This is a genomic window from Streptomyces cacaoi (assembly GCF_006539165.1).
Taxonomy (GTDB): domain Bacteria; phylum Actinomycetota; class Actinomycetes; order Streptomycetales; family Streptomycetaceae; genus Streptomyces; species Streptomyces cacaoi.
The window spans coordinates 1-57,671 of record NZ_BJMM01000005.1 but is presented as its reverse complement, the minus strand read 5'-3'; the positions used below and the strand labels follow the sequence as shown (position 1 = coordinate 57,671).

The following is a 57,671-nucleotide window of genomic DNA, read 5'->3' as shown; positions in this document are numbered from 1 at the left end:
CGGCGGCCAGGACGTCTACCGCGCCAGCAAGTCGGCCCTGAACCAGCTGATGCGCAGCTACGCCGCGCGATACGCGGATGCCGCGCACACGCTGCTGCTCATCTGCCCCGGCCACGTCCGTACCGGACTCGGCGGCCCCCGTGCGGAGCTGACCGTCGAGGAGTCCGTCCCCGGCGTGGTGGACACGATCGACCGCCACAGCGGCGAACCGGGCCTCCAGTTCCTCAACCACCGGGACGAGCCCGTGGCCTGGTGACAACCGCCGCCGGGACCATGGCGGGGAGGGTGCCAGGGCCGTGTGCTCCGGGCGCCGGGGAGAAACCGCGGGAAGAAGGCGGTCTCGCCCGACGCCCGGAGCCGTACGCGCCGATGTGCGGCATGTGTGCGGTGGCATCCGTGGTGGCAGGTTGCGGGAGCGGGCCCGGCCGGACGCCGCGCAGCCCACGCGGTGGCCCGCGCGACGTGGTTCGGCCCGACCACCGAAGGGCCAGGACGCGGACGTGTACGGGGCGCTCGGTTCGCGCTCCCCGGGGCGGCGGCGCTCGGGTGTGCGGGCACGGTTCCCGCCGCTCCCGGGGTGCCGTGGTCGGACCAGGGGGACGCTCCCGCCGGGCCGACCGCCGGAACCCGGGCGCCGGCGGTGGGACACTTCGTCGCTCTCAACGGGTCGTGCCACTGCGCGCGAGAGCGAACCGCGCCTGCGCCTCGGACAGTTCGACGACCGGACGGGTCCGCCGCCGCTCTCGTACCCCTCTTCCACGGTTCGTGCGGTGCAGGGCCGTTGACGCTGGACAGTTCGGGTACCCGGCGTCGTACGTAGGAGCCGCCCGGGTCGTACCGCTTGCCTGGGGAGACCGGAGTCAGCACCCGGTTCGGGCGGATTCCGTGCCGGTGCCCGCTGCCCACTGCCGGTTCATCCGGTTGTCGGCGATGCCGTCGTCCACGAGCAGAGCGAGCAAGTGCCGGGCGCGACGCGCCAGTCCACGTAGAGCGTCCCGACGAGGAAACTCGCGGCGATCAACCGTGCGCGGCTGTGCGTCCGGCCCGCGGAGCGTCCACCGGTCCGCGCCGACGGCCGACGTCTCAGCCCGGCCTCCAACGTTGCCGGACTCGGCCCAGCGCGCCGAGCAGCAGGAGGACGGTCACGGTGCCCAGGGTGAAGATCTCGAAAGTGATGCGGGAGACGCCCCAGGTGCCGTGGAAGTCGTAGGACACTCCCAGCAGCGGTTCCAGAGTGCCGGGGAAGAGGGCACACCAGGAGCCGAGCACGATCCACAGATAGACGAGGGAAGCGCTGAGGCTGAAGCCCAGGTCGCCGCCGGGGACCCGGTAGGGGCGTGGCACCTCGGGCCGTTTGCGGCGCAGCGCGACCAGGGCCGGGACGATCACCAGGTAGGAGAGCAGCAGGGTGGTGACGGCGACGGTGAGGACGACGGCGAAGACGGCGTCGGCGTCGCCCTGGTGGGCCAGCGCCATGGCAGCGCTCATGAAGGCTGTCGCGGTGACACCGGAGAGCAGGTTCATCCGCACCGGCGTGCCCAGCCGGGGGTGGAAAGCGCCCAGGGCGCGGCTGAAGAAGTCGCCCTCGGCGGCAACCATCGCCTGCATCCGGTCGCTGACGATCATCCAGGCGCTGCCCTGGGTGAGCAGCGCGAAGACGAACATCAACGCGGCCGTCGTCAGCAGCGGTTCGCTCCAGCTTCCGTAGATGTCGAACACCAGCCGGGCCGCCTCCATGAACCCGCCGATCCCCGTGATCTCCCGGGCCGGGGTCACCGCCAGGATCGCCAGCACCGGCAGCAGGTAGCAGCAGGCGGCGACCGCGGCCGAGACGCCGACCGAGACGGGGACGTCCCGCTGCGGGTTGTGCATCTCTTCCCCCGCCGCGCTCGGCGCCTCGAATCCGACGAAGGCGAACAGCAGCACCGGAACGAGCGCCAGGAACCCGGCCGTCGACGGCGCGAATCCGGAACCGGAGGCGCCGAGCCCGGGAAACCCGTGCCGGAGGCCGTACACCAGGGCCGTGAGGGTGAACAGGGCCATGGCGCCGACCTTGACCACCGCGCCGGCCGTGGTGATCCACTTGCCTCGCCGCAGCGAGACGACGGCGGTGAGGATCGAGCACCAGATGAAGATCAGCTTGAAGGTCCAGTCGGCCGGGGTGCCGTGACCGAGCGGGGTGAGAAAGTCGTCCCAGGCCTCGGCGGCCAGGAACACCAGCGAGCCGCCCAGCCACACCGGGTTGGTGACCCAGTAGAACAGGGTCGTCAGCGCGGCGGCGCCCCTGCCGAAGGCCAGCTTGACCCAGACGTAGGGCCCACCTTCCTGTGGGAAGGCGGCGCCGGTCTCGGCGAACAGCAGCGCGTAGGGCAGCAGGAAGAACAGCACGATGGCGGCGATCCATGTGACGGCTTCACCGCCACCGGTGGCGAGCTGCCCGAGGACGTCGAACGAGATGACCGCGGCGACGCCGATCGCGACGATGTCGAATCGACGCAAGGAGCGCCGCAGATGCGGAACAGCGCCGACGGCTGGGGCCGACGGCCCGCCCGGCCCGTTGGGGCCGGGGCGGGCGCCGGGGCCGGGGCGGGCCTCGGCCACGTGGTCGGTGGCGTCGGTGGCCTCGCTCACGCTGTGCTCGCAGCGGCCTCAACGATCTCGCCGTCCGCGCGGGTGCGCTCCAGTACGGTGCGCATGCCGGCCGCGATCTCCTTGGCCTCGGCAGGATCGAGTATCAGCGGTGGGGAGAGCACGAGACTGTGGGCGGCGTCCCGGACGATGACGCCGGTCTCCCGGCGGATCACGTCGTGCGGCATCCGTTCCGGCCGCACCGGCAAGGGGGTGCGGCTCTCCTTGTCGGTGACCAGTTCCACGGCCAGCATCATGCCCACCGAGCGGATCTCGCCCACCACCGGCAGGTCGCCCAGGGCCGCCTCCAGTCCGGCGTGCAGCCCGGCCCCGGCCTCGACCGCACGGGCCAGCAGCCCTTCGCGTTCGATGATACGGAGGTTTTCCAGCGCCACCGCGGCAGCGACCGGATGACCGTTGTAGGTGTAGCCCATGGGGAAGCCGTCCCCCGCGGTCAGCTGCTCGGCGACGTGGTCGCCGACCAGCAGCGCGCCCAGTGGGATGTAGCCGGAGGTCAGCCCCTTGGCGGTGACGATGATGTCGGGGGTGACGCCGAAGTGCTGGGCAGCGAACCACGATCCGGTGCGGCCGTAGGCGGTGACGACCTCATCGAAGATCAACAGGATGCCGTGCCGGTCCAGCACCTCGCGCACCCGGGGCCAGTAGTCGTCCGGCGGCACCAGCATCCCGCCCACGCCCATGATCGGCTCGGCAAGCATCGCGGCGATCCGGCCCGGGCCCACCTCGGCGATCCTCTCCTCCAGTTCACGGATCAGGAAGTCGGTCGGGTCCTCGCCGCCGTACAGCTCGCTGCGGTAGGGCCACGGCGGGGTGAGGTGGCTGATGTGCGGCACCATCGGCGCGAAGCCCTCGTGGTAGAGGGGAAAGCCGTTGGCGGAACTGCCGCCGTAGCCGACGCCGTGGTACGCCTTGTGCCGGGCCAGGATCCAGGTGCGTTCGGGCTCGCCACGGCGGTGGTGGTAGTAGCGGGCCATCTTCAGGGCGGCCTCGTTGCCCTCGGAGCCGCCCGAGGTGAAGTAGACGTGGCCCAGGCCGTCCGGCCCCAACTCGGTCAGGCGGCAGGCCAGTTCGACGGCGCGGTCGTTGGAGAACTCCCAGAAGCTCGTGAAGTACTCCAGCCTGCTCATCTGCTCCTGCGCCGCCTGGGCCACCTCGGCGCGGCCGTGCCCGATCTGGGCGAGCCAGAGTCCGCCGGTGGCGTCCAGGTAGCTGCGTCCGTGCACGTCCGTGACCCGGCAGCCGGAGCCTTGGGTCATCACGACCCGTTCCTCGGCTGATGCCGGGAGATAGGGGTGGATGATCCGGGCGCGGTCGGCGGCGACGAGCGCGTCGGGGGTGGAGGTCATGAGCGGGCTCCTTCGGGTGCGGTGCGGGCGGAGGCCGGCGATGTGCCGGCCCCTTGAGGTGGGGTGGGGGCGACGGCGGCCAGCGCGAGAGCCTTGGCCGTATCGAGCAGGTCGGCGAGCTCGGCGTACTCGTCCACGGTGTGCAGGGTGGCCGAGCCGTCCGGCCGGGTGGCGGTCGGCCCGAGGCAGACGGCGGGGGTGCCGCCGAGCCGGGTGAGGGTGGCCGCGTCCGTCCAGGAGGGCTCGCCCACGGGTTTCGAGGTACGGCCGTACGAGGCGGCGGCCCGGACCAGCCGACCGACCAGTGGGTGGTCGGCGGGGAGCTCGGCGGGCGGGAGTTCGGTCTCCCAGGTGAAGACCGGCGGGTGTGCTGCGAGCCAGCCGTCGTCGGCGACGGCGGCCCGTACTTCCCTCTCGATCCGCTCCCGTATCCGGGAAGCGAAGCCGTCCGCGTCGGCGTGCGCGGGGAGATAGGTGACGTCCAGGTCCATGGAGCAGGAAGCCGGGTAGGTCACCCACCATTCGCCGCCCCGGATCGTGGTCGGTACGAGCGAGGGTGGGGGCAGCAGCGGGTGTGCGGAGCCGGGTTCGGCGGCCCACGCCTCCCGCAGCGCGGCCAGTGCCGCCAGCACCGGGACGGTCTTCTCGATGGCGTTGACCGCGCCGCCGTGCCGCCAGTCCCCTGGCGGGTATTCGGCGTGTCCGGGGCGGCCCTGCACGGTCACGGTGCCGCCGAGGATGCCGCGCTGGGCGACAACGGTGTCCAGGTCGGTGGGCTCGGGCACCACGGCGGCGTCGGCGCGGATCCCGTTCCCGACCGAGGCGAGGGTGCCCGCGCCGTTCCACTCCTCGTCGGTGACGGTGTTGAACAGCAGATCACCTGCGGGGGCGAGACCGAGAGCGGCCAGCGTCTCGACGGCGAGCACGGCGGCGGCGATGCCGCCCTTCATGTCGCAGCTTCCCCGTCCGTACAGCCGTCCGTCCCGTACCTCCGCTCGGAACGGGTCGCTGCGCCAGCCGTTGCGCGGCTCGGCGGACACGACGTCGATGTGCCCGTTGAACAGCAGGCTGGGGCCGTTCCCTGTGCCGGGCCGCCGGGCGGCGAGCTGCGGCCGTCCGGCGAAATCGAGGCCCTCCGGAGTCTGCGGGGTGAGGGGCAGATCGCCGGGGCGCGGTGTGAACACGTCCACGGTGAAGCCGGCCGCGCGGAGCCGCTCCGCCAGGTACTCCTGGCAGTCGGCCTCGTCACGGGCCGGTTCGCCGGGGGCGCCACGCACGGTGGTGTCGAAGGCGATGAGGTCGCTCGCGAGGCGGACCAGGTCGCCGGAGCGGGCGTCGAGGTGCGCGCCGATGCGCGCGGCCACGTCCGCCTCTTCCGGGAATCGTGTGGGGGTTTCCACATGGGACTGCGCGGGGGTCATCGGTAGCTGATCCAGGTCGTCTTGAGGCCGGTGTACTTGGCGAAGGAGTGCGCGGACAGGTCGCGCCCGTACCCGGATTGCTTGAAGCCGCCGAACGGGGTGCGCGGATCCAGTGCGTCGACGGTGTTGACGGAGACGGTGCCGGCGCAGAGTGCGTCCGCGACGCGGTGCGCGCGGGACAGATCGCGAGTCCAGACGGAGGCGGCGAGGCCGTACGGGGAGTCGTTGGCGGTCCTGACCGCTTCGTCCTCGTCTGCGAACGGCAGCACGGTCAGCACCGGTCCGAACAACTCCTCGCGGGCGAGCCGGTCGTCCGGGCCGAGCCCGGTGACCACTGCGGGTTCCAGATAGGCCCCGGTCATCCCGGGGCGGGTTCCGCCGTGCACGGTGCCGCCCCGCTCCCGGGCTCCGGCCAGCTCCCCGGCGAGCCGAGCGACCTGCGTCTCGTCGACGAGCGGGCCGTAGGCGGTCAGTGGATCGAGCGGGTCGCCGGGGACGAGGGCCGCGGCGTGTGCGACGACACGTGCGGTGAACTCCTCGGCGATGTCGGTGTGCACGAGCAGCCGGGTGTTGGCGGAGCAGATCTGCCCGCCGTTGCAGGTGAAGCCCCAGGCGGCGCGCTCGGCGGCGGCCTCCAGGTCGGCGTCGGGGAAGAGCAGGTTCGGGCTCTTGCCGCCGCACTCGGGCCATATCTGCTTGAGGTTGGAGGCGGCGGCGTATTCGAGGAAGAGTTTGCCTACGGCGGTGGACCCGGTGAAGGCGAGCGCGTCCACGTCCGGGTGCAGCCCGAGGGCTCTTCCGGCTTCCTCTCCCCGGCCCGGTACGACGTTGAGCACCCCGTCCGGGAGTCCCGCCTCGCTCGCCAGCGCCGCCAGTCGCAGCGCGGAGAGCGGGGACTGTTCGGCGGGCTTGAGCACCACGCTGTTGCCCGCCGCCAGCGCGGGTGCGAGCTTCCAGGCGGCCATGTCGAGCGGGAAATTCCACGGGACGACGGCGCCGATCACACCTAGCGGTACGCGGCGCACCAGGGCGACTTCGCCAGGTGGCAGGGGCGCGGTCTCGCCGTACAGCTTGTCGGCGGCCTCGGCGTGCCAGCTGAAGCAGCCGGCGGCTCCGGGCACGTCGCCGCCGAGGGTGTCGGAGATGGGCTTACCCATCTCCAGCGTGTCGTACAGCGCGAGTTCGGGGCCGTGTTCCTCGATCAGCGCGGCCAGGCGCAACAACACGCGCTTGCGCTCCTCGGGTGCCCGCCGCGACCAGCGCCCGTCCTCGAAGGCGGTGCGGGCCGCGCGCACTGCCAGATCGACCTCGCCTTCCGTGCAGGCGGCGACCTCGGTGATCGTCTCGCCGGTGGCCGGGTTGACCGTGGCGAAGGTGCGGTCGGTCGCGGGCTTGTGCTCGGCGCCGTCGATGAAGGGGAGGGTGGGGGGCCGCAGCGCGTGGGCGCGCGCGTGCCAGTCCTTGGCGGTGGTGGGGGGCTCGTCGGCGGGCGTATGGCTCATCGGGCGGCTCCGGTGGGGCTGTCAGGGCTGATGGGGTCGTCGGGGCCGGCTGGCCCTTCGGACGTGAGGAGGGGTTCAGTGATGCCGGGAGGGTCGGTGTGCGGCGATCCGGCGTCCCGCGCCGCCCGGGTGCCGCGGGTGGCGAGCAGATAGGCGGGCAGCGTGAACAGAAGCCCGGCGAGCCAGCCGAGATCGGTGCCGCCGAGCATGGCGGCGACGGGGCCGGTGTACATCTCCTGCGCCATGAACGGGAACTCGACGGCGATGCCGAGCAGATACACGCTCAGCGCGGGCCGATTGACCCGTCCGTATGCACCGCCGTCCCGGGTGAAGAACGCGGCGACGTCGTAGTGCCCGCGCCGTACCAGGTAGAAGTCCACGAGGTTGATCGCGGTCCACGGGATCAACAGGTATTGCAGTACGTAGAGGAAGTTCAGGTAGCGGTCCATGAAGCTGCCGGCGAAGGCGAGCGCGAGCACGGCGGACAGAGCGCACAACGCCGCACCGAGCAGGGCCCGGCCGGCGCCGCGCGGTAGCCAGCGGACAGCGAAGGTCTGCACGGCGGTGACGACGCAGAGCACGGCGCCGTACAGGTTCATGGAGTTGGTCAGCATGGTGACCAGGGCGAAGCACCACAGGGTGAGCTGTGCCAGCGGTGTGCCCAGCAGCCCCGTCTGTGCGGCCACCGGGTCGGAGCCGGGCACGGCCAGCCCCACAGCGGCGCCTACGGTCATCGGCAGCAGGCTCCCGAGGACTGTGCCCCAGTACGTGCACCACAGAGTGGAGCGCACTCCGGCGGTGGAGGCGGGCATGTAGCGGGAGTAGTCGGAGACGTAAGGGGCATAGGCGACCTGCCACAGTGCGCCGACCGACACCATGCCGAGGAATCCGCCGAGGCTGAACCCGCCCCGGGACAGGAAGTCCCCGGGCAGTCCGCCGCACAGCAGCCACGCTGCACCCGCGATCTGCACGGCCCCGAAAACCCAGCTCGACAGAGCCCCGATGCGGTGCATCAGCCGGTAGCCGACCACTGCGACGACGAGACTGACGACGGCGCCGCCCACGATGCCCACATCCTGCGGCACTCCGGGCAGTACCTCCCGCAGCGACTGGGCGCCGACCACCAGGTTGGAGGCGAAGAACCCCTGATACATCACCAGGACCGCGAGGACGACGACGAGCGCGCCCACGGTGCCGAACTGCCCCCGGCTCTGGATCATCTGCGGCACTCCGAGCTGCGGCCCCTGGGCCGAGTGCAGCGCCATGAGGAAGCCGCCGCCGAGGTGTCCGGCCAGCAGCGCAACCAGGCTCCACCAAAAGGAGAGCCCGAAGGCGGCCGGGGCCAGCGCTCCGGTCACCAGGGTCAGCGGCCCCAGGTTCGCGGAGAACCAGATGGTGAACAGGTCTCGGGTGCGCCCGTGCCGCTCGTTCTTCGGGACGACGTCAATGGTGCGCCGTTCGAGGACTGCGGACGCAGTGGCGGGTCCGGGTTCGTTGTGAGGGCCTTGCCGGTCCATCGCACACCCCTCTCGGGGGACAAGAATCGCGGTGCGGTTCGGGGGAACGACGCAGGGGGACCTCGGGCGAGATCACTTGCCCTCGGTTCTTTGATGCTGGATTCAAACAATGACCCAAACCCCCGTCAAGGCTTGCGTCATCCAGATCTTGCGATTGTTGATGCCAATAACAGAGAATCAATCCCATGGGGAGACCGAAGAAGCAGGAAGCCCGCCGGGAGGCGCTCATCGACGCGGCGGGCCGGGCCATCACCGCGCGGGGGCTGGCGAGTCTGCGCATCAAGGACATCGCCGCCGAGGCCGGCGTGTCGGCGGGCTCGGTGCTCTACTACTACCCGGAGCTGGACGAGTTGGTTCTGGAAGTGCACCGGGGTGCCGTCGAGCGCTATCTCACGGGCCGGCTCGCCCGCACGGACGGGGTGCGCGATCCTGTCGCCCGCCTCCGGGAGGCCGTGGAGACAGGCCTCCCGGACCGTGGTGACGACGCGACCCACGCCTTGTTGTACGAGCTGCACAGCCGAGCCGACCGCAGCGCGGGGCACGCGGCCCTGATGGCCTCGCTCTTCGCCCGCGAGACCGCCCTCTACGTGACGATCCTCGAAGTCGGCGCCGCCACGGGCGACTTCACCCTCGCCGCCCCGGCCGTCGACCTGGCCCGCACGATCGTCGCTCTGGAGGACGGTTACGGCCTGCACATCGTCAGCCGCAACAAGGAGCTCACCCCGTCAGCGGCTCGCGCCTTGGTGCTCGGGTACGCACGGCTGGCGACAGGGTGCGCGAGGTTGTAGCGGACGCCGAGCGGCCCTCAGGCTCAGCCGGCATCCGCCTCCGCAGCCGGCACCGGCCCTTCCGTGCCACTGGAGCCGTACGGAAGACGCCCGCCAGGTGGAGACCGGCCAGGTGGATCGTCGCGGTCTCCACCTAGCGGGCGGCGATCTCCCGCAACAGTCCCATCACCGCCAGGGCGCGGGCGCTTTGTGTCATGCCTGCCATGGAGGCGAGCTTGACTTCGAGCGCGGGGCTGCCGTCCCGCAGCTCCAGTTCCGCGATCTCGCCGCCGCCGTAGGTCTGGCTGGTTGCCGGCCGCTGGTTCAGCACGGAGAAACCGAGCCCTCGGGCCACCAGGGAACGTACGGTCTCATAGCTCTGGGTGCGGTAGCGGACATCGGGAGCAGTGCCGGTGGCGGCCACCAGTGAGCGGAAGTAGTCACGGCTGTGGGGAAGGTCCAGCAGAACGAGGGGCTCCGTGGACAGCTCTGCCAGCCTCACGCTCCCCTGACCGGCCAGCGGGTGATCGGCCGAAACGATGACATAGGCGGGGGCGCGGGCAATCGTCTCGCTGCTCAAAGCCGGCTCGGCTGCCAGGCCGAGGCCGTAGGTGAGGGCGAAATCGATGCGTCCCGCGGACAGAGCGTGGACGAGCTGGTCCGTCTCCGCCTCCACCACATCGATCTCTATGCCCGGATAGCGTGCGGTGCACTCGGTGAAAAGGGGCGGCAGGTAGGAGGGGGCCAGGGTGACGAAACAACCGACGGCCACCGGCCCGGAGATGGTCTCACCGTCTCCCCGGGCCTCTCGTTCGAGTTCACGGGCGCGGACCAGCAGGTCCCGCGCCTGCTGTTGGAGCCGCTCCCCCGCGGGTGTGAGGGTCAGGCCTCGCCCCCGTCGACGGATGAACAGCTGCACCTGCAAGTCCCGTTCCAAATTGTAGATGGCCGCTGACACAGCAGACTGCGCAATGTGCAGCTCCGCCGACGCCTCCGTCATCGAACCGCGTTCAGCGGCGATGAGAAAGTAACGGAGCTGAACGAGAGTGAAACCCACTGGTGACGTCATACAGGGCCCTTGCGCTGGTGGTCCGGTCCGCCCCGACTCTAGGCGGCGTCGCTCGACGGCACCCTGGAGGGCACATCAGAGATGTCCTCGGGGCGCAGCAGGGTGGAGCCGACGGTCTCCCGCAGGGACAGGGCGGCGATGAGGCCACCGGCGGCGAACACCATCAGGTACGGGCCGGGTACCAGGGTGCTGCCGGTGGCGGAGATGAGGACGGTCATCAGGTACGGCACTGTGCCCGCGAACAGGGCGGCGGTGAGGTTGTAGGAGATGGACAGCCCGCTCTGACGTGTGCGGGTAGGGAAGACCTCTGCCGACCAGACCGCGTAGGTGCCGAGGATCGCCGCCAGGATCGTGCCCAGCAGCAGGCCGGCCGCCCAAGTGCCTGCCGTTCCGGCGCGCATCAGGAGGAAGGCCGGGGTGGATACGACGAGCAGGGCGGCTGTCGCGCCGACGAACACAGGCTTGCGTCCCACGCGGTCGGACAGCAGGCCGAACAAGGGCACCAACACCAGTCCCAGCAGCGATATCACCGTGGACAGCAGGGCGGCACTGTCCGCTGAGTGGCCCAAGTGGTCGGTCTCGTAGGTGACGAGGTAGGTCAGAACCGCGTAGAAGGGCACGTGCATGGCCGCCATCAAGCCGAACGCCTGGAGCAGGTGCCGTTTGTGGGAGCGCAGCAGTTCCCGCACAGGACTGCGCGGGACGGTGTCGTTCGCCTCCATGGCCCGGTACTCCGGGGTGTCCTCGATCTTGTTGCGGATGATGAAGCCGATGACGCCGAGCGGCGCAGCGATGAGGAAGGGGAGGCGCCAGCCCCAGGAGGTGAGCCGGCTGTCGTCCAGCGTCGTCGACAGCAGGAAGAAGACGAACGACCCCGCGAGGAAGCCCAGCAGGGAGCCGACCTCCAGCCAGCTGACGCCGAATCCGCGACGGCGTCGGGGTGCGCTCTCGGCGAGGAAGCTGGCCGCGCTGCCGAACTCGCCGCCGGCCGCGAAGCCTTGGAGCAGGCGCAGAATCACCAGGAGTATCGGGGCGGCCACACCGATCGACGCGTAACCGGGGAGAAGACCGATGGTGAGGGTCGCGCCGGACATCATGAAGATGACCAGCGACAGCGTGCGCTTACGGCCGATCCGGTCACCGAGCGAGCCGAACACCAGGGCACCGATCGGCCGGATGCCGAAGGACACGGCGAAGACACCGAAGACGGCGAGCAGCCCCGTGGTGCTGTCCTCGGCCGGGAAGAACACGGTGGCGACCGTACCGGCGAGGTAGGCATAGGCGGCCCAGTCGAACCAGTGCACGAACACGCCCACGGCTCCTGCGGCAACGCTCCTGCGCAGTGACATCACATGGGTGGCCACCTCAACCTCGGTCGTCCTGGCGCCGCTGTGACAAGTGCGCATGCGCGCCTCCTTGTGAAGGTGGTGGGGAAAGCGGGAGCTGAGCGGGACCCCGGGCGCGGCCCTCAGAGGGTGGGTCGGCCGGTCAGGGCGGCGGGGCTGGTGAGCTCGCGGAGTTCGGCGTCGGTCAGCAGCCCGCGCTCGCGGATCAGGTCGAGCGCGGGCTTGCCGCTGTGCTGCGCCTCCAGCGCGACGGCACAGGCGGTCTCGTAGCCGAGTGCGGGGCTGAGCGCGGTGACCAGCCCGGTGGAAGCGGCGACGGTCCGGGCGAGCCGGCGGCGGTTGGCGGTGATGCCGCGCACGCAGTGCTGGGCGAGGACAGCGACACCGGCGGCGAGGTGGTCCAGGCCCGCGCTCAGGCTCCGGTAGATGACCGGCTCGAAGGGGTTGAGTTGGAGCTGTCCGCCTTCGGCGGCGAGAGTGACGGTCAGGTCGTTGCCGATGACCTCGAACGCGATCTGGTTGACCGCTTCGGCGATCACCGGGTTGACCTTGCCGGGCATGATGGAGGAACCGGCCTGGCGGACGGGGAGGGCGATGTCGCCGAACCCGGTCTGCGGTCCCGAGGACAGGAGGCGCAGGTCGTTGCAGATCTTGGAAAGCTTCACAGCGACCCGCTTGAGCACGCCGGAAAGCTGGACGAAGACTCCCGCGTCCTGCGTCGCCTCGATCAGGTCGGGCGGGGACACCAGCGTGGGGATCCCCGTCAGCCGGCGCAGGTGCTCGACCGCGTGCTCCCGGTAGCCCGGGCGGGCGTTGAGGCCGGTGCCGATCGCGGTGCCGCCGAGATTCACCTCGTGGAGCAGGGGTCGGACCTCGGCGAGTCGCTGCTCGTCCTCGGCGAGGGTGGCGGCGAACGCCCCGAACTCCTGGCCCAGCGTCATGGGCACGGCATCCTGTAGCTGGGTGCGGCCCATCTTCAGTACGTCGGCGAACTCAGCGGACTTGACGGTGAAGGCTTCCCGCAGACCGGCCACGGCGGTGAGCAGCCCGGCGAGGTGTGCGTCCAACGCCAGCTTCACGGCGGTCGGATAGACATCGTTGGTGCTCTGTCCGAGGTTGACGTGGTCGAGGGGATGCAGGACCGCGTACTCCCCCCGCTGCCGGCCCAGCAGTTCCAGCGCTCGGTTGGCGATCACCTCGTTGGCGTTCATGTTGGTCGACGTGCCGGCACCGCCCTGGATGAGGTCGACCACGAACTGCTCGTGCAGCGCTCCGCCCCGGATCTCGGCGCAGGCCTCCACGATCGCCGCGGCCAGGGTGCCCTCCAGCGTGCCGACCTCGGCGTTCGCGCTCGCGGCGGCCTGCTTCACCGCCACCAAGGCACCGATCAGGTGCGGCCGGGTGGTGAGTGTCTCTCCGGTGAGGGGGAAGTTGGCCACCGCCCTGGCGGTGTGCGCCCCGTAGTAGGCGTCCGACGGCACGTCGATGTCGCCGAGCATGTCGTGCTCCGTCCGCCGCAGGGCCTCTGCCGGGGCGGTGTGTTGAGTGCCTGGAGTCGGGGGCATCGGTGTCCTCCGGGTCGTCGGGATCGGGGCTGATGAACGACACGCTGAGACGGGGTTCCGGCAGCCGTGCGCGTGCGCACCGGACGCGTGGCCGTGGGATTCGGGTTCGTCCCCCGGCCCGAGCACGCCGGCCGTCACCGCGTCATCGGCGGCACCGGGCCCCGGAGCCGGGTGCCGGGTCCGTCGGACAGCAGGCCGTCCCCGCCTGTGGCCGGCCGTAACGGGTAAGGGGCCCGGGCGGCCGGGCCGCGTGCAGCCCGGAGCGCCCATGCGCTGCTGGGGCCCGCCCGGATGTCCCGTTCACATCGCTGTTCCCCGGCCCGCCATGCTTCGGTCCACGCCGGTCCAGGCCAGGGCGATCGCCCCGTCGAGCAGGGCCCGCTGTGCCGTCCCGCCCACGCAGTACGCGGCGAACTCGTGCTGGTGGTTGGTGGCAGGAAGGGAACCGACGCCGATGTAGGGGTGGATGGCCGGGACCACCTGCGAGACGTTGCCCATGTCGGTGGAGGCGCGGTTCATCCGTGCGGCCTGGCCCGGTGGCGCGAATGTCCGGCCCAGCGCGAGGGCGTTCGCCCGGTAGTGGCCCAGGGCGGTCTCGTCCGTGCGGAACTCCGCGTACGGTTTGCTCTCCGGCTCGATCTCCAGGTCGCAGCCGGTCGCCAGGGCACCCGCCTCGAAGGCCCGCATGACCCTGGGTTCGAGTTCGGCCAGCTCGGCCAGTGTCTCCGCCCGCACATACCACCGCCCGGTCGACTGTTCCGGGATGGCGTTCGGGGCGTCCCCGGCGTGGGTCACCACGCCGTGCACCCTGGCCGAGGCCGGCAGCTGCTGGCGCAGCAGCCCGATGGCGACCTGGGCCACGGTGAAGGCGTCGGCCGCGTTGACCCCGGCCTCGGGATATGCCGCGGCGTGCGCCGACTTCCCGGTGTAGGAGATCTTGGAGTGGCTGACCGCGAACGGGCGGGCCTCTGCGACATCGACCGGCGCCGGGTGCACCATCATCGCGAGGTCAGCTCCGGCGAAGGCTCCGCGGTCCAGCATCTCGATCTTGCCGCCGCCGCCCTCCTCGGCCGGAGTGCCGTAGACCTCCAGGGTGAGGCCGATGTCGTCGGCCAGGGCAGCCAGACCGAGTGCGGCGCCGATCGAACTGGCCGCGATGAGGTTGTGCCCGCAGGCGTGGCCGAGGCCGGGCAGCGCGTCGTACTCGGCGCACAACGCGATCCGGACGGGTCCACTGCCCGACCGGGCGAGGAAGGCGGTGTCCAGGCCCAGGTAGGACGAGGTGACCGCGAACCCGGCGCGGTCCAGCAGCTCCGGTACGGCGGCGGCGGCCCGGTGTTCCTCCCAGGCGGTCTCCGGGTCGGCGTGCAGCCTCTCGGAGAGCCCGATCAGTTCCTCGGCATGACGCTCGACAGCCTGCCGGGCCGCTTCCTTCAGGGCGCTCATCACAGGTCTCCCGGGACGCCGTACGAGGGGGAGGTGGCGGGGTCGAGTCCGCGCCGCACGTAGTCGTCCCGCTGTGGCAGCCAGACGTCGAGGAGCTCGCCGAGCCGGTCCACAGGGTCCTCGGCCCAGTCCACCCGCAGATCGGTCACCCGCCAGCCCACGTCCGCGACGACCGCCAGGCCCGCGGAGTACACCGGCCCCTCCTCGCCGCCGGCCGCGACAGCCGCCTTCATGGCTGCGATCAGCCGCTCTTCGAGCTCCCCTGTGGCGGTGGAGTACGCGTCGAGGAGGACGCCGGGAATGTGCTCGCCGGAGAGCATGTTGCCGGCCGCCACCGCGCCGTCCGCGGTGGCCGAGGCGTGGCTGCCCAGTGTCAGTGAACCGCTGTAGGCGCACCCGGGCCCGGAGCGGCCCAGCACGGTCAGCTGACGGTAGGCGATGGTCTTCGCGTTCCGCGCCGCGCCGGTGACCTCGGCCAGGGCGCGTTCCACATCGCCGTGGTCCGCCAGCGCGTCCAGCAGCTCCGTGCCGAGCGTGGGGTCGGTGATGTTCTGCGATGTCGCCGCGCCGACCCCGGGCCGCAGATGGGCGACCCGCGCCGCGACCGCCGGACTCGACGAACTGGCCGCGATGCCGAACCGTTCGCCGTCCCGGACCACCAGGGAGAAGGTCATGCCCGGTCCTCCTCGGGGAGCACGGCGACGGCGTCGATCTCGCACAGCCACTCCGGGCGGGCCAGGGCCGATACCACCAGTCCTGTGGAGATCGGGTGAACGCCCTTCGTCCAGCGGCCCACAGTGCGGTACACGGCCTCCCGGTAACGCGGGTCGACCAGATAGATGGTCAGCTTGACCAGGTGCTCCATCCGGCTGCCCGCCTCTTCGAGCAGCAACTTGATGTTCGCCATGGCCTGCTCGGCCTGCGCCTCGGCATCACCGATACCCACCGACTCGCTGGTGTCGAGGTCCTGACCGATCTGGCCGCGGACATACACCGTGTCGCCGGCGACGACGGCCTGGCACAGGTCGTTGTCGAGGTTCTGTTCGGGGTACGTGTCGCGGGTGTTGAACGGGCGGATGCGGACGTGCCCGCCCGCGACGATCGGGGCCTTCGCTGGGCGGCCCTCGCTGGTGGAGGTCATCATCTGCTCCTCAGTTCTTCCGGGGCGCCTGCGTGGCGCCGACCCGGCCGGTGGTCTCGGTGGTGCCGTATGCGAGGTAGGCCCGCCGGGTCGCTATGTGGTCGGCGACATACCGGGCGTCGTGCCAGACACCCCAGATGAAGCTCGACCCGCGGCGCGAGAGCCAGGGAAGGCCGATGAAGTAGACGCCGGGCTCGCGGGACACTCCTCGCCGATGGTCCGGCCGGCCGCTCTCGTCGAACGCGTCGACATCGAGCCAGCCGTAGTCGGTGGCGAAGCCCGTCGCCCAGATGATCGAGGCGACACCGGCCTCGGCGAGATCGAGCTCCAGCCGGGGGTCGGTCACGCACTCCGGATCCGGCCCGAGGACATGGGCCTCCGGCTCCTCGGGAAGGTCGAGCCCATTGCGTTCGACGTATTCGTCGGCTGCCCGGAGGAGCGCGAGGTACTTGGTGTCGCCGAGCGCGATGTTCCTCGCGAGATCCGGTGCGAAGCGCAGCACCCCGCCGTCGAAGGACCCTGTCATGCCGACCAGTTCGATGCCGTCGGCAGCCATGGCACGGAAATCCACCGTGTGGCCGCCGCGGGCACCGCTGACCGCGATCGTGACGTGTTCGGCGCCCTGGGGAGGTGTCTCGGCGTCCCAGAGCCCCAGCACACCGAGCCACCAGCAGAAGTCACGTCCGCGGTACTGGCGGGGAGGGCGGTCGTGCGGACCGACCGAGAGGAAGACCCGGCGACCGGAGCGACGCAGCTCGTCGGCGATCTGGGCCCCCGAGGAACCGGCCCCGACCACCAGGACAGCGCCCTCCGGCAGTTGCTCGGGGTTGCGGTAGCCGCTGGAGTGGAGCTGCACGGGGACGGCACCGTCCGGGACGATGGGTGGGAAGACGGGCCGCTGGAACGGCCCGGTGGCCGCAACGACGAAGCGCGCGTCGAGGGAACCCTCCGACGTCTCGACCCGGAAGCCGGGCCGGCCGGTGTGCCTGCGCACCGACGTCACCTCGACACCGCACCGGATCGGCGCGCCGACCTTCTCGGCGTACGCCACGAAGTAGTCCGCGATCTGCTCCTTCGAGGCGAAGGCGTCGGGGGGAACGTCGGAAAACTCCATCCCCGGGAACCGGTCGTGCCACGCGGGCCCGTTGGCGACCAGGGAATCCCACCGCTCCGAGCGCCACCGCTCGGCGATGCGGTGCCGCTCCAGGACGACGTGCGGGACACCGTGGGCGCCCAGGTGCTCGCTCATCGCCACGCCTGCCTGGCCCGCCCCGACGACGACCACTTCTGTCTGTTCACTCGGCATCTCAGCCTCCCTCTTGCGGCAGTCCATCCCGGTGCCGCGTCGACCGGGCCGCCACACGGGACATCCTTGAGATGACTCGGAGAGCTGTCCAACAGAGGTTTCCGCCTTAGGAGATCTGTTTTTCAGATCTGAGATCCCGGCGGGGCGCGTCACGTGCACCGACCGGCCCGGCATACGGCACGGCCGTCGGGCCGAACGGCGGGGCGTCGGCGTGCGCTGAGCTCGGTCCAACGGGCCTACGTGGAGGCGTTTCCGGTCGAGGGCGCGTCCGGGGCCTCGTCCGGCAGGGGGCAGTACGCGGAACGTGCAGCCGGCGCCGGGGGAGCGGCGTCAAAGATGATCCGCCGTTGTGAGCGCTGACGAAGGACTGAGCAATGGCCGGGCCGAGACCGGAGCCGCCGTTCCCGGCCGGGGCACGGGAGCCGTCGGTGCGGTGGAACCGCTCGAAGACACGGTGCCGGCATAAGGGCTCGGACCGGGGTCGTGGTCCTCGACCTCCAGCACCGTGTGCTCGCCCGCCGTTCCGACGCCGATGCGAACGGGGGCCGGGCGGGAGGGTGCTGACGACGGACCAGCTGCGGGCGAAGCCCTTCCCGGCGCCGGGCGTCCGGACCGCACCCGGACCAACGACTGGCCGGCCCCCGCGAATCCGCCCAGCCGTCAGCCGATCGTCCTCGTGTGTCAGTGCTCGGCGGCAGGATGGCCGGCGTGAACACCGAGACACTGAGAGACATCTGGCAGCGGCTTCTCGCCGACCCGCACAAGTCGTGGGTGCTGTTCGAGCACGGCACCTGTGTCGTGCTGACCGCTCCGGAAGGAGAGCTCGCCGAACAAGCCACCGGCATCCTCAGGGAGTTCGGCCCGGTGCATGCCGGATCTTCGGCAGGAGACTTCGGGATGATCGACCCCGAAGACGTCGAGGGATGGGTCGTCACCGGGCAGCACAACGACGTCCTCACCTATGTCGGCCCCGACGAGCCGGGGGATCGGTCGCAGATCGCCGTCGGGCTGTGCGGACGTTCCAAGCGCCACCGGGACGGCACCGAGCTGAACGTCGTCCACGTCGAGGACGGACGAGGCTGAGCGGCCCTGCCCTGTGGTCCCGGTCCTGTGGTCCCGGTCCTGTGCACCGTGGTCGTTGTCGGCGCCGTCCGTCCGCCCTCGATCCTCTTGTGCCGGGGCCTCGCCATCGGACATCAGCGGGGCGGCCCCGGTCTCGCCGAGGCATGTGCGGTCCGCATGCCGAGTGTGTCGGGGAACACGTCCGCCGCCGCCGGAGACGGGCGACGCCTTCCCGGCGGGCAGCCGCACGACCGCGTGGGCACGGCCTCCTCCGTTCCACCGGGCCGCGTCGGCGGGCCCCCTGTCCGTCGGCGCGGGGGCGATAGTGCAACATGTGCAGCGAACGCCCGATGCCTCCGGGAGCATGCCAGGTGCTCTCCCCGGGCGGTCGCACAGAACGCAGGAGCACACATATGAGCACTGTCGCCATCACTGGTTCCTCATCCGGCATGGGTGCCGCGCTCGCCGCACGGTTCACCGCGCAGGGACACCGCGTCATCGGTATCGATCTCCGCGGCGCCGACATCGAGGCCGACCTGGGCACGGAGGACGGCCGCGCCCTGGCCATCGAACGGCTCACCGACCTGTCCGACGGACGGCTCGACGGCTTCCTGCCGTTCGCCGGCCTCTCCAGCGGCGCCCGGCGCAGGCCGAGCCTCCTGGTGTCGGTGAACTACTTCGGTGCCGTCCGGCTGCTCGAAGGGGTGCGGCCCCTGCTGGCCGCCGCGGGCACCTCGGCGGTCGTCCTGGCTTCCTCCAACTCGACCACCACACAACCTGGTTGGCACCCCGAGCTGGCCGAGGCGTGCCTGGCCGGCGACGAGGCGGAGGCCCGCAGGTTCGCCGACGCGCAGCAGGACGAGGGCGCGGTGCTGACCTACCCGGCGACCAAGGCGGCCCTCGCCTACTACGTCCGCACCCGGGCCGCGGACTACATCGTCGACGGCGTCCGGCTCAACGCGGTCGCACCCGGCTTCATCGACACCCCGATGACCCGGGCCGGGCGCGAGGACCCGCAGGTCGCCGCCGCCATGGACGACTTCCTCGCGTCCATCCCGGCCGGCCGCGCCGGGCAGCCGGAAGAGGTCGTCGAGGTGGTGGACTTCCTGATGTCGGAGCGGGCGTCCTACTGCGTGGGATCGGTGTTGTTCTGCGACGGCGGTCTGGACGCGAAACTGCGCGGGACGGACTGGCCCAGCGTCCGGAACCCGGGAAGCTGATCCGCCCGGCCGGGCGCCACCGGCCGCCGCATCCACCGGTGCGCGCCCGCACGGCGGCGCACACCTCACCCACGACCGGAAGGCACACACCATGCACGAACTCACCCGCTCCACCGTGGTCACCGCCCCTCCCGCCCGGGTCTGGGAGCTGATCGGGGACTTCGCCGCGCTCGGCGACTGGGTGCCCGGGGTCCCGCCCGCCCGTATCGAGGAGCGGGAGGACGCCAACGAGCCCGGAGCGGTGCGGGTGTTCACCGTGGACGGCAAGGACGTGGCCCACGAGCGTCTGCTGGAACGTGACGCCGCCGAGCGCTTCTACGTCTACACCGTTCTCGACCTCCCGCTGCCGATCACCGACTACCGGGCGACGCTGACGGTCCGGGAGCACCCCGAGGGCAGCGAGGTCGTCTGGTCGGCGTCCTACGAGGGCTCCGACGACGTCGTGCCGCAGATGGAGGAACTCGTCGGCGACACCACGTTCGGCGCCGGACTGGACGCGCTGCGGGCACGCTTCGCCTGACCCACGCCCCCCGGCCTCCCAGCACGCACCCCGAGGAGCCCCAGCATGACCACGGCCCTGGACCATCCACTCGTCGAGGCGGCCCACCGCCTGGCCGACGACGTCCTCGCGCCCGCCGCCGAGGAACACGACCGCGAGGGCGTCACACCCGAGGCCGTCGCGGCCGTCAAGGCGTCGGGCGTGCTGGGGGTCAACGCACCGGCGGAGTACGGGGGTTGGGCCGCACCGGCGGTCGTCGGCCGGGAGATCGCCGAGATCCTGGCGGGCGCCTGCTGCTCGACGTTCTTCGTCCAGGCACAGCACCACACCCCGGTGCGGCTGCTGGCGACGGGCGGCGAGGAAGCCGAGGCGGCACGCGCCCGCCTGCTGCGCCCGCTCAGCGAGGGCACACAGTTGGCGGGGATCGCCTTCTCGCACCTGCGCGCGTACCCGCGGCTGCCGGTGCGCGCGACGCGGGTGGCGGGCGGCTGGCGCTTCGACGGGCGCGTGCCCTGGTACACCGGCTGGGGGCTCAACGACGTCCTCCTGCTGGGCGGCGCGACGGAGGACGGCGAGGTGGTCTTCGCCTTCGCCGAGGCCCGGGAACAGCCGGGCCTCTCCCCCACGGAGCCGCTCCGGCTCGCCGCGCTGACCGGCTCCCGTACGGTGGGGCTGGTGCTGGACGGTCTCGTCCTGCCCGACGACGCGGTGGCCGTGCGCACCCCGCACGAGCGCTGGGCGACGGACGACCGCCCGAAGAACACCAACACCAATCCGGCCGTCTTCGGCGTCGCCCGCGCCGCCCTCGCCCTCCTCGACGCCGGCGGCGACGACGAGGCGAGGGAGACCGCCGCGAGCCTGCGCACCCGGCTGGACGCGGCCCGGCGGGACGCCTACGCGCTGGTCGACGAGGTACCGCCCGCCGAGCGCCTCGACGACAGGCTGGCGGTGAAGATGCGCGCCTACGCGCTGCTGCGGGCCGCGACGACGGCCGCGCTCTCCGCCGGCGGCGGCCGTGCCTTCGGCCTCTCCAGCCCGGCCCAACGCCTCGCCCGCGAGGGCCTGTTCCTCGTCGTCCAGGGGCAGACGGACGAGGTGCGCACCGCACATCTGCGGGCGCTGCGGTCCCGAGAGTGCGGTACGTGATCTTCTGTCCGGCTTGCGATCGCTCGATGGTGTGACGTTGGGGTATCGCTGCCGGGCGCGATGACGGCACCGACCAGACCGTCCACGACCTGCTGCGACGGCAACTGCGGGAGAAGAGGGGGCGATCAGCCGACCCGAGTCTCATCGCGATGGGCATCCAGAGCCTTCATGCCGCCGTCGGCGTGCCGGCCGCACTACCGGGCAAGGACGCCTCGAAACGGGTGCCGGGCAGGAAACGGGGACTCGCCGTGGACGTGACGGCCTGGTCATCGACGCCGTCGTCCTGCCCGCGTCCGCGCACGACAACGCCGCCGGCAGCGCGCTGCTGGACGGCGTGGCCGCCCAGTGCGACACAGTGGCCAAGGCCCTCGTGGACCAACGGCCCGCAGCTCAGCAAGGTGATGGCCCACCTCGAAACGCGGGAGAGTGCGCTCGACGAGCAGGCCGGGCAGATCCGCTCAGCCATGGCCGACCTCGCCGCCCGGCTCGGCGAACTCGACGCGGAGATCGAGAACCTGCGCGTCACCCGCAAGACCCTCCAGACCGTCCCCCGCCCCGGTCCCGCAGCCGAACAACCGCCCCGCCCCGAGATGCCCGACCATCCGGCCTACCAGCAGATCCTCACCACGCCGGCCGACACCGACCGCCCGATGCGGGCCCGCGACATCTGCCAGGCCCTCGACCTGCCGATCCTCCCGAAGACCACCGAAGGCATCCGCTCCCAGCTGAAACGCCTGGTCGCACGAGGCATCCTCACCGACTCCGAACCCGGCCTGTTCGCCCGACCCGGCACCTGACCGTCAGCCCACCCCGCCGACCAGGGCACTGAATGGGCGGGTACTGAGCGCCGGTGGGCGGCTGCCACAATGCCTGACATGGACGCAGCACACGCCAGCAGCAACCTCTCGCGAGAAGGCCGTGCCGACGGCGCCTCGGTTCCCCCGCGCCTGCCTGTCTGGGTGCCACCGGTCTGTGCACTCATGCTCGGTGCCGGCATGGCCCTCCAGACTCCCCATGACGGCAACCCGCGCCTGGAGTTCTCTCTCGCTCTCGCCGGCCTCGCTCTCGGCGTGGCCGCCTACGCGCTGCTGGCGTGCGTCCGCGCCCGGCGCGGCATAAGGAGACGGCGCCCTTCCGCCGCGCTCCTGGCCGTTTACGTGGTCTGCGCCGCGAACTTTCCGGGCAGTCGCATATCGCACCTGCCCTGGTTCTACATCGCCTGCGGAACCGTCACCACAGCAGTCGTCTGGTACAGGCTTCAAACGATGCCTGTACTGAACGCGAAAGACTGAGAGTGCGGTCCGTGATCTTCCGTCCGGCTTGTCATCGCTTGAAGGCGTGACGTGCGTTCAGTCCGGCGCCTGATCGTCGTAGACCTGCCGACCTGGGCAGGTCACCCGACTCCCAGCCTGAACCGGGCATCACCCCGCGTACCGCACGCTGAACTCCGGCCGAGCACAGAGCCGTCGGCGCCGGCCCGCGCCAGCGGCACCGGGCGAGCGGGCGCGCCACGGCGGGCAGGGCGCGCGGATGCCCCGGCCGGACGAACGCGGTTGTCGGCCCGCGCCGGTCCGCACTAGCGTGCCGAGGTGGATCTCTTCTCATCGACCTGGACAGCGCTGCGTTCGGCGGTCACCGGCCTGCCGGACGAGGACTTCGCCCGCCCCTCCGGCTGCACCGGCTGGCTCGTCCGGGATCTGGCGTGCCATCTCGTCATCGACGCCCAGGACGTTCTGATCACCCTCGCCACACCCGCCGACGCGGAACCGACCTGTGACGCGGCGACGTACTGGGATGTCGCCCAGGCGCCGCCGACGGGCACGGACCCGCTCGACGCGCTGATCGTCCGGCTGGCCGCCGCGTACGAGGACCCCCGGCTGCTGACGTTCCACCTCGACGACGTCGGTTCCGCCGCCGGCCGCGCCGCGCGGCTCGCCGACCCGGACCTGCGGGTCGCCACCCAGGACAAGGTGCTCACAGCGGGCGACTACCTCTCCGCGTACGTCCTGGAGTGGACGCTGCACCACCTCGACCTGGTGGCCCATCTGCCGGACGCGGCCGGGCCGCCCGCGGCGGGGCTCGCGCACACCCGGCGGATGCTGGAGCGGATAGCGGGGGCGGCGTTCCCCGCCGCCTTCCCGGACGAGGACGCCTTGCTGATCGGCACCGGCCGACGCGCGCCCACCGCCGCCGAGACGGCACAACTGGGCGCCGCGGCAGGGAAGTTCCCGCTGTATCTCGGCTGACCCGATGCCGTCGGCCGGCACGCCACCCGTCGGCCGCGGGGCCCCGCCGGCCCGTGACGAAAGAGGAGGGGCGCGATGCCCCCTGTGACCGTGCGTCCGGCAGGCAGCGCGGACGGACCGGCGCTCGAACGCCTGTGGCTGATGTTCCGGCACGATCTGTCGGAGTTCGACGCGTCCCTGCCCGGACCCGACGGCGCCTTCCGCAGCGAGCGGCTGCACAAGGCGCTCACCGACTCCGACTGGGCCGCCTATCTGCTGACGGACGGCCGGTTCCCGGCCGGTTTCGCCCTCGTGCGGGGCCTGCGCGGGCCCACGCGGGTGCTCAACAGCTTCTTCGTCGTACGCGGGGTGCGGCGGGCGGGCGTCGGCCGCGCGGCCGTGCCCCGGGTGGTGGCCCGTCATCCAGGGCGGTGGGAGGTCGCGTTCCAGGACGCCAACCCGTCCGCTGTGGCCTTCTGGCGGCGCGTCGCCACCGACATCGCCGGGGACGGCTGGGCCGAGGAGCGGCGGCCGGTGCCGCACCGGCCGGACCTGCCGCCCGATGTGTGGATCTCGTTCACCACGCGGGGCTGAGCGGCGCCGGCCCTTGCGGGCGGGGCTGCGGCCTCTCGACCGCGGCCCCGCCCGGCCGGGGTGCGCCGTCAGTGCTCCCGGGGCGCCGGCTCCAGCACGAAGACGGGGATCTCGCGGTCCGTCTTCTTCTGGTAGTCGGTGTAGTCGGGGAACGCCTCGACGGCGCGGGCCCACCAGGCGGCCTTCTCCTCGCCCGTCACCTCGCGCGCCACCATGTCCTGGCGCACCGGGCCGTCCTGGAGCTCGACCCGGGGGTCGGCCACCACGTTGTGGTACCAGACGGGGTGCTTGGGGGCGCCGCCCAGGGAGGCCACCACGGCGTAGGCGCCGTCGTGCTCCACCCGCATGAGCGGGGTCTTGCGCAGCTTGCCGCTCTTCGCGCCGAGCGTCGTCAGGACGACGACCGGCAGATCCCGCCGCTTCTCGTCCTGATCGCCGATCAGGCTGCGCAGCGTCGTCCCCTCCGTACCTCCGGAGCTCTCGTACAGCTCCACCTGGTCACGTACCGCCTTGTTGGTGCTGGGCTCGTACTCGCCCTTGAGCGGCATACCGTCCACCTTCCGTGATGTCGGGCCCTGGGCCCACGTTGAGTCCTCGGGTGTGCAACGCACCGGACGTGCCTGATCCTTCCCCGGTTCCTCCGCCGTCTCGCACACCGCACCGGTCCCGTGCGGGCCGTGACCGCGGTCCCGTGCGAGCCGTCACCGCGTTTCGAGCCGGCCCAACGGCGCGGCGCTCCCGGCCAGTTCACGCCGCACCGCGCTCCAGGAGTCGTCCTCGACGCCCAGCGCGTGGCGGAGGTAGGCCCAGGTGGACCGCTGGACCAGCGCGAGGCGTTCGGGGTTCTCGTCCGTCGTCTCCCGGGAGTCGTAGCCGGTGATCCCGCCCAGCGAGTGCTCCGCGCCGGACAGGGTGAGCAGGCCCTCGGCGCCGGGGCTCAGATGGTAGGGGTCGGTGAGCCACTCCGGGCCCCTGTGGGTGAACGGCAGGGCGTCCCGGTCCCCGGCGACCACGAGGGACCGGGTGGCCATCCGCGTGAAGTCCGCGTTCATGTAGGGGAAGTGCTCGGCGGCGTAGGGCGTCAGATCCGCCCCGCCCTTCCCGGCCGTCGCCAGCAGCACGCCCGCCGAGATCCGCGGATCGGACAGGTCCTCGCCGGTGCCGGTCACCGGGTCGAGGACGCGCAGGCCCAGCAGGTTGCCCACGGTCTGGCCGCCGAAGGAGTGCCCGGCCGCGGCGATGCGGTCGCGGTCGAGCCGTCCGCCGAGGCCGGGCACGGCGGCCGTCACCTCGTCGAGCCGGTCGAGTACGCGCTTCATGTCCTCGACGCGTATGCGCCAGATCCTGGGCGTGCGGGGGTCGTCCTCGGCGAGGCCCACGGTCCGGGAGTCGAGGTGGGTGGGCTGGACGACCACGAAGCCGTGTGCGGCGAGGAAGTCGGTGAGCGGGCCGTAGCCCTCCAACGACGAGCCGTGCCCGTGCGAGAAGAGGACGACGGGCAGTTCGCTGCCCGTCGCCGGTGCCGACACCCTCACCCGCAGGTCCTCGCCGCGGCCCGGTGCATCCAGCACCACGGGTTTCACCGAGACGACGGGGGCGGGCCGGACGCCCGGGACGGTCGCCGGCACATCCGAGGTGCCCGGTGCGCCCGACGTGGACGGTGCGTCTGTCGTGCCTGATGCGCTCATGAGAACTCTTCCCTGCGGTGGTTCCGCGGTGCGGGTGGCGCGGGCATGCGGGCATGCCGACATGCGGTGTGGCTGCGGGCAGCCCTGTCTGCCACCATGGAGGCAGTAAACGGGACGGTGTCCCGGTTCGAATATACGGGACACCGTCCCGTTTGCACATCGGCAGCGAAGGGACCATGCGGTGAGCGGCAGCGGACAGGGCACCGGGCAGGCGGCCAGGCCCAAGCGGGCGGACGCACGGCGGAACGAGAAGGCCCTGCTCGACGCGGCCGCCGCCGTCTTCGTCACCTCGGGCGTGGAGGCGCCGATCCGGGAGATCGCGGCCGAGGCGGGGGTCGGAACGGCCACGATCTACCGGCACTTCCCCACCCGGGCCGACCTCATCGTCGCCGTCTACCGGCACCAGGTGGAGGCCCTCGCCGAGGCCGGCCCGGCCCTGCTGGTGACCGAGGCCGGGCCGCACGCCGCACTGGCGCGGTGGATCGCGCTCTTCGTCGACTTCGTCACCACCAAGCAGGGGCTCGCCCGGGTGCTCCAGTCCGACGAGCCCTGCTTCGACCCCCTGCACGCCTACTTCCTCGAACAGCTCGTGCCCGTGTGCACCCGGCTGCTCGACGCCGCGGCCGAGGCGGGCGAGATCCGAACGGACACGGGCGCCCACGAGCTGATGCTCGCCGTCGGAGGGCTCTGCGCGGTCGCCGGGAAACAGCCGCGCTACGACGCGCACCGGCTGGCCGGGATCCTCGTCGACGGTCTCCGCGCCGGCGCCACGGCGTGAGGGCCGGCCGGGCGGCTCACGCCGTGGCGCCGCCGTAGCCGTAGCGGGACCAGTTGGCGAGGACGTGCTGCTGGAGCTGCTCGGGGTAGGAGCCGCGGAACGAGGCCGTCGTGCCGCGGAAGTCCTCGGGCAGCAGGCAGCTCGTCACGGACTTGCCGCCCCGGGCCGCCCGCGCCTCCTCGGGAGTGAGGTAGGGGACCATCGGGATGCCCGGGGCCTGCGGGAAGCTGTGGTGCCCGGTGCCGGGGTGGCAGCGGGTGGCCAGGGCCCAGGCCACCTGGCCGATGTCGGTCACGTCGATGTCGTCGTCCACCAGGATCACCTTGGGGACGAGCCAGCCCGCGTGCGAGGAGAAGAGCACGTCTGCCACCGCCTCGACGAGCCGCGCCTCGCTCCAGCCCTCGGCCGTCCGGCGGGCCCGGTCGACGGAGACGACGATCCAGCAGGTGGCCGCCTCGTAGGAGCACCAGGCCAGATCGACGGGCAGCCCCGCGCTCCGCAGCAGGTCCAGAGCCGAGGCGGAGATCATCGTGCCCCAGATGGTGTGGTTCTCCTCCGGCGGGACGCCCGCGGCGCAGACCGGCAGGACGGGGTCGCGGCGGTGGGTGACCGCCTCGACGTGGAAGACGGGCTGCTGCTTGCCCTCGGGGAAGGCGTAGCCGTGGTACTCCCCCATCGGGCCCTCGCCCGCGGTCTCGTCGCGGCTGAGGTATCCCTCCAGCACGATCTCAGCGTGCGCCGGAACGTGCAGGCCGTTGGTGTGCGCGGGCACCACCTCGACCGGGGCGCCGGCGAGGGCACCGACGTAGCCGTCCTCGTTCACCTGCGCGGGCAGGGGCATCCCGGCGGCGGCCAGCGCGGCGGGAGGCGCGCCCAGGACCATGGCCCACGGGGTGTGCTCGCCGCGCCTGCTCCACATCTCGCGGATCATCCCGATGTGCTGCTGCGGCATCGCCGGGCCGGTCAGCGTGTTCCGGTCGCGCAGCATGGTGCGGGCCACCGACCAGCTGGTCCACGTGCCGTCCGGGCTCTGCACGATGTGGAAGCCGTAGGTACCGAGGTAGCGTCCGCCGTCCTCCTGGTGCAGCAGCGGCACCGGGAAGCGCTCCAGATCGACGTCGTCCCCGGTCCACACCTCCTCCTGGCAGGGGCCCTCGGCGACGAGGACGGGCTCCACCGGCGGTGCGTGCATCGCGCGGACGAGGTGCTCCAGGATCTGCCGGGGCCGGGCGGAACGCGGCAGGCCGAGGTGCGCGGCGAGCCTGCCGTACTCCCCCTCCGGGGTGCTGCCGAGACCGGCGGGTGCGCCGAGGATCCGGAAGCCCGGCGCGGCACCGGCCGGTGCGGCGAACAGGGGTGCCGGGGCGCGGGTCTCGTAGGCACGCCGGGTCACGGCGCCCACTTCGAGGTGCGGGTCGACGGTCTGCTCGATCGTCACCGCGTCGCCGTCGGCGAGGAGTTTGCCGAGGAAGGCGCGGAAGTCCAGGGCGGGAGCGGGCATGGGTGTGCTCTCTTTCCTTGAGGGGTGACGGGTGGGCCGGCGGCGGCCGGCGTCCGCGGTGCCGGGCTCGCCCGGCACCGCTTCAGGTGTCGCGTTCAGGTGTCCCGGTCGGCGCAGCCGGCGCGGGCGGCGCGCATCCCGGACCAGCGGCGGGCGCCGGCGGGCTCCAGGCCGAACTGGTCGAGGATGCGGACGACGAGGTGCTCGACGATGTCCTCGACGGTGCGGGGACGGTGGTAGAAGGCCGGCATCGGGGGCACGATCCGCACGCCCATACGGGCCAGGTCCAGCATGTTCTCCAGATGGACCGGGCTGAGCGGGGTCTCCCGCGGCACGAGGACCAGCGGTCTGTGCTCCTTGAGCGTGACGTCGGCGGCCCGGGCCACGAGCCCCTCCGCGTATCCGGTGCGGATACCGGCCAGGGTCTTCATGCTGCACGGCACGATCACCATGCCGTCGGTGCGGAACGACCCGGACGAGACGGCCGCGCCCTGGTCCTCCGGGCCGTGCACGGCGTCCGCGAGGCCGGTGAGGTCGCGCACCGAACGGCCCGTCTCCAGCTCGACGGTGGCCCGGGCCCACCGGCTGATCACCAGATGGGTCTCCACCTCCGGATCGGCGGCGAGATGCTCCAGCAGCCGCACGCCGAGCACGGCTCCGGTCGCACCGGTCATTCCCACGATCATCCGCATGTGCGGTGCCTCCTTGAGCCGTACGGGCCGGTACCGCCCTGTGCAGGAGCGGTCGGAAGCAGGGGCATACGCACACCCGGTCAGCACCCCCGGGCTCTCCCCTGCCTCCCAGCTCACGCTAGGTGGGTCCGGGGCAGGTGAGGCGATAGTCTCGGGCACATCATGAGCAGAATCGGACAGCCCGAGGTGGTGGAGTTCCCGTTCCCGGCCACGCCCGGCGGACCGCCCGGGGTGGAGGTCACCGACATCGCGGGCCTCGTCGCACGGCTGCGTCGGCTCGGCGCGGAGGCGGGCGACCGGGTCAGGCCGGGTTTCCATCTGCTGCTCACCGTGCGCCGGGGAAGCGTCCCGTGCGCGGTGGACCTCACCGACTGCACGGTGACGGAGGGCAGTTGGCTGTGGGTGCGGCCGGGGCAGGTCTTCCGGCTCCGAGGCACCGCTGCCCCCGTGGACGCGACAGCACCGGACGAGGTGGCCGCGACCGTGATCCTCTTCCAGGCGAGCCTGCTGGACGCCGCCACCGTCGCTGAGGCACGGCTCGACCGGCGGGCCTGGCGGCTGCCGCTGACGCCCGTGCCCGAGGCCCGGGCCCCGGTCGAGGGGACGCTGGAGCTGCTGGAGAGCGAGTACCACCGGCTGCGGGATCTGCCGCTGGAGACCCATGTGGAGGTCGTCCGGCACCTGTTGGCCGTGCTCGTGCTGCGGCTGTCGCATCTGCCAGGCGGGCAGCGCAGACGGGCCGCGGGCGACGAGACGTTCCGCCGCTTCCAGGCCGCCGTGGAGCAGGGGTTCACCCGCAGCCACCGCGTGGAGGACTACGCCGCCCGGCTCGGCTACAGCGTCCGCTCGCTCACCCGGGCCAGCAACGCCGCTGTCGGGCGCGGTGCGAAGGCCGTCATCGACGACCGGCTGGTGCTGGAGGCCAAGCGGCTGCTGCTGCACACGGAGCTGTCCGCCGGTGCGGTGGGCGACCGGCTGGGCTTCACCGGCACCACCGTCTTCACCCGCTTCTTCCGCCACCGCACCGGTGAGACCCCGGCCGGCTTCCGGCGCCGGGCGCGCGCCCACGGGGAGTGAACGGCCTGCCGACGCACCGCCCGGTCCGTCCCACGGGGAGCGGCCCCGAGGGACGGACCGGGCAGGAGGTGGCGCCGGGAAGGCCGGGGCCTCCTCGGTGAGCGGACTGCCGCGGTGGCCGCGGCCTCACTCCTTGATGAAGTCCTGGACCACCTTCGGGGGCCAGACCCCCACCTTGAGCACGCCCATGGAGTAGGCACGGGAGACCAGGGCCGCGCGGTTGGGCACGCGCAGCTTCCGCAGGAGACAGGTGACGTGGTATTCGACGCCCTGCCGGCTCAGATACAGCCGTGAGGCCAGCGGAATCGTGGAGACCCCGGCCGCGATGCCTTCGAGAATGCGGGCGTCGATGGGGCTGATGAACTTCTTCGTACGTCCGCCGACGACTTCGGAATCCGCGGAGTCCTCCCGCACGGTCGGCATCATCACCAGGATCGACGACTCGTCGGGCAGTCCGCCGCGAACGACGACTGCCGTGAGGGGCGAGGCGAATGCCGCATCGTCCCGGCCGACGGCTATGACGTCGGTGGCGAACCGGTCCCGCCTGCCTTCGAGAAGTCCGGAGAACTGGCGGAGCAGCGGCTGCTGCACACTGGGGTGCACCAGGTCGCAGAATGTGCGGCCGCACAGTTCCGACGAGGATGCTCCGAACTGCTGGAAGAATTCGTCGTTGGCCTGCTGGATGGTCAGCGCGTGATCCAGCCGGGCCATGTTGAGGCCGTTGTGACCTGCTGCTTCGACGGATGACGAGGCGTTGCCGTCGAGTGCGAACTCGCGCAGGGTGGCTCTTCCGGCATCGACCGGGGACGCAGCGCGAGCACTTGGTTCAGGGGACGTGGTGATGGCCTGCGGCATGATGACCCTTCATGCGGTCGGGGGTCAGGATTTCCAGCCGTCGGTGGGCGTTCTCGGACCGGACGCGCGCTCCCCGTAAGCACGCACCCTTTGCACATCCGACAACGCTTCCGCGGCTCGGTGTTACTCGTGTGCTTCGTCTTCTTACGTCTTCTTGAATTTCTTGCTGCTTCTTGTTCGTGACGGGTGGGACCGGCCGTGTTCTGCTGCTCGTGGGAGCGGACGTGCACCGCCGGGTTCGCTGCCCTGCCGGGATTCCGGCGGACGGCTGTGCGAACGGCGGGGAATCCGGCGCCGGCTCGTCTCCGCGCATGCATGGCACCCCGTTGCGGATTCCCCCCTTCGCGCAGCCGCTACGGATGCCGAAGAAAGCATCTCGTTGCCTGCTCCAACTACCGTGCAGCTCATCGCCGAGGCGAGAATTAAACCCTATGATTCGAAAGTGGGCTGGTCAACGACGAACGGTCTTCCGACACCGATTCTGTGGGGGCTCGGGGGAGAGGTTCGGTCCGCACCCCACCCCCTGCGGCCATGATTCGGTACGGTCGCATCGTTGCAGGTCAGCACGTGAACAGGGGGCGGCACGGCCGTAGTTGGGGCTCACCTGAGCCGACGGTACGGGGGTGTACGGGGTCCGGGCGGCGGAGCTGGGACGGGGTCACCCGGGAACATCTGTCCCCATTTCGTGGAGCACCGCGGCCAGTTCACGTCGGCCGGAAATACCGAGTTTTCGATAAGAATTCGTCAGGTGCTTTTCCACGGCCCGTGCGCTCACCCGGAGTTCGACTGCGATTTCCTGGTTGGTGAGCCCGCTGACAGCCAGCGATGCCACCCGGCTCTCCGAGGGGGTCAGCCCGCCGTCGAGACGGCCCGAGGGCCCCCTGGACCCGGCGGCCGACGCACCGGCCGGCCAGGGAACGCCGCAGGACACGGCCAGTTCACCGGCCTCCCGGAGCACCCGTTCCGCTTCCGGCCCGGCGGCCAGGCTGCGCCCGAGATCGCGCATGGCCCGGTACAGCTCCAGCTCGTTGACGGAGTCGCGGAGCACCTCGACGGCCTCGCGGAGCAGTTCCGTGCCCCGCCCCTCCTCGTCGGTCCTGGCCCGCAGCCGCAGTGCCCGGCCGATGGCCACCGGAGCCCCCCACTCCGTCGCCCGTGCGTACTCCTCCGCCGCGAGGGTCACCGCCAGATGCCGGTCACCCAGCCGATGGGAGAGGCTGACCGCCCAGGGTCGCCAGGGGAAGAACACGGGGTTGCGCCACCCCGCGGCCTCCAGCTGACGGCCGCAGTCCAGTGCGGTTTCCAGGGCCTTGGCGGTCTCGCCCTCGTGGGTCTGCTCCAGCGTTCCCAGCAGCCCGAAGATGGCGGTCGGGAGCAGACCGGTCAGCGCACTGCTCGCCTCGGACACCACCTGGGCCCCCAGGTGCCGGTCGCCGGCCGACAGCGCCAGCGCGGCCAGCACGCTCAGGGAGAAGCAGCGGCTCTCCCAGTCACCGGCCGGCTGCTGAAGGAGCTGTTCCGCGTGTGTGCGGGCCTGGGAGAGCCGTCCGCGTGCGACGTGCACGAGTGCGCGCTGCTCATGGCCCAGCGCATCGGCCGGTGTCCGCCGGCCGTGGTCGCGCTCCGCGGCGTTGAGCCAGGATTCGGCCGTCCGCACGGCGTCGGCGCCCACGAGCGCGAACAGCAGCAGCGGGGCCACCGTCTGCCGTCCGGGCGCGGTGGCCGGTTCCCATTCGAGCAAGGCTCCCGCCTGCCGCGCGATCTGCTCCGCTTCTCCTTCGGCGCCGAGCATCGCGGCGAGCAGCAGCACCGCGCGCAGCTCGCGTCCGCCGCGCGAGCGGAAGGCCACGTCCGGCCCGGCCGGCTCCAGCTCCCGCAACCGGGCGGCGGAGCGGACCAGTTGGGCGTGGTCCTCGCACTGCGCGTACCGCAGACGGGCCTCCACCCGCAGGGCCTCTTCGCCGGCTTCCCCGGCCTCCCCGGCCTCCCCGGCTCCCCCGGCCTCCCCGAACTCCCCGGCCCCCGCGGCACGGTCGCCACCGGTACCGGAACCGCCGAGTTCGGCCCCGACCCGCTGCAACAGGTCGAGCACCGAAGGGGTCAGCGGGGTCGTCACCCGGGGTGCGAGCCGCAGTACGGCCGCTGCCCGGTCCCGGGCCGAGGGCAGCAGGGGAAGCGCCTGGGCGACGTGGAGTTCGGCCGCAGCGGGGTCCACGGCGCGTTCCGCCGCGGCGAGTTCGACCAGCAGGCTCGCTCGGTCCCCGTCCTGGTCGACGGCGTCGAGCAGCGCCCGGCGCAGCCAGCGGACGGCCTGCTCGGGCGCGCCCCTGCGCAGCGCGGTGTCCGCCGCGCTGCGCAACACCGCGGCGGACCAGGGGTACCGGGCGGCCGGGAGCGCCATGAGCTGGGCCGCCACCTGCTCGGCCGGGTGCCCGTCCGCGTACAGGAGACCGGCCGCCTCCTCGTGCAGGCGCTGCCGCTCGGCCGCGCTCATCGAGCTGACGACCGCGTCGCGTACGACCCGGTGCGGGAAGCGAGCCCGGGTGGCCCCGGCCAGCAGCCCGAGCCGGCGCAGGGAGCGCAGGGCGGCGGCGAAGCCGACGTCGTCGAGGCCCGCGAGCCGGCCGACCGGTTCGGGATCGCTCTGCTCCCCGAGGACGGCGATCGCCGCCGCCACGTCCCGTATCGGCTTCGGCTGGCTGAGCAGACAGCCCAGGATGCGCTCACGCAGGTGCGGCGGACACAGTGTGCGGACGAGGGCGGCGTTCGCGGCCAGCGGGCGGCAGCCGGTGGTCGCGAGCCCTCGCAGAACGGACTCCAGGTGGAGCGGGTTGCCCCGGGAACTGCGGTAGCAGGTGCGGGCGAACTCCGGCGCGGGCGACTCGCCCAGATGTACGCGGACGAGTTCCTCGGTGGCCGGCAGCGACAGCGGCGCGGGCCGCAGCACCTGGGACGATTCGGCCGCCACCTCCTGCACCAAAGGATCGCCGGAGCCGGGGTCGCCGTCCCGCAGGGTGCACACCACGAGCAGGCGCAGCCCGTCCCGGCGGGAGGCGAGGTGGGCGAGCCAGCGCAGGGACCAGGTGTCCGCCCACTGGAGGTCGTCGACGAGGAGGAGCACGGGGTGGGCGGTGCAGAGCCCGGCGAGCAGCGTGCGCAGTTCGTCGAGGGCGCGGTCGGTGGGCGGGCCGGTGTCCGGCGCGACGTCGTCGAGCACCCGCAGTGCGGCTTCTGCGGCCTGCGGCGCGTCTGTTCCGGCCCGCCGGGGACCCGTGACGGACAGGCTGTCGAAGAGCTGACGCACCACACCGAACGGGAAGTCCCGCTCCGCGGGGGCGGCGTTGGCCCGCAGCACGTACACGGTTCCCGGGTCGGCGCAGCCCGGCAGTTCCCGCAGGAGGGACGAGCGGCCGGTGCCGAGCGGCCCGGCCAGCAGGAGCTGCGACGACTGCCCCTCCCCCGCGGCACGCAGGGCCTCCCGTACCGTCGCGAACTCAGCGTCCCGTTCGAGCAGCATCGTTGCGGTGCCCTCCCATTTCGCGGACCAGGGCCCGCAGTTCACGTCGTCCGTCGATGCGCAGCTTGTGGTAGACCCGCGTGAGGCGGAGTTCCACGGCGCGGCTGGAGATCCGCAGTGCGGCGGCGATGTCCCGGTTGCTGCGCCCCCGGCCCGCCAGGAGCGCGGTCTGCTCCTCGGCCGGGGAGAGCGCCTCCCAGCCGGGGACCGGCGCGGTGCCGGGCCGGCCGGCCCGGGCGAGCACGCGGGCCCTGACCGCCATCGGAGCGGCCGGGTGCAGGGCGGTGAGCCGGCCCAGTTCGGCGAGCGAGCCCGCCGCCACCCGCCGGTCGCCGCCGTCCTCCGTCATCTCGGCGGCGGCCGATTCGGCCAGCACCCGCACGTACTCGGGGCCGGCCGGCCCGCCGTCGGCCTCGGCCAGGGCGGAGCGGACGAGTGCCAGCCGGTCCTGCTGCGGGTCCACCAGCGCGGCGCTCACCCGTGCCCAGGCGAGGCTGCCGCCCGCGTTCCAGCGCCGGGCGAGCGCGACCTCCTGTTCGCTGAGCCGCCGGGCCTCTTCGAGCGCGCCGACGCCGTGGCAGGCCAGCGCCGCGAGCGAACGCCACGGGAGGATGGCCGGGTTGACGCGGTGGCGGCTCATCAGCCGGCGGCCGCACTCCCACAGTTGGTCGCGTGCCTCCGCCGGCCGGCCCTCGCGCAGCGCCACCACGCCCCGCGCGAACAGCAGATGCGGCCAGTGCTCGCTGTTGCGCGCTGCGGACGGTATCGGGGTGCCCGCCCGGATGCGGGCCTGCTCGCCGCGGCCGCTCTCGCTCTCCACGAGGATCCCGACGGCCTGAACATACGGCAGCGCCGCGGCGGAGCGGCCGAGCGGCGCCAGCGCCTGTTCGGCCGCGTGCAGGTCGCGGGCCGCAGCGGCGAGCCGCCCGGCGCGCAGCTGGACCTCGCCGCGCAGGGCGTGGATCTCGGGTGCGGCCAGCGTCAGATGGCTGCCCCGCAGCACGGCGAGCAGCCCGTCGAGCCCGGCCTCGGCCTCGTCCGGCAGGCCCGCGGCGCACAGGGCCCGGCAGGCCGCCAGGACCGGTTGGACGAGCGGGGTGCGCGTCCCGTGACCGTGCGCCAGTGCCGCGCGGGCGAGCCGTACACAGGTGTCGAGGTCCTCGCCGTGCAGGGCCAACTGCCAGGCACGCACGGCTGCTTGGGCGGGCGACACCGGGTTCCGGGGCAGCGGCGCCGCCGCGGCGGGCACCGGGTCGCCCAGCTCGGCCTGACCGGTCGGGTCGGCGGCCCACAGCAGGGCGAGCAGGACGTCCCGTCCGGTCTCCCCCGGGTCCGCCATGGCCCCGGCCACCGCCCGGCACACCATCGCGCCGCTCCCGACCGTCAGCCCCAGGTCGGCGGCGTGCGCCCGCGGGGCGCAGGGGCCGGGCGCGCGCAGGGTCCGCTCGATGCGCAGCACGCCGGCCTCGGGTTCGGCGACGAGGTGGGCGGCGGCGAGGTCGAGTCCGGCGAGCGGGTCCCCGGCGCGGTCGTGTCCGTCCTGCTGCGCACGGGAGAGCAGGGTGACGGCGTGGTCGTGCAGCCCGTCGCCCACGGCCTGCCGGGCCGCGCGGCGCAGGGTCTCCCCCGCCCAGGGCGCGCGAACGGGGTGGGCGCCGAGCAGCAGGTCGGCCACGGCGCCGTCGTCGGCCCCTGCCCGGTGGGCGAGTTCGGCCGCGCGGGCGTGCAGCGCTCTGCGCTCGTCCACGGCCATCTCCTCCAGCACCCGGGCGCGCAGGGCGGGTTCGACCGTCAGCCGGCCGCCGGGCAGTGCGCGGATGCCGGCGGTCCGTGCCAGGACGGCGGCCAGCCGGTGCTCGCTGAGGTTCCGGGCGCCGGCGAGGGCGCACACGAGATTCGGGTCCAGGTGCTCACCGCAGACGGCCAACGCCCGTACGACCGCGGTCACTTCGGTGCCCAGGTCGTGCGCGGCGCGGATCAGGTGGTCGCCGAGTGCGGCGGTGCCGAGGGTGCGGAGCGTGGGCACGTGCGCGGTGAGCGGCCGCAGGCCCAGGCCCGCGAACTGCCGGAGGATGTCGAGCAGCAGACAGGTGCGGCCCCGGCTGACGGCGTGCGCCGCGGCGGCGAACCGGTCGTCGAAGGGCGCCCCGCAGACGGCGCCGACCACGGCGGCGGTCCCGGCCTGGTCCAGCTGTTCGGGGCTGAGGTCGTGGACGGCGGCGGGGCCGGCGGCCGAGGCGAGCACCCCGGCCCAGTCCGGACCGGCCGTGACCTGCTCGCTGCCCCCGCACACCAGGGCCAGTCGGCTTCCGTCCGCCCGTCGTAGCAGCGCCTGGAGCCGGTCGAGGTCCCCGGCCGGGAGCCGGTGCATGTCCTCGACGGCCAGCACGGTCGGCTCACGGCGGGCCTGGCGCAGCAGCGGCGACAGGTCCCCGTGCGGCCCGTTTCCCGTCCCCGGCCCGCCGCCCTCCGGTGGTGCCGGCCGGGTGTCGGCGCCGGGGGCCCGCAGGGGCGCGAGGAGCTGTGCGACCACTCCGTACGGGCGGGCGGCGCCGGGCGGTGCCGGCGGTCGGGCGCGGGCGTGCAGGACGCGCAGGCCGGCCGTGCGTGCCCGGTGCGCGGCCCAGCGCACCAGCGTCCGCTGGCCGGTGCCGTGCAGGCCGGAGACCGTGACGAGCACGGGGCCGGCGCCGTCCAGTCCGTCGATCACCCCGGCCAGCGTGGCCCGTTCACGCGCGTGGATGTGCGGCAGCTGTGCGCCGTCCGCCGGCCGCGGACGGCCGGGCGGCAGCGGGGAACGCGTCGAGTCCCTCATCGGACGGTCACCCGATCCTTCTCTCCAGTGCCCTGTGCTCCGACGTGCTCCCCTGCCCTGTCAGGACATCTGCACGTTTCCCCGTGGTTCCCTCAACCGGCCCTCCTCGTCCGGCAGTTCGTGACCTGTACGGCCCCGCACGGCGCGCAGCGCGACGGCGAGTCCGTCGCGACGGCTGACGCCGAGCTTCCGGTAGACGCTCGTCAGATGGGATTCGACGGTGCGTACCGTGACGAACAGCCGCTGTGCGATCTGCCGGTTGGCGGCGCCGGCCACCACCATCCCGGCGACCTTCGCCTCCGTCGGCGTGAGGATGCCGCCCACGCGTGAGGGCACGGAGTTGCCCATGCGCCCGCCGGCGGAGATCAGCAACCGCCGTGCGGCCCCGGCCAGGACGACCGCGCCGCAGCCGCCGGCCCGGCCGGCCGCCCGGCGCAGATACCGCCGGCCGCCGGACGCGTCGCCGTACAGCAGCAGCGCCCAGCCGAGTTCGTACTCGGCGCGGGCGCATTCGAGCACCGCGGGAGAGCCGGAGAGGTGGTGCACCGACGCGCTGAGCAGATCGAGTCCGGCCCGGCCGGGGCCGAGGACACCGCCGGCCAGCGCGGCCAGCCCCAGGGCGCGCGGGGTTCCCCAGCGCTCCGCGCGCTCGGCGCCCAGCTCGGCGAGTTCCCGGCCCTCGGCGGGCCGTCGGAGGGCCGCCAGGATCAGGCACGCCTCCGACCACCACGGGACGGACACCGGGTTCGCCCAGCCGGCGGCCTCCTGGATCCGGCCGCACTCGCGCAGCAGCCGCAGCGCCTCGGCGCTGTCGCCCACCGCCCCGTGGACGCGGGCCCTGGCCAGCAGGTGGGTCTGGTGCTCCAGGGCGGTGCCGGCCGGCTGCGGGGAGCCGATCCGGTCGATGACCTGCTCGGCCTGCTGCGGGCGGCCCCGGTCGACCAGCGCCGCCGCCAGCACCGCACGGGCCGTCGTCAGCCCGCTGTCCCGGCCGGGGCCGTCGGCCGTCCCGATGAGCGCACGGGCCGTCGCGACGGCGTCGAGCACGGCCCCGTCGCGGTGGACGACGGCGGCCCGCACCGACTGGGTGCGCACGCGTGTCCACTCGGCCGGGTCGTCCGCCACGCGGTGCAGCACACGGTCCAGCGCGGTGTGCGCCTCCTCGGTCTCGTCGGCGAGCGCGAAGGTGACGGCCGCGTTCAGCAGCGGCCAGGCGGGCTGCTCGGGGCCCGCCGCATCCAGCACATGGCGGGCGTCCGCCACCGCCGCGGCACGGCACCGGCCGGAGAGCGCACCGCGCAGCGCGGTGAGCGCCCGCGTCCGCAGCGTGTCGGCACCGTCGGGTGACGGGTGCGGTGGCAGCGGTATGCGGGAAACCGACGGTTCCGAAAGCGGTGGGGACGGCGGGGACGTCGGGGACGGCGAAGGCTGCGGGGACGCCGGGGACGGCGGGGAGAGCGACAGCCGGGCGCCGACGGGGCCGTCCCGGTGCCCGGCGGCGCCCGGTTCCGACGGGCGCCGTCCCATGATCAGCAACGTAGCGGAGACCTGTGCGCGCAGCTGGACGCCGGCCTCGGTGTCCCGCGGCAGGGCGTCGCGTGCGCCCTCCAGTGCCTGGACGAGCTGCTCCCGGCCGGGCTCCGGCACCGGCACGTTGAGCGACGCCATCGCGCATTCGACGGCCGTGACCGCCCGGGCGGTCACGTCGGCGGCGCCGGCCAGCGCCACCCGGAACAGCGGCAGGGCCGCCGCGGGGTCGGACGGTGCGACGGCGCGGGCGAGCCGCAGCCGTATCCGGACGTCGTGGGGCTCCGCCTCCAGTACGCGCCGCAGACAGCGGGCCGCCACCGTGAACGCACCGCGGCGTTCGGCCTGCGCCGCGGCCTCACGCAGTACGGAGGTCATCCACGCCTCCGGGGGGCCGGGCAGTTCGACCAGATGCCGGGCGATCTGCTCGGCGGGGCAGCCCGCGTCGCTGAGCACCAGGGCGGCACGGGCGTGCAGTTCGGTGATCCGCGCCGCGCCCAGGGGGTCGAGCAGGGCGGGCCGCACGGCCTCGCACACCCGCCCGTCGCCCTCCGGTGAGAGCGCTCCCACGTCCTCCAGGACGGCCACGCCCTCCTCCACCACCGGCCTGGAGACGCCCGCCAGCGCCGCGACGTGCTCGGTGGAGGCGGCGCCCAGCAGCGCGGCGGCCACCACGACCCGGCGTACGGGGGCGGGCTGGTGGGCGAGCGCTCGCTGCACCTCTTCGGCCTTCAGCCGGACGCCCAGTTCCTCGGCGAGGCGGGCACCGGAGGCGTCGGGTGCGGCGCCCCGCCCGTGCAGCGCGCGCAGCAGCCGTGCGGCGGTGTCCGGGCTGCCGCCGGAGAGTTCGGTGATCCGCTCGGCGAACGGCGGGTGCACGGGCGTCCCGAACACCTGGTGCGCGAGGTCGCCGATGGGGCCGGTACCGAGCGGCTGGAGGGGCAGTTCGCCGACCGTGGGCCGGCCGACGAGGTCCGCCCAGGCGTCGGGAGCATCCGTGGCGGTGCCGGTCCGTCTGCCGAGTACCACCAGCAGCGGCCGTCCGGCCGCCCTGGCCAGCAGGTAGCCGAGCCAACGCAGCGTGTGCCCGTCGCAGTCGTGGGCGTCGTCGAGCGCGAGGATCAGGGGCCGGTCCGCCATCAGCCGCAGCGCGTACCGGTGGAGGCCGCGGAAGACGGAGTAGGTGGCCTGGGCGGCGACCGGCTGGACATCCGCCGGGTCGGGCAGGAGCGCCGTGCCGGTTCCGCCCGCACCACAACCGCCGTCGTCGGTGGGGTCGGCGCCGAGGCCTGGGCCTGGGCTGCCTTCTCGGCCGTCCTCTGTGCTGCCGATGCCGCCGCAGGGCGCCGGGTGCCGGTCCATCTGCCGTGCTGTCGCAGGGGAGTTGAGCAGTGCGCGCAGTCCGGAGTACGGCTCCGTTCCGCCGTCCGCGCGGGGGCAGCGGCCGTTGAGGACCGTCGCGTCCCGGCATGCGGGGGTGCGCAGCAGGGCGCGGAGGACGGCGGTCTTCCCCCGCCCGGCCGGTCCGGTCACGAGCACGCATCCGGCCGTACCCCGGCGGGCCGCCTCCGCGGCCGCGGCGAGTGCTTTCAGCTCTTCGTCACGGCCGAATATCCCGCCGTTCGGTACGAGTCGTATTCCTTGGCTCGGTTTTTCTTGGTTCCGCACGCGCCCCCCTTGCGTTGGCACACGTCGGGTTACGGCAACACCCCTTCGACGCAGGTGAATTGCCGCCTTCGGTGCAGCGTACCCGAACCCGTGCGCCGGATCGGCCCCGGGAAAAGCACCGGCTTTCCGTACCAGTCGGTCGGCCGGGCGGCGGACCGCGTGGTGCCGACGCGTCCGAAGCGCCCGGAGGTCGGCGGCCCGGCCCGGCACGCGTGGGCGAAGACTAAGGAAATCTCGGTGCGGGACATGAGATCACGGTGGAGCGCACCGCAACTCCCGTCCCAGGAGCGCCGGATGACCGTTGTGAAACCACCGCGCCCGCCGACGGGCCGGGCGGGCGAGGAGCACGGCCACGCGCCGGCGCGCCCCTCGGCCGTGCCCCCGCGGGCGCCGTGCGGCGGTGCGCGCCGGGTCCCCGGCCACGGGGCGGACGGGCCGGCGCCGGGCCCGCTGCGGATGCGGGAACCGCCCGCCGCGCGGAATCCCGGCGGGAAATGCCACATGGCCTGAGAAGCTCTCCTACCCCCGCGACGACTCGGTATTCACTCGAAGTTCAGAAACGGAAACCGAACCGTTCCTCGTGCAAACCACGTGCTCTCGCACGCTTTTCCGAACGCGCGGGGAACGGCTCTTCGATGCTGTTCGAAGGGACCGGAGTCGGAGTGTGCGGGCCCGGGTTGTGCCCGGTCGGCGTGTGCGGACGGCAGCTCTAGGGCTTTCCCCGGTGCACCGGCCCCGAGCATGGGAGCCGCCGGGCCGGAACGTCCACGCCGGACCGGGCCCCGCGCCAGGGGCGTCCACACCGACCCACGGGAGAACAGCCATGTCCGGATCCACCGCACCTCCCCCTCCGGTGCCGGGCGGCGAGAACATGATCGAAGCGCACGGTGTCGGAATGGAGTTCGGTACCGTCCGTGCCCTCGACTCCGTCACGCTGTCCGCACGCCGGGGCTCGGTGCTGGCGCTCCTCGGCCACAACGGCGCCGGGAAGACGACGCTGGTGGGGATCCTGTCGGCGGCGCTGCGGCCCTCCCGCGGCCGGGCACTGGTCGCCGGCTTCGATGTCGCCGCCGAGGCCCGGCAGGTGCGCCGGCGCATCGGGCTCACGGGGCAGTACGCCTCCGTCGACGGACGGCTCAGCGGGCGCGAGAACCTGGTGCTGCTGGCCCGGCTGCTCGGCGCGGGCCGCCGGGGCGCCCGTGCCCGGGCGGACGAACTGCTGGAGCTGTTCGGGCTCCAGCACGTGGCGGCACGGCGGGCCGCGACCTACTCCGGCGGGCTGCGCAGACGGCTCGACCTCGCCGCGAGCCTGGTCGGCCACCCGGAGGTCGTCTTCCTCGACGAGCCCACGACCGGCCTCGACCCGGCCAGTCGGCTCAACCTGTGGGAGATCGTGGAGGACCTCGTCGCGCAGGGCGCCACGGTGCTGCTGACCACGCAGTACCTCGACGAGGCCGACCGGCTCGCGGACTCCATCGCGGTGCTCTCCGCCGGGGCGGTGATCGCCGAGGGGACCGCCGCCGAGCTGAAGTCCCGGGTCGGCCGGCGGACCGTCACGGTGGTGCTCCACCCCGAGGACGAGCCGGCCCTGGCCGGTGCCGCACTGGCACGCGCCGGTTTCGAGCCGGTGTCCGGGGCCGAGCGGAACACGCTCGTCCTGCCCATCGACGCCTCGCGGGACATCGCCGCCGTGGTCAGGGCCCTCGACCAGGTGGGCGTCGAGGCCGCCGAACTGTCCTTCGGGGAACCGGGGTTGGACGACGTCTACCTCGCACTCGCCGCGGACACCGGCGCGCTGCGCCGACCGTCCTCCGCCGCCTCCAGCCCCGAAGGAGCCCGCGCATGACCACGGCTCTCCGCCCGCCCCGCACCTCCTCCCCCGTACCGCCGCTCGGGCAGGGCAGTTCGCCCCTCGGGCAGGTGTGGATCCTCACCGGCCGCTCGCTGCGGGCCCTGGCGACCGACCCGGGAGTGATCCTCTTCGGGCTGCTCCAGCCGATGGTGACGCTCTTCATGCTGACCCAGGTGTTCAGCAAGATGGGCACGCCGCCGCACTTCCCGCACGGCATCACGTACCTCGACTACATCCTGCCGGCCGTCCTCGTCGACAACGCGGTCCAGTCCGCCGTGCAGTCCGGGGTGGGCCTGGTGGACGATCTCAAGAACGGGTTCGTCGCGCGGCTGCGGTCGCTTCCCGTCTCGCCGGCCTCGCTGCTGGTGGCGCGCAGCCTCACCACCGTGGTGCGCAGCACCATCCAGGCCGCCGTCATCCTGCTGCTGGCGATCACGCTGCTGGGCCACGAGCCTCGCGGAGGCGGGCTGCCCCTGCTGGTCTCCCTCGCGCTGACCCTGTTCGTGAGCTGGGCACTGGGCTGGCTGTTCATCGCGGCCGCCGCCTGGCTGCGGCGGGCCGAGCCGATCCAGAACCTCGCCATCATCGCGGTCCTGCCGATGATGTTCATCTCCAGCGCCTACATCCCGCTGGCCGATCTGCCGGACTGGCTGGCCACGCTCGCCCGGCTCAACCCGCTCACCTACGCGATCGACGCGACCCGCGCGCTGGCCCTGGAGCTGCCCGGCTCGGGCTCGGCGCTGCCCGCGCTCGCGCTCGGTGCCGTCCTCGCCGCCGTCGGCTGGGTGCTGGCCGTCCGCGGCTACCGGCGGCCGTTGCAGAACTGACCGGCGGGCCGCGCCGCTTCCGGCCCGGTCCACCCGGGCCGGTGCGGCGGTCCGCGTCCGTCTCCGGCTCGGTCCGAGGCTCAGTCCGGTGGTGCCGCGGCGGACTTGCGGGCGGCCGAGAAGAGCGGCCAGCCGTCGTGGTCGGGGTGGCCGGATATCTCCTCGAAGCCGCTGCCGCTCAGCAGTTCCGGGACCGTCTCCCCGTGCAGATGCCCGTGCTCCACCACCAGCGTGCCGCCGGGACGCAGCAGCCCGACCGCCACCTGGAGGGTGGCCCGCACCAGGCGCAGTCCGTCCGGGCCGGCGTAGATGGCCTGCCGGGGCTGGTGCCTGCTGAACTCGGCGGGCAGATCGCGGCTCTCCTCCGGCATGAACGGCGGGTTGGCCAGCACCAGGTCCACCCGGCCGGTCAGCTCGTCGAGCACTCCGGGCCGGGTGAGGTCCTGCTCGTGCACGGTGACGGGGGTGTCCCCCAGCTCGGCACGGCGCGCGCTGTTGCGGCGGGCGAAGCCGGCGGCGATCGGATCGAACTCGACGGCGTGCACCCGGGCGTCGGGCCGGCGGTGGGCGGCCGCCAGCGCCAGCGCTCCCGATCCGGCGCACAGATCGGCGACGACCGGCGCGGTGACCTCCGCCACGGCGCTCAGCCCGCGCTCCAGAACGGCTTCGCTGTGCACACGCGGCACGAACACGCCCGGCCCGACGGCCAGTTCGAGCCCGCAGAACACGGCTGTGCCGGTGAGGTGGCCCAGCGGGACGCCGTCGGCCCTCCTGGCCACCAGCTTCCGGAACTTCCACACCGCCCGGTCACCGGGCACGGTGTCGAACGGCAGCGCGGCGACGTCGACACCGAGCACCCGTGCGGCGAGCCGCTCGGCGTCGTGCTGTGCGTCGGCGTCGCCGCCCCGCGACAGCGTTGCGGCGGCTTCCTCGATCAGTGTCTTGAGTGTCACTCGACTCCCTGCCTTCTCCTGGGTCACGGCCGGGAGCCAGCGTGTGCCGGGAACGGCTAGGTGAGTGCCCAGACTTCCCGCCCGTACCGGCCCTCCCGGGCCCGGCCGCGGTGGCCAGGCGCGACAGGTCTAAGGAATTCCCCGGTGCCCGGCGTGAGATCACAGTGCGGGGCGGCTCGTGCACCGCCCCGGGGACGCGTGTCCCCGATCTGCCGGCCACCGATGAAAGGCACCCCATGGACCCCGCCCGACGGCCGATCCTGTTCGCGAGTCTTCCGGAGAGCGGACTGCTGAACCCCCTGCTCGTGCTGGCCGGCGAGCTGTCCCGGCAGGGCGTGGAGGACCTGTGGTTCGCCACCGACGAGCCCGGTGCCGAGGACGTCCGGCGGGTCGCCACGGGCGCACCGGTGGAGTTCGCCTCGCTCGGCGAGGTGGCCCCCGAACTGTCCGCCGGCACCTGGCCCGAGGACGTCTACCGGGAGGTCACCCACTCCTCCCGCTTCCGGGCGCACCGCGCCATCATCAAGCAGTCCTACCGGCCCGCGATCCAGGCGGAGAAGTTCCGGCGCCTGGAGGAGATCGTCGAGAAGGTGCGTCCCGCGCTGATGGTCGTCGACTGCACGAGCGGCTTCGCCGTGGATCTGGCCGTGGCCCGGGAGATCCCGTTCGTGCTGAGCGTGCCGTACCTGCCCAGCAACGTGCTCGTCCCGCACCATCCGTTCGCCAAGGGCTACGCGCCGCGCAGCTTCCCCGTCCCGCACTCGGGACTGCCGCACCCGATGACGCCGGCGCAGCGCCTGGCCAACGAGCTGTTCAAATTCCGCACACTGGGCATGTTCCTGACCCCGTCGATGGGCAAGGTGCTGGCGGAGGACTCCCGTATCCGCAAGGAGCTGAAGCTGCCGCCGCCCACGCCGATGACGCGGATCGAGAAGGCCGAGCTGGTCCTGTGCACCTCCGTGGCGGAGCTGGAGTACCCGCTGGAGATCCCGGAGAAGATGCGGCTCGTGGGTGCGCTGCTGCCGCCGCTGCCGCAGACCTCGGGCGACGATCCCGTGCGCGCGTGGCTCGACGCCCAGTCGTCCGTCGTCTACATGGGCTTCGGCACCGTCACCCGGCTGACCCGGCAGCAGGTGCACGCGCTGGTGGAGGTGGCCCGCAGGCTCGACGGTGAGCACCAGGTGCTGTGGAAGCTCCCCGCCGAACAGCAGCATCTGCTGCCGCCGGCCGAGTCGCTGCCGGGCAATCTGCGCATCGAGAGCTGGGTGCCCTCCCAACTGGACGTCCTCGCCCACCCCCACGTGCGGGTGTTCTTCACACACGGCGGCGGCAACGGCTTCCACGAGGGGCTCTACTTCGACAAGCCCCTGGTCGTCCGGCCGCTGTGGGTGGACTGCTACGACCAGGCCGTACGCGGTCGGGACCGCGGGGTGAGCCTCACCCTCGACGACCCGGGCGACATCGTCGTCGACGACGTCGTCGACAAGCTCACCCGGGTACTGACCGAACCCTCCTTCCGTGCGAACGCGGCACGGATGGGAGCGCTGCAACGCGCCGCGGGCGGCCGTGCAGCCGCCGCCGATCTGATCCTCGGCCTGCCGAGCCTGTCCTGAGCGGAGAAGACATGTCGTTCAAGTACCCCGCTTCCCGTCCCGCGCTGGACGGGCGCGAACTCGAGTACGTCACCGAGACGATCAGGGACGGGTGGATATCGTCACAGAGCCCCGTCGTCCAGCGGTTCGAGGAGGCGTTCGCCGCCTACCACGGCACCGTGCACGGGGTCGCCTGCTCCTCCGGCACCGCCGCGCTCACCCTGGCGCTGCGGGCGCTGGGCATCGGCCCGGGCGACGAGGTCATCGTGCCGGAGTTCACCTTCATCACCTCGGCGTGGGCGGTGACGTACACCGGCGCCACGCCCGTCTTCGTCGACTGCGGGGACGATCTCGACATCGATGTGGAGCTGATCGAGAAGAAGATCACCCCCCGGACGAAGGCCGTGATGCCCGTCCATGTCTACGGCCGGCGCTGCGACATGGCCACGATCATGGAGCTGGCCTTCGAGTACAACCTGCGGGTCGTCGAGGACTCCGCCGAGGCGCACGGCGTGCGGCCGGTGGGCGACATCGCCTGCTTCTCCCTGTTCGCCAACAAGACCGTCACCGCGGGCGAGGGCGGGGTCTGCCTCACCGACGACCCGCGGCTGGCACGGCAGATGGCGCATCTGCGGGCGATGGCCACCCCCGCCGACCACAGCTATCTGCACAAGAACCTGGCCTACAACTTCCGGATGACCGGCATGCAGGCCGCCGTGGCACTGGCCCAGGTGGAACGCATGGACGAGATCCTCGCCACCCGGCGCACCATCGAGAAGCGCTACGACACGCTCCTGGCCGGCATCCCCGGCCTGACGCTGATGCCGCCGCGCGACGTGCTGTGGATGTACGACGTGCGGGCCCAGCAGCGCGAGGAGCTGCGGGCGTTCCTCGCCGAGGCGTCGATCGAGACCCGGCTGTTCTTCAAACCGATGAGCCGCCAGCCCACCTACTTCCACCCGGACTGGCGTTCCCTCAACGCCGGCCGGTTCTCCGAGGACGGCCTCCATCTGCCCACGTACACCGCCCTCACCGAGGAGGACCAGGCGTATGTGGCGGGAAAGATCCGTGAGTTCTACGCAAGGGCACCGTCCGGCCGGGCGGTCGCAGCGCACGGGGGCTGAGCGGCCCCGCACCACCGGACCCGCGGGCCTCGCCGCGGGTCCGGCTCCCCAGAAAGGACCCGAGCTGTTGCACAGCATGGACAACGACCTCGCCCTGTGGTTCCGGCGCTACCACCCGACGGCGGCCGACGGCGCCGCCCGGCTGGTCTGCTTTCCGCACGCCGGCGGATCGGCCAGCTTCTACCACCCCGTGTCGGCCGCGTTCGCAGGCGGCGCCGACGTCGTCGCCCTCCAGTATCCGGGCCGTCAGGACCGCCGTCGGGAGCCCTGCGTGACCGACATCGCCGAGCTGGCCGACAGGATCACCGGCAAGCTCCTGGAACTGGACGAGCGGCCCACGGTGTTCTTCGGGCACAGCATGGGCGCCGTGCTCGCCTTCGAGACGGCGTGGCGGCTCGAACAGAAGGGCTCGGGTGCGGCTCCCCGCGCGCTCGTCGCCTCCGGCCGCCGGGCGCCCTCGACCCACCGCCCCGAGACGGTCCACCGGCGCGACGACGACGGCATCATCGCCGAACTGAAGCTGCTCGACGGCTCCGACCAGAAGGTGCTCGGCGACGAGGAGGTCCTGCGCATGGCGCTGCCGGCCATCCGCGGCGACTACGAGGCGATCGAGAAGTACCGCTGTGACGAGGAGCGCCGCGTCCGCTGCCCGATCACCGCGGTGACCGGCGACGAGGACCCGCGTACGACGCTGGACGAGGCGGAGGCATGGGGGCGGCACACCGAGGGCGCCTTCCGGCTGGAGGTCCTGCCCGGCGGCCACTTCTTCCTGACGGGCCAGCAGGCGGCCGTCATCTCGCTGATCTCCCGCGAACTCGGACAGTTGTGATGCGTACCCTGCTGGTCGACAACTACGACTCGTTCACCTACAACCTCTTCCACTACCTGGCGGAGGTCAACGGCGAGGAACCCGAGGTCCTGCGCAACGACGACCCGGCGTGGCGGCCGGAGCTGCTGGAGGACTTCGACAACGTCGTCCTCTCGCCGGGGCCCGGCACCCCGCACCGCCCGGCCGACTTCGGCTGCTGTGCGCGGATCGCCGCCGACGGTGCCCTCCCGGTCCTCGGGGTGTGCCTGGGGCATCAGGGGATGGCGCTGGCGCACGGTGCCCGGGTCGGCCCGGCACCGGAACCGCGGCACGGCAGGATCTCCCCGGTCACCCACGACGGCACCGGCCTGTTCGCGGGGCTGCCCTCGCCGCTGGAAGCCGTCCGCTACCACTCCCTCGCGGTGACCGCGCTCTCCCCCGCGCTGGAGGCCACCGCCTGGGCACCCGACGGGACCGTCATGGCGCTGCGGCACCGCGAACTGCCGCTGTGGGGCGTGCAGTTCCACCCCGAGTCCATCAGCACCCGGTACGGGCACCGGCTGCTGGCCAACTTCCGCCGGCTGACCGAGGAGCATGCACACCGCACGGGCCGCGCCCGGCGCACACCGCCGCCCCGGCATACCGTCCGGGAGGCCGGGCGCTCCGCCGCTGCGGGCGCCGGTACACGGCCCGTCCGCCGGCTGCGGGTGCTGGCCGAAGAGCTGCCGACCCGGTGGGACGCCGAGGTCGCCTTCGACCGGCTCTTCCGCACCGGCGACCACCCCTTCTGGCTCGACAGCAGCCGCACCGGCACCGAGCTGGGTCAGCTGTCCGTGATGGGCGCCGCGTCCGGCCCGCTGGCCCGCGTCGCACGCGCCGATGTGCCCGCCGGCACCGTCACCGTCACGGAGAACGGCGCCTCCCGGACGGTGCCGGGGGACTTTTTGGCATGGCTGGCGGAGGATCTCGACTCCGTGCGGACCGAGGTACCGCCGCTGCCGTTCGACTTCGCCCTGGGCTGGGTCGGCTACCTCGGCTACGAGCTCAAGGCCGGCTGCGGCGGGGAGGCCGCGCACCGCTCGGCCGAGCCCGACGCCGTCATGGTCTTCGCCGACCGTGCCCTCGTCCTCGACCACCGCACCGGCGCCACGCATCTGCTGGCCCTCGCGGAGGACGGCGCCGAGGAGGCGGCCCGCGCCTGGCTGGCGGACGCGGCCCGCGCTCTCGACGCCGCGGCGGGCGTGCCGGCCGGTCCCTGTGCGGCGCCCGTGCCGCCCGGCAGCGTCCCCGTGCGGCTGCGCCACGACCGGGACACCTACCTCAAGCTCATAGCGGAGTGCCGGGAGGAGATCCGGGCGGGCGAGACCTACGAGGTCTGCCTCACCAACATGATCGAGGCGGACGCCGCCCCCGACCCCTGGCAGGCGTACCGCTTCCTGCGCCGGAGCAGTCCCGCGCCGTTCGCCGCGTTCCTCGACTTCGCCGGGGTGTCCGTGCTCAGCACCTCCCCGGAGCGGTTCCTGCGCATCGGCCGGGACGGTGTGCTGGAGTCCAAGCCCATCAAGGGCACCCGGCCGCGCGGCGCGACACCCGAGCAGGACGCGGACCTCGCCGAGGAGTTGGCCGCCTGCGAGAAGGACCGCGCCGAGAACCTGATGATCGTGGATCTGGTCCGGCACGATCTGGGGCGCTGCGCCGAGGTGGGCTCGGTCGTCGCCGACCCCGTCTTCGCCGTCGAGAGCTACGCCACCACGCACCAGCTGGTGAGCACGGTGCGGGCGCGGCTGCGGGCGGACCGGAGCGCCGTGGACGGCGTACGGTCCGCGTTCCCCGGCGGGTCCATGACGGGCGCACCGAAGATCAGGACGATGCAGATCATCGACCGGCTCGAAGGCGGTCCGCGAGGCGTCTACTCCGGTGCCATCGGCTACTTCTCGCTGACCGGTGCCGCCGATCTGAGCATCGTCATCCGCACCGTCGTGCTGCACGGCGGCGCCCTGCGCTACGGGGTGGGCGGCGCCATCATCGCGCTGTCGGACCCGGAGGCCGAGTTCGAGGAAACGGCCGTGAAGGCCGCACCGCTGCTCGCCCTGCTCGGCGCCGAGTTCCCCGGGCGGGAGCCCGCCGACGCCGGCGAACCCGCCAGATGACCAGGAGTGCCGATGTCCGTCCGCACAGCTGACTACTCGTTCACCCCGCCCGCCGACACCGAAGGGGTGCTCGGCGGCTTCACCCTGCCCGGTGTCTTCCGCACGGCGGCCGAGGCCGCACCCGACGCGGTGGCGCTCGTCGACGGCGACCGCGCCTGGACCTGGCGGCAGTGGCAGAAGGAGGTCGACGCGCTGGCCCGGGGCCTTCAGGAGTACGGGGTGGGCGCCGGTGACGTCGTGGCCGTGCAACTGCCCAACTGCTTCGCGTTGCAGACCGTCCACCTCGCCGTCGCCGCCGTCGGCGCCGTGCTGATGCCCGTCCACCAGGGCAACGGCAGCGCCGATGTGCACGCCCTGCTGACACGGGTGGAGCCGGTGCTCGTGGTCCTGCGCGCCGGTGTCACGGAGGAGGGCGGACCGCTGGCGGCCCCCGCGCTGCTGCGGTCGCTGCCGTCGCTGCGGGCCGTCCTCGTGGCCGGGCCCGCCGACGCAGCGCCCTCGCCGGAGGCGGCGCCTCCCGAGCCGGGACGGGAGGCCGTTGCGCTGGCGGCGCTGACGGCGCGGTGGGCGGGCCACGCCCCGAGCCCGGTGGAGGTGTCGCCCGGTTCGCCGTTCGTGCTCGTCCCGTCGTCCGGTACGACGTCCGCGCGGCCGAAGATCTGCCTGCACACGCACGACGGGCTGCTGTCGAACACGGCGGATGTGACGGCCGAGGCGGCGGAGGCGTTCGGCGGCACGGTCGTCACCGCCTGCCCGATCACGCATCTGTTCGGGCTCCAGTCCATGCACTCGGCGCTGTTCGCCGCGAGCCGGCAGGTCCTGCTGGCGAGCTGGGGCCCGGACCGTTTCCTCCGGCTGGCGCGAGAGGCCCGTCCCCGCGTCGTCTTCGCGGTGCCGGCGCAGCTGCACGATGTCGTCGCCCGGCTCGCGGAGACCGGCGAGCCCGCCGGGTTCGGCCCGCACGAGGTGCGCACGGCGGGCGCGTCCGTGCCGGGTGCGCTGGTCGCGGACGTACGTGCCGCCCTGGGCTGTCCCGTCGTGGTGGTGTGGGGCATGTCCGAGCTGGGCACCGGCACCTGCACCCGCGCCGACGACGAGGCCGGTGTCGCGGCCCGCAGCGTGGGCCGGCCGACCCGCGGCGCACAGGTGCGGGTGCGGGCCGAGGACGGAACCGCGTGCGCCGCCGACGAGGCGGGGGAACTCCAGTACCGCAGCCCGGGCATGTTCCGGGGCTACTTCGGCGAGCCGGAGCTGACGCGTTCCGCCGTCACCGACGACGGCTGGCTGCGCACCGGGGACCTCGCCTCGGTCGGCGCCGACGGCCGGGTGACGTTCCACGGCCGGGCCGCGGAGATCGTCAACGTGGGCGGCCGGAAGTTCAACGCCACCGAGATCCAGGGCCTGTTGGCCGAACTTCCGCAGCTGGGGCCGCTGGCCGTGCTCGGCCGTCCCGACCCCCGGCTCGGCGAGTACCCCTGCCTGGTCGTCACCGAACAGGCCGACCCGGCCACCGGCCTGGAGGAGGTGACCGCGTTCCTGCGCGGGCGCGGCGTCGCCGAGTACAAGATCCCCCTGGAACTGGTGGCGGTGCCGGAGCTGCCGCGCACCCCGGCCGGCAAGATCCACCGGCGGGCGCTGGAGCAACTCCTCGCCTCCGGCGGCCTGTTGCCGCGCCCGGACGGCGGAAGCGGCCCGGCCCGCCCGCTGACCCGCGAGGAGGCGCTGGAACTGGTCCGTGCCGCGGTGGCGAAGGTCCGCGGTGACGGCGCCGACGCCACGGACACGAGCGCCGTCGCGCCCGACACCGCGGCCCCGGAAGCCATCGCGCCCGGGGCCACGTTCCGCGCCCTGGGCCTCGACTCGGTGCGGGCGATCCGGCTGCGCAACGCCCTCCAGGACGCCACGGGCCGTCCCCTCGCGGCCACCCTCGCCTTCGACCACCCCACCCCGGAGGCCGTCGCCCGCTTCCTGGCCGGGGAGACGGACGAGACCGCCGAACCGGACGGGCGGCACACCGGCGACGGGCCCGCGCCCGGGCCGGTGCGGGAGGACGACGACCCCGTGGCCGTCGTCGGCATGGCCTGCCGGCTGCCGGGCGGTGTGTCCTCCCCCGAGGAGCTGTGGCGTCTGCTCGTGGACGGAACCGACGCGATCTCCGGGTTCCCGGCCGACCGCGGCTGGGACCTCGACGCGCTCTTCGACGACGATCCGGACCGGCCGGGCACCTCCTACGCCCGCGAGGGCGGATTCCTCCACGACGCCGGCGACTTCGACGCGGGCTTCTTCGGCCTCTCCGACCGGGAGGCGCTGGCGACCGACCCGCAGCAGCGGCTGCTGCTGGAGCTGTCCTGGGAAGCCTTCGAACGCGCGGGCATCGACCCGGGCACCCGGCGGGGCAGCCGGACCGGGGTCTTCACCGGGGCGATGTACCACGACTACGGCACCGGTCGCACCGCCGAACTCCCGGAATTGGAGGGCCTGTTGGGCATCGGCACCGCGGGGAGCGCGCTGTCCGGCCGGATCGCCCACACCTACGGCTTCGAGGGCCCCGCGCTGACGGTGGACACCGCCTGCTCCTCCTCGCTCGTCGCCGTGCACCTGGCCTGCCGGTCCCTGCGCTCGGGCGAATCGTCCCTGGCCCTGGCGGGCGGGGTGGCCGTGATGGCGACGCCCGCCTCGTTCGTGGAGTTCTCCCGGCTGCGCGGGCTCTCGCCCGACGGCCGGTGCAAGTCGTTCGCCGACTCCGCCGACGGGGCGGCCTGGTCGGAAGGCGCCGGGCTGCTCGTACTGGAGCGGCTCTCGGACGCGCGCCGCAACGGGCACCGCGTCCTCGCCCTCGTCCGCGGCTCGGCGGTGAACCAGGACGGCGCCTCCAACGGGCTGACCGCGCCGCACGGTCCCGCTCAACGCCGCGTCATCCGGCAGGCGTTGGCCGACGCGCGGCTCGCGCCCGGCGACGTGGACGCCGTCGAGGGGCACGGCACGGGCACCGCGCTGGGCGATCCCATCGAGGCACAGGCGCTGCTGGCGACCTACGGCCGGGACCGTGCCGGGAGCGGGCCGCTGTGGCTGGGCTCGGTGAAGTCGAACATCGGCCACACCCAGGCGGCGGCCGGGGTCACGGGCGTCCAGAAGATGGTCCTGGCCCTGGAGCACGGCATGCTGCCCAGGACGCTGCACGTGGCTGCACCCTCTTCGCAGGTGGACTGGTCGGCGGGCTCCGTGGAACTGCTCGGCGAGGCCCGCGCCTGGCCGGGTGGCGGGCGCCCGCGGCGGGCCGGCGTGTCCTCGTTCGGCATCAGCGGGACCAACGCCCATGTGATCCTGGAGGAGGCGCCGCCGCCGTCCGCGCGCCCCGTGCCCTCGGACGCCGCACACGGGGAAGGCGCCCAGGACGCGGCAGGAACGGAGACACGGCCGGCGGCCGGGGCGGAGCCGAAGGCAGGTCCAGACGCAGATCCGGGGGCACGTCCGGGGGCAGGTGCATCAGGCAGGTCGGGCAGGGCGGACACCGGCGGTGACAGGTGCGGCGGGGCGGCCCCCTGGATCCTCTCGGCCCGGAGCGAGGCCGCGCTGCACGCCCGGGCACGGCAGCTCGCCGTGTACGCGGAGGCCGAACCTTCCCTGTCCGCACGGGACCTCGCCTACGCGCTGGCCACCACCAGGGCTGTGCACGAGCACCGGGCCGTCGTCGACGGCGCCACCCGCGAGCAGCTGCTGGCGGCCACGGCCGCGCTGGGCCGCGGGGAGCGCGCCCCCGGCGTCGTACGGGACCGCCCCGGTGCGACGGGCGGGCCCCCGGTCTTCGTGTTCACCGGGCAGGGCAGCCAGCGGCCCGGCATGGGACGCGAACTGGCCGCGGCGGAACCGGTGTTCGCTGACGCCCTGCACGAGGTGTGCGAGGTCCTCGATCCGCTGCTGGAGCGCCCGCTGACCTCCGTGATGTGGGCCGGCCCCGACACGGAGGAGGCCGCGGCGCTGGACGGTACGGGCTGCGCCCAGCCGGCGCTGTTCGCCTTCGAGGTGGCCCTGTACCGGCTCTTCGCGTCCTGGGGTGTGCACCCGGGCGCCCTGGTGGGGCACTCGGTCGGTGAGATCAGCGCCGCCCATGTGTCCGGAGTGCTCGGCCTGGGCGACGCCTGCGCACTGGTCGCGGCGCGGAGCAGGCTGATGGCGGCGCAGCCGGCGGGCGGCGCCATGGTGGCGGTCCGTGCCACGGAGGACGAGGTACTGCCCTGGCTCGACGGCAAGGCGGACGCGGTGTCCGTCGCCGCGGTCAACGGGCCCCGCTCCGTCGTCCTGTCGGGCGCCGAGGCGCCGCTCGCGAGGCTGGCCGACAGCCTCGGCGCCGCCGGGTACAAGACGCGCCGGCTCGTGGTGAGCCACGCCTTCCACTCCCCGCTGATGGAGCCGGTGCTGGCCGACTTCCGCGCCGCCGTGGCCGCCCTGGACTTCGCCGCGCCGACCGTTCCCCTCGTCTCGGGCGTGACCGGCCGTCCCCTCACGGCGGACGAGGCCCGCGACCCCGGCCACTGGGTGCGTCAGGTGCGCGACCCGGTCCGGTTCAAGGACGCCGTCGACCACGCACTCACCGGTGAACGCCCCTGTGCCTTCCTTGAGTTGGGCCCCGACCCGGCGCTCACCCCCATGGTCGACGAATGCCTCGAAGCGGCGCCCGGTGCCCGCCCCGCCCCCGCCGTCGTACCGGCCCTGCGCACCGGGGAGAGCGAGGTGCACAGCGCGCGTGCCGCCGTCGCCCGGCTCGCCGTACGCGGAGTGCCCGTCGACTGGCGCTCGGTCCTCCCGGGGGCGGAGGCGGTACCGCTGCCGACGTACCCCTTCCAGCGCCGTCGGTTCTGGCTGACCTCCGCGGGCGGCACCCCGGCCGCCGCACGCACCGGCAGCGGCCTCCCGGCCACGGCGGCTCCCGCCGGGGCCATGTTGTCGGAGCCGTCCGAGCCGTCAGGACTGCCAGGGCCGTCGGGGCTGTCGGCGGACCTGTCCGGGCTCGGCGAGGAGGAGCAGCAGGCACTGCTGCTCGGCCTGGTCACCGCCGAGGTCGATGCGGTGCTCGGCGGCCGGGAGGACCGCGACGACGACGCCGACCGCACCTTCCAGGACATGGGGCTCAACTCGGTGAACGCCGTCGAGCTGCGCAACCGGCTGATGACCGCCACCGGGGTACCGCTGCCCGCCACGCTGATCTTCGACCACCCCACTCCGGCCGCCGTCGTCCGCCTGGTGCGGGACCGGCTCACGCCCGCCACCACGGCCCGGCCGCCGCGGGAGGCGGCCACCGTCGTGGCGGAGCTGGAGCAGTGGCTCGCCGACGGCGGCGTCCTCGACGCGGAGACCTCCGCCCGGCTCCGGGCACTCACGGCCCCGGAAGGCGGCGCGGAGGAGCGACCGCAGCAGCTCGACCTCACGGCGGCGAGCGACGAGGACCTCTTCCGCCTCGTGGACGGCGAACCGCTGTCCTGACCCACCGCCCGGACAAGGGCCCCGGGGGCTGCCGGCCCCCGGGGCCCGCTGCTGTGTAGCCTCCGCCCTACAGACGCTCGCCGGGAACGGCCAGATACGCCTCCCGCAAGCGGGCGAGCAGCGGATGCCCGGTGTCCAGAGACACCTCGTCGATGTGGGACACGGCCCGCACGCCGATCGCCGCGTTCGTCGCGAACGCCGCCTGCATCTGCGGCAGTTCGTCCAACGTGACCGGCGCTCCCGCACCGGCCTCCCGCTGACGCAGCAGGGCCGCGGTCACACCGGGCAGCGCCTCGGCCTCGGGCCAGACGACGCCGTCCCGCCGGATGAAGCCGATGTTCCATGTGCCGCCCTCCGACACCCTGCCGTCCGCTCCGACGAACAGGGCGTCGTCGTAGCCGTCCAGCTGGCAGGCCCGCCGCGCGTGGAGCGCCCCGAACAGACCCGTGTGCTTGACGGCCGGCACCTCGCGCTCGTGGCGGACGGACTTCACCCGCAGCGGGGACTGCGGCACGGCGGCCCCCGGCCGCACGGTGACCAGCACCTGCGGCTGGTCCGCCGCGGCCGGGCGGCCCAGGTCGACGGCCGGGTCCAGGACGGTGACCCGGACGATCCGGGGGCCGCTCTCCCCCGCCACCGCCTGCCGGACGTACCGCCGCACCGCTTCGGTGTCCAGTCCGGCGCCGAACACCGCCCGGCAGTCCCGGACGAGGCGCTCCAGATGCAGACCGAGGCCCCGCACCCGCCCGTCCTCGACGCGCATCGTCGTGAAGTGCCCGTAGTTCGTCAGCGCGAGACGCAGCAGCACATCGGATTCCACGGGGAGCCCGTTCAGTTCAGCCATGATCCAGCCTTCGGGGTGCGGGAGAGGTCGTCGGTGAGTGCGGGACGGGGTAGTCGGCCGATACGGGCGGCGGGCGGCCGTGACGATCGGCCGATACGGACGGTGAGCGGCGGGCTGCGGTGACGGTCAGCGGATCGGGGACGGTGGGCGGCGGGCTTCCGCGACGGTAGGGGCGTCGATGGCTGGAGCCGGGGCGCCCGGCGACCGTGCGGCCGCCGGGCGTCCCGTTCCCGTTCCTCCTGGCCCGTCACCTGTCGTCGCCGAGGCCCAGTTCGTTGTCGAGCAGCTCGAACACCTCCTCGTCGGACGCTTCGGTGAAGTCGAACTCGGAGCCGTCGCCCGTCCCCGCCGCCTCGCCTCCGGGCCCGTCCGCACCGCTGCGCAGCGCGTTCCACTTCGACTTCAGCACCTCCAGGCGTCCCGCGATCTGCCGGTGGGTCTCCTCGGTGACCTCCAGCTCACCGAACGCCCGCTCCAGCCGCTCCAGTTCGCCCAGGAGCGACTCCGGTCCCGTGGGCGAAGCCTCCGGCGCCAGCAACGCGTAGAGATGGTCGACCAGTTCATCGGCCGACGGGTAGTCGAAGAGCAGCGTGGCCGGCAGCCGGGTGCCGGTGAGGCTGCTCAGCCTGTTCCGCAGCTCGATCGCCGTGAGGGAGTCGAAGCCGAGGTCCTTGAAGGCCGTCGCCGGGTCCACGGCGCCGGCGCCCGCATGCCCGAGGACAGCGGCGACCTCCGCCCGCACGGCCTCCAGCAGGGCCTCCCGCCCTTCCGCCGGAGAGAGACCGGACAGCCGCTCGGCCAGCCCGGCAGCCGCGGCCGACCCGCCGCCCGCCGCCGTACGGCGGCCCGGCACCCGGACCAGCCCGCTCAGCAGCGCGGGCACCTCGTCACGCGCCCGGAACGCCGCCAGGTCCAGCCGGAGCGGCAGCGAGACCGCCTCCGCCGACGCCAGCGCCGCGTCGAACAGCGCCACGCCTTCCTCGGGCGACAGCTCGGGCATCCCGCTGCGGGCGATTCGCCGACCGCCCTCCTCGGACAGAGTGCCGGTCATACCGGCTTCCTGTGCCCACGGGCCCCAGGCGAGCGACGCGCCCGGCAGCCCCCGCGCCCGGCGATGCTGCGCCAGGGCGTCCAGGAAGGCGTTCGCCGCCGCGTAGTTGGCCTGGCCCGGGGTTCCGAAGGTGCCCGCCGCCGAGGAGAAGGTGACGAACGCGTCGAGGTCGAGGCCGCGGGTTGCCTCGTGCAGGTTCCAGGCTGCGTCCACCTTCGGCCGCAGCACGGCCGCCAGCCGCTCGGCATCCAGCGACTCCACGACGCCGTCGTCCAGCACACCGGCCGTGTGCACGACAGCCGTGATGTCCCCATACCGGTCGACGAGTTCGGTGACCGTCGCGGCGTCCGCGACATCGCACGCCTCCACCGCGACGGACGCCCCGAACCCCTCCGACAGCTCCGACACCAACTCCGCCGCGCCCTCAGCCGCCGGACCACTCCGGCTGACCAGCAGCAGACCCCGCACCCCGTGCTCCGCCACCAGATGCCGGGCCACGATCCGGCCCAGCCCACCGGTACCACCCGTGACCAGCACCCGCCCCCGCGACGACCACACCGGCCCGCCGGGCGCATCAGCCGACACCCGGCCCAGCCGCGCAGCCGACAACGCGCCCTCGCGGGACCGCAGTTGAGGCTCACCGGAGGCCAGCGCCGCAGCCAACAGGGTGGCCTCGTCGTCCGCGTCGGCTTCCGCGTCCGGGTCCGGGTCCAGGTCCACCAGGACGAACCGTCCCGGATGCTCCGACTGCGCGGAACGCACCAGGCCCCACACGGCCGCGCCCGCCAGATCCTCGCCCGACGTCGCGCCCCGCGTCACGAACACCAACCGCGACCCGGCCCACCGCTCATCCGCCACCCACGACTGCACCAGACCCAGCACCGCAGCCGCCAACTCATGTGCTCCCCCAGCCGGTTGCTCGACGTACGACGGCACGCGCACCAGCACCGCCTCCGGCGCCTCCTCATCCGGCAGCGCCGCGAGCACGCCGGCTTCCAGCCCGACCTCGACCGGCCTCCTCACCTCGGTGCCCGCCGCCGCGTGGACGGG

Annotated in this window: 41 protein-coding genes and 2 pseudogenes (1 of these 43 running past the window's edge); 19 read left to right on the top strand and 24 right to left on the bottom strand. The window is 73.2% G+C overall.

Annotation, left to right across the window (positions count from 1 at the left end; all coding sequences use genetic code 11):
• Positions 1–256, top strand: partial view of an SDR family oxidoreductase gene (locus SCA03_RS07555; protein ID WP_030884186.1) — the 3' end only. The gene continues 434 nt to the left of window position 1, outside the view; only the last 256 of its 690 coding nucleotides appear in the window; its start codon lies beyond the left edge, outside the window; the stop codon is at positions 254–256.
• Between the two features lie 548 nt (positions 257–804).
• Here the strand turns inward: SCA03_RS07555 and SCA03_RS37160 are convergent.
• The 6 genes and pseudogenes from SCA03_RS37160 to SCA03_RS07525 all read right to left on the bottom strand — a co-directional run.
• Positions 805–867: pseudogene (locus SCA03_RS37160) on the bottom strand (hypothetical protein); the annotation flags it as partial.
• Between the two features lie 216 nt (positions 868–1,083).
• Positions 1,084–2,631, bottom strand: coding sequence for an APC family permease (locus tag SCA03_RS07545; protein WP_230988526.1), 1,548 nt, complete (start codon positions 2,629–2,631; stop codon positions 1,084–1,086).
• The gene (locus SCA03_RS07540; protein ID WP_030879714.1) at positions 2,628–3,995 is read right to left on the bottom strand and encodes an aminotransferase family protein; all 1,368 of its coding nucleotides are present in this window, start codon (positions 3,993–3,995) and stop codon (positions 2,628–2,630) included. The genes SCA03_RS07545 and SCA03_RS07540 overlap by 4 nt, the downstream gene beginning before the upstream one ends.
• Positions 3,992–5,359, bottom strand: a complete 1,368-nt coding sequence (locus SCA03_RS07535; RefSeq protein ID WP_158102249.1) for a M20 family metallopeptidase — start codon at positions 5,357–5,359, stop codon at positions 3,992–3,994. Before SCA03_RS07535 ends, SCA03_RS07540 begins: the two co-directional genes overlap by 4 nt.
• Positions 5,360–5,412: 53 nt before the next feature.
• Positions 5,413–6,918: an aldehyde dehydrogenase gene (locus SCA03_RS07530; RefSeq protein ID WP_141275273.1), complete on the bottom strand. Its 1,506-nt coding sequence runs from the start codon at positions 6,916–6,918 to the stop codon at positions 5,413–5,415.
• The gene (locus SCA03_RS07525; protein ID WP_086817153.1) at positions 6,915–8,435 is read right to left on the bottom strand and encodes a purine-cytosine permease family protein; all 1,521 of its coding nucleotides are present in this window, start codon (positions 8,433–8,435) and stop codon (positions 6,915–6,917) included. Before SCA03_RS07525 ends, SCA03_RS07530 begins: the two co-directional genes overlap by 4 nt.
• Before the next feature lie 185 nt (positions 8,436–8,620).
• Between SCA03_RS07525 and SCA03_RS07520 the strand changes: the two genes are divergently transcribed.
• Positions 8,621–9,223, top strand: coding sequence for a TetR/AcrR family transcriptional regulator (locus tag SCA03_RS07520; RefSeq protein ID WP_086817151.1), 603 nt, complete (start codon positions 8,621–8,623; stop codon positions 9,221–9,223).
• 133 nt (positions 9,224–9,356) lie between these two features.
• On the opposite strand, the gene SCA03_RS07515 is transcribed toward SCA03_RS07520, so the two are convergent.
• From SCA03_RS07515 to SCA03_RS07485, 7 genes are all read right to left on the bottom strand, one after another.
• Entirely contained in the window at positions 9,357–10,259 is a 903-nt protein-coding gene (locus tag SCA03_RS07515) for a LysR family transcriptional regulator (RefSeq protein WP_158102335.1), read from the bottom strand.
• Positions 10,260–10,309: 50 nt separating this feature from the next.
• Entirely contained in the window at positions 10,310–11,677 is a 1,368-nt protein-coding gene (locus tag SCA03_RS07510) for an MFS transporter (protein ID WP_086817147.1), read from the bottom strand.
• Positions 11,678–11,739: 62 nt separating this feature from the next.
• A complete protein-coding gene (locus SCA03_RS07505) occupies positions 11,740–13,182 on the bottom strand; it encodes an aspartate ammonia-lyase (RefSeq protein WP_086817145.1) in 1,443 nt (480 codons plus the stop codon).
• A 300-nt stretch (positions 13,183–13,482) separates the two neighbouring features.
• On the bottom strand, positions 13,483–14,628 hold the full coding sequence (locus SCA03_RS07500; RefSeq protein ID WP_086817143.1) for a M20 family metallopeptidase: 1,146 nt from the start codon (positions 14,626–14,628) through the stop codon (positions 13,483–13,485).
• A complete protein-coding gene (locus SCA03_RS07495) occupies positions 14,628–15,302 on the bottom strand; it encodes a DUF1028 domain-containing protein (RefSeq protein WP_030884213.1) in 675 nt (224 codons plus the stop codon). The genes SCA03_RS07500 and SCA03_RS07495 overlap by 1 nt, the downstream gene beginning before the upstream one ends.
• Positions 15,299–15,769: a RidA family protein gene (locus SCA03_RS07490; protein ID WP_051845862.1), complete on the bottom strand. Its 471-nt coding sequence runs from the start codon at positions 15,767–15,769 to the stop codon at positions 15,299–15,301. The genes SCA03_RS07495 and SCA03_RS07490 overlap by 4 nt, the downstream gene beginning before the upstream one ends.
• A gap of 10 nt (positions 15,770–15,779) precedes the next feature.
• A complete protein-coding gene (locus tag SCA03_RS07485; RefSeq protein ID WP_086817141.1) occupies positions 15,780–17,075 on the bottom strand; it encodes a flavin-containing monooxygenase in 1,296 nt (431 codons plus the stop codon).
• A 699-nt stretch (positions 17,076–17,774) separates the two neighbouring features.
• Between SCA03_RS07485 and SCA03_RS07480 the strand changes: the two genes are divergently transcribed.
• The 8 genes from SCA03_RS07480 to SCA03_RS07440 all read left to right on the top strand — a co-directional run bounded on the left by SCA03_RS07480 (position 17,775) and on the right by SCA03_RS07440 (position 23,821).
• Complete coding sequence (locus SCA03_RS07480) at positions 17,775–18,158, top strand: hypothetical protein (RefSeq protein WP_086818127.1); 384 nt, start codon at positions 17,775–17,777, stop codon at positions 18,156–18,158.
• A gap of 392 nt (positions 18,159–18,550) precedes the next feature.
• Positions 18,551–19,357 carry an SDR family oxidoreductase gene (locus SCA03_RS07475; protein ID WP_030879751.1) on the top strand — a complete coding sequence of 269 codons (807 nt, stop codon included), beginning with the start codon at positions 18,551–18,553 and terminating at the stop codon, positions 19,355–19,357.
• A gap of 91 nt (positions 19,358–19,448) precedes the next feature.
• Positions 19,449–19,877, top strand: a complete 429-nt coding sequence (locus tag SCA03_RS07470; RefSeq protein ID WP_030884222.1) for an SRPBCC family protein — start codon at positions 19,449–19,451, stop codon at positions 19,875–19,877.
• A 45-nt stretch (positions 19,878–19,922) separates the two neighbouring features.
• Positions 19,923–21,002, top strand: coding sequence for an acyl-CoA dehydrogenase family protein (locus tag SCA03_RS07465; RefSeq protein ID WP_086818126.1), 1,080 nt, complete (start codon positions 19,923–19,925; stop codon positions 21,000–21,002).
• A gap of 401 nt (positions 21,003–21,403) precedes the next feature.
• Positions 21,404–21,799, top strand: a complete 396-nt coding sequence (locus SCA03_RS07455) for a hypothetical protein (protein WP_141275272.1) — start codon at positions 21,404–21,406, stop codon at positions 21,797–21,799.
• 78 nt (positions 21,800–21,877) lie between these two features.
• Positions 21,878–22,294, top strand: coding sequence for a hypothetical protein (locus tag SCA03_RS07450; protein WP_141275271.1), 417 nt, complete (start codon positions 21,878–21,880; stop codon positions 22,292–22,294).
• 297 nt (positions 22,295–22,591) lie between these two features.
• On the top strand, positions 22,592–23,248 hold the full coding sequence (locus SCA03_RS07445; RefSeq protein WP_086817234.1) for a maleylpyruvate isomerase N-terminal domain-containing protein: 657 nt from the start codon (positions 22,592–22,594) through the stop codon (positions 23,246–23,248).
• Positions 23,249–23,323: 75 nt separating this feature from the next.
• Complete coding sequence (locus tag SCA03_RS07440; protein ID WP_086817236.1) at positions 23,324–23,821, top strand: GNAT family N-acetyltransferase; 498 nt, start codon at positions 23,324–23,326, stop codon at positions 23,819–23,821.
• Positions 23,822–23,889: 68 nt separating this feature from the next.
• Here SCA03_RS07440 and SCA03_RS07435 read toward each other — a convergent pair whose 3' ends face one another.
• Together SCA03_RS07435 and SCA03_RS07430 are read right to left on the bottom strand one after the other, a co-directional pair.
• Entirely contained in the window at positions 23,890–24,369 is a 480-nt protein-coding gene (locus SCA03_RS07435) for a nitroreductase family deazaflavin-dependent oxidoreductase (protein WP_030879768.1), read from the bottom strand.
• A 153-nt stretch (positions 24,370–24,522) separates the two neighbouring features.
• On the bottom strand, positions 24,523–25,509 hold the full coding sequence (locus SCA03_RS07430) for an alpha/beta hydrolase family protein (protein ID WP_086817238.1): 987 nt from the start codon (positions 25,507–25,509) through the stop codon (positions 24,523–24,525).
• 181 nt (positions 25,510–25,690) lie between these two features.
• Between SCA03_RS07430 and SCA03_RS07425 the strand changes: the two genes are divergently transcribed.
• The gene (locus tag SCA03_RS07425) at positions 25,691–26,287 is read left to right on the top strand and encodes a TetR/AcrR family transcriptional regulator (RefSeq protein ID WP_086817240.1); all 597 of its coding nucleotides are present in this window, start codon (positions 25,691–25,693) and stop codon (positions 26,285–26,287) included.
• A 16-nt stretch (positions 26,288–26,303) separates the two neighbouring features.
• On the opposite strand, the gene SCA03_RS07420 is transcribed toward SCA03_RS07425, so the two are convergent.
• Together SCA03_RS07420 and SCA03_RS07415 are read right to left on the bottom strand one after the other, a co-directional pair.
• Positions 26,304–27,788, bottom strand: a complete 1,485-nt coding sequence (locus SCA03_RS07420) for a UbiD family decarboxylase (protein WP_086817243.1) — start codon at positions 27,786–27,788, stop codon at positions 26,304–26,306.
• 95 nt (positions 27,789–27,883) lie between these two features.
• Entirely contained in the window at positions 27,884–28,480 is a 597-nt protein-coding gene (locus tag SCA03_RS07415; RefSeq protein WP_030879779.1) for a UbiX family flavin prenyltransferase, read from the bottom strand.
• 162 nt (positions 28,481–28,642) lie between these two features.
• Between SCA03_RS07415 and SCA03_RS07410 the strand changes: the two genes are divergently transcribed.
• Entirely contained in the window at positions 28,643–29,557 is a 915-nt protein-coding gene (locus SCA03_RS07410) for a helix-turn-helix domain-containing protein (RefSeq protein ID WP_086817245.1), read from the top strand.
• A 126-nt stretch (positions 29,558–29,683) separates the two neighbouring features.
• On the opposite strand, the gene SCA03_RS07405 is transcribed toward SCA03_RS07410, so the two are convergent.
• From SCA03_RS07405 to SCA03_RS07390, 4 genes are all read right to left on the bottom strand, one after another.
• On the bottom strand, positions 29,684–30,268 hold the full coding sequence (locus SCA03_RS07405) for a LuxR C-terminal-related transcriptional regulator (RefSeq protein ID WP_030879784.1): 585 nt from the start codon (positions 30,266–30,268) through the stop codon (positions 29,684–29,686).
• A gap of 802 nt (positions 30,269–31,070) precedes the next feature.
• Positions 31,071–33,929, bottom strand: coding sequence for an ATP-binding protein (locus tag SCA03_RS07400; RefSeq protein ID WP_141275270.1), 2,859 nt, complete (start codon positions 33,927–33,929; stop codon positions 31,071–31,073).
• Complete coding sequence (locus SCA03_RS07395) at positions 33,907–36,744, bottom strand: helix-turn-helix transcriptional regulator (protein ID WP_086816520.1); 2,838 nt, start codon at positions 36,742–36,744, stop codon at positions 33,907–33,909. The genes SCA03_RS07400 and SCA03_RS07395 overlap by 23 nt, the downstream gene beginning before the upstream one ends.
• Before the next feature lie 60 nt (positions 36,745–36,804).
• Complete coding sequence (locus SCA03_RS07390) at positions 36,805–39,939, bottom strand: helix-turn-helix transcriptional regulator (RefSeq protein WP_158102320.1); 3,135 nt, start codon at positions 39,937–39,939, stop codon at positions 36,805–36,807.
• An 823-nt stretch (positions 39,940–40,762) separates the two neighbouring features.
• Here SCA03_RS07390 and SCA03_RS07385 point away from each other — a divergent pair.
• Complete coding sequence (locus SCA03_RS07385; RefSeq protein WP_051845865.1) at positions 40,763–41,785, top strand: ATP-binding cassette domain-containing protein; 1,023 nt, start codon at positions 40,763–40,765, stop codon at positions 41,783–41,785.
• Positions 41,782–42,618 carry an ABC transporter permease gene (locus SCA03_RS07380; RefSeq protein WP_030879797.1) on the top strand — a complete coding sequence of 279 codons (837 nt, stop codon included), beginning with the start codon at positions 41,782–41,784 and terminating at the stop codon, positions 42,616–42,618. Before SCA03_RS07385 ends, SCA03_RS07380 begins: the two co-directional genes overlap by 4 nt.
• 80 nt (positions 42,619–42,698) lie before the next feature.
• On the opposite strand, the gene SCA03_RS07375 is transcribed toward SCA03_RS07380, so the two are convergent.
• Positions 42,699–43,571 carry a N5-glutamine methyltransferase family protein gene (locus tag SCA03_RS07375; RefSeq protein ID WP_158102321.1) on the bottom strand — a complete coding sequence of 291 codons (873 nt, stop codon included), beginning with the start codon at positions 43,569–43,571 and terminating at the stop codon, positions 42,699–42,701.
• 236 nt (positions 43,572–43,807) lie between these two features.
• Here SCA03_RS07375 and SCA03_RS07370 point away from each other — a divergent pair, with 236 nt between their 5' ends.
• The 5 genes from SCA03_RS07370 to SCA03_RS07350 all read left to right on the top strand — a co-directional run bounded on the left by SCA03_RS07370 (position 43,808) and on the right by SCA03_RS07350 (position 54,726).
• A complete protein-coding gene (locus SCA03_RS07370; RefSeq protein ID WP_086816526.1) occupies positions 43,808–45,184 on the top strand; it encodes a glycosyltransferase in 1,377 nt (458 codons plus the stop codon).
• Positions 45,185–45,195: 11 nt separating this feature from the next.
• On the top strand, positions 45,196–46,287 hold the full coding sequence (locus tag SCA03_RS07365) for a DegT/DnrJ/EryC1/StrS family aminotransferase (RefSeq protein ID WP_051856349.1): 1,092 nt from the start codon (positions 45,196–45,198) through the stop codon (positions 46,285–46,287).
• Between the two features lie 67 nt (positions 46,288–46,354).
• Positions 46,355–47,116, top strand: coding sequence for a thioesterase II family protein (locus tag SCA03_RS07360; RefSeq protein ID WP_086816528.1), 762 nt, complete (start codon positions 46,355–46,357; stop codon positions 47,114–47,116).
• Complete coding sequence (pabB, locus tag SCA03_RS07355; RefSeq protein WP_086816529.1) at positions 47,116–49,245, top strand: aminodeoxychorismate synthase component I; 2,130 nt, start codon at positions 47,116–47,118, stop codon at positions 49,243–49,245. The genes SCA03_RS07360 and pabB overlap by 1 nt, the downstream gene beginning before the upstream one ends.
• A 12-nt stretch (positions 49,246–49,257) precedes the next feature.
• A complete protein-coding gene (locus tag SCA03_RS07350; protein ID WP_141275269.1) occupies positions 49,258–54,726 on the top strand; it encodes a type I polyketide synthase in 5,469 nt (1,822 codons plus the stop codon).
• 67 nt (positions 54,727–54,793) lie between these two features.
• Here SCA03_RS07350 and SCA03_RS07345 read toward each other — a convergent pair whose 3' ends face one another.
• Together SCA03_RS07345 and SCA03_RS07340 are read right to left on the bottom strand one after the other, a co-directional pair.
• Positions 54,794–55,570 carry an aminotransferase class IV family protein gene (locus SCA03_RS07345; protein WP_086816704.1) on the bottom strand — a complete coding sequence of 259 codons (777 nt, stop codon included), beginning with the start codon at positions 55,568–55,570 and terminating at the stop codon, positions 54,794–54,796.
• Positions 55,571–55,817: 247 nt separating this feature from the next.
• Positions 55,818–57,599, bottom strand: a pseudogene (locus SCA03_RS07340) (type I polyketide synthase); the annotation flags it as partial.
• Positions 57,600–57,671 lie beyond the last annotated feature (72 nt).

Coding starts and splice junctions, on each gene's coding strand:
- SCA03_RS07455 (WP_141275272.1), top strand. CDS start 21,404: ATGGCCCACCTCGAAACGCGGGAGAGTGCGCTCGACGAGCAGGCCGGG.
- SCA03_RS07415 (WP_030879779.1), bottom strand. CDS start 28,480: ATGCGGATGATCGTGGGAATGACCGGTGCGACCGGAGCCGTGCTCGGC.
- SCA03_RS07405 (WP_030879784.1), bottom strand. CDS start 30,268: ATGGCCCGGCTGGATCACGCGCTGACCATCCAGCAGGCCAACGACGAA.
- SCA03_RS07465 (WP_086818126.1), top strand. CDS start 19,923: ATGACCACGGCCCTGGACCATCCACTCGTCGAGGCGGCCCACCGCCTG.
- SCA03_RS07475 (WP_030879751.1), top strand. CDS start 18,551: ATGAGCACTGTCGCCATCACTGGTTCCTCATCCGGCATGGGTGCCGCG.
- SCA03_RS07520 (WP_086817151.1), top strand. CDS start 8,621: ATGGGGAGACCGAAGAAGCAGGAAGCCCGCCGGGAGGCGCTCATCGAC.
- SCA03_RS07380 (WP_030879797.1), top strand. CDS start 41,782: ATGACCACGGCTCTCCGCCCGCCCCGCACCTCCTCCCCCGTACCGCCG.
- SCA03_RS07510 (WP_086817147.1), bottom strand. CDS start 11,677: ATGCGCACTTGTCACAGCGGCGCCAGGACGACCGAGGTTGAGGTGGCC.
- SCA03_RS07485 (WP_086817141.1), bottom strand. CDS start 17,075: ATGCCGAGTGAACAGACAGAAGTGGTCGTCGTCGGGGCGGGCCAGGCA.
- SCA03_RS07420 (WP_086817243.1), bottom strand. CDS start 27,788: ATGCCCGCTCCCGCCCTGGACTTCCGCGCCTTCCTCGGCAAACTCCTC.
- SCA03_RS07490 (WP_051845862.1), bottom strand. CDS start 15,769: ATGACCTCCACCAGCGAGGGCCGCCCAGCGAAGGCCCCGATCGTCGCG.
- SCA03_RS07430 (WP_086817238.1), bottom strand. CDS start 25,509: ATGAGCGCATCAGGCACGACAGACGCACCGTCCACGTCGGGCGCACCG.
- SCA03_RS07525 (WP_086817153.1), bottom strand. CDS start 8,435: ATGGACCGGCAAGGCCCTCACAACGAACCCGGACCCGCCACTGCGTCC.
- pabB (WP_086816529.1), top strand. CDS start 47,116: ATGCGTACCCTGCTGGTCGACAACTACGACTCGTTCACCTACAACCTC.
- SCA03_RS07450 (WP_141275271.1), top strand. CDS start 21,878: ATGGACGCAGCACACGCCAGCAGCAACCTCTCGCGAGAAGGCCGTGCC.
- SCA03_RS07400 (WP_141275270.1), bottom strand. CDS start 33,929: ATGCTGCTCGAACGGGACGCTGAGTTCGCGACGGTACGGGAGGCCCTG.
- SCA03_RS07505 (WP_086817145.1), bottom strand. CDS start 13,182: ATGCCCCCGACTCCAGGCACTCAACACACCGCCCCGGCAGAGGCCCTG.
- SCA03_RS07480 (WP_086818127.1), top strand. CDS start 17,775: ATGGCCGGCGTGAACACCGAGACACTGAGAGACATCTGGCAGCGGCTT.
- SCA03_RS07350 (WP_141275269.1), top strand. CDS start 49,258: ATGTCCGTCCGCACAGCTGACTACTCGTTCACCCCGCCCGCCGACACC.
- SCA03_RS07540 (WP_030879714.1), bottom strand. CDS start 3,995: ATGACCTCCACCCCCGACGCGCTCGTCGCCGCCGACCGCGCCCGGATC.
- SCA03_RS07345 (WP_086816704.1), bottom strand. CDS start 55,570: ATGGCTGAACTGAACGGGCTCCCCGTGGAATCCGATGTGCTGCTGCGT.
- SCA03_RS07530 (WP_141275273.1), bottom strand. CDS start 6,918: ATGAGCCATACGCCCGCCGACGAGCCCCCCACCACCGCCAAGGACTGG.
- SCA03_RS07410 (WP_086817245.1), top strand. CDS start 28,643: ATGAGCAGAATCGGACAGCCCGAGGTGGTGGAGTTCCCGTTCCCGGCC.
- SCA03_RS07385 (WP_051845865.1), top strand. CDS start 40,763: ATGTCCGGATCCACCGCACCTCCCCCTCCGGTGCCGGGCGGCGAGAAC.
- SCA03_RS07370 (WP_086816526.1), top strand. CDS start 43,808: ATGGACCCCGCCCGACGGCCGATCCTGTTCGCGAGTCTTCCGGAGAGC.
- SCA03_RS07435 (WP_030879768.1), bottom strand. CDS start 24,369: ATGCCGCTCAAGGGCGAGTACGAGCCCAGCACCAACAAGGCGGTACGT.
- SCA03_RS07500 (WP_086817143.1), bottom strand. CDS start 14,628: ATGAGCGCCCTGAAGGAAGCGGCCCGGCAGGCTGTCGAGCGTCATGCC.
- SCA03_RS07495 (WP_030884213.1), bottom strand. CDS start 15,302: ATGACCTTCTCCCTGGTGGTCCGGGACGGCGAACGGTTCGGCATCGCG.
- SCA03_RS07365 (WP_051856349.1), top strand. CDS start 45,196: ATGTCGTTCAAGTACCCCGCTTCCCGTCCCGCGCTGGACGGGCGCGAA.
- SCA03_RS07470 (WP_030884222.1), top strand. CDS start 19,449: ATGCACGAACTCACCCGCTCCACCGTGGTCACCGCCCCTCCCGCCCGG.
- SCA03_RS07395 (WP_086816520.1), bottom strand. CDS start 36,744: ATGAGGGACTCGACGCGTTCCCCGCTGCCGCCCGGCCGTCCGCGGCCG.
- SCA03_RS07440 (WP_086817236.1), top strand. CDS start 23,324: ATGCCCCCTGTGACCGTGCGTCCGGCAGGCAGCGCGGACGGACCGGCG.